Origin of the sequence: Micromonospora sp. NPDC005553, from assembly GCF_042871765.1 — a bacterium.
In the GTDB taxonomy this organism is placed as follows: Bacteria; Actinomycetota; Actinomycetes; order Mycobacteriales; family Micromonosporaceae; genus Micromonospora.
Genome location: NZ_JBIAJD010000001.1, coordinates 1,386,499 through 1,444,169 on the forward strand (window position 1 = coordinate 1,386,499; position 57,671 = coordinate 1,444,169).

At 68.6% G+C, this 57,671-nt stretch carries 46 protein-coding genes; 20 read left to right on the top strand and 26 right to left on the bottom strand.

Features of this window, described 5'->3' with window-relative positions:
* Nucleotides 1-280: 280 nt before the first annotated feature.
* The gene (locus ACFYPG_RS06210; RefSeq protein WP_387350903.1) at nucleotides 281-1,312 is read left to right on the top strand and encodes a LacI family DNA-binding transcriptional regulator; all 1,032 of its coding nucleotides are present in this window, start codon (nucleotides 281-283) and stop codon (nucleotides 1,310-1,312) included.
* On the opposite strand, the gene ACFYPG_RS06215 is transcribed toward ACFYPG_RS06210, so the two are convergent.
* Nucleotides 1,302-3,512 (bottom strand): alpha-galactosidase, encoded by a 2,211-nt coding sequence (locus ACFYPG_RS06215; protein ID WP_387350639.1) that lies wholly within the window; start codon nucleotides 3,510-3,512, stop codon nucleotides 1,302-1,304. The two genes, ACFYPG_RS06210 and ACFYPG_RS06215, sit on opposite strands and share 11 nt — an antisense overlap.
* Nucleotides 3,513-3,642: 130 nt before the next feature.
* Between ACFYPG_RS06215 and ACFYPG_RS06220 the strand changes: the two genes are divergently transcribed.
* The 6 genes from ACFYPG_RS06220 (at nucleotide 3,643) to ACFYPG_RS06245 (ending at nucleotide 12,580) form a co-directional block, all read left to right on the top strand.
* Nucleotides 3,643-4,749, top strand: a complete 1,107-nt coding sequence (locus ACFYPG_RS06220) for an ROK family protein (RefSeq protein WP_387350641.1) — start codon at nucleotides 3,643-3,645, stop codon at nucleotides 4,747-4,749.
* Nucleotides 4,750-5,125: 376 nt separating this feature from the next.
* Nucleotides 5,126-6,505: a glycosyl hydrolase gene (locus ACFYPG_RS06225; RefSeq protein ID WP_387350643.1), complete on the top strand. Its 1,380-nt coding sequence runs from the start codon at nucleotides 5,126-5,128 to the stop codon at nucleotides 6,503-6,505.
* A gap of 50 nt (nucleotides 6,506-6,555) precedes the next feature.
* On the top strand, nucleotides 6,556-8,025 hold the full coding sequence (locus ACFYPG_RS06230; protein ID WP_387350645.1) for a lectin: 1,470 nt from the start codon (nucleotides 6,556-6,558) through the stop codon (nucleotides 8,023-8,025).
* 595 nt (nucleotides 8,026-8,620) lie between these two features.
* A complete protein-coding gene (locus ACFYPG_RS06235) occupies nucleotides 8,621-9,778 on the top strand; it encodes a ricin-type beta-trefoil lectin domain protein (protein WP_387350646.1) in 1,158 nt (385 codons plus the stop codon).
* A gap of 84 nt (nucleotides 9,779-9,862) precedes the next feature.
* Nucleotides 9,863-10,981 (top strand): ricin-type beta-trefoil lectin domain protein, encoded by a 1,119-nt coding sequence (locus tag ACFYPG_RS06240; protein ID WP_355008333.1) that lies wholly within the window; start codon nucleotides 9,863-9,865, stop codon nucleotides 10,979-10,981.
* A gap of 144 nt (nucleotides 10,982-11,125) precedes the next feature.
* Nucleotides 11,126-12,580 carry an RICIN domain-containing protein gene (locus ACFYPG_RS06245; RefSeq protein WP_387350648.1) on the top strand — a complete coding sequence of 485 codons (1,455 nt, stop codon included), beginning with the start codon at nucleotides 11,126-11,128 and terminating at the stop codon, nucleotides 12,578-12,580.
* Nucleotides 12,581-12,732: 152 nt separating this feature from the next.
* Here the strand turns inward: ACFYPG_RS06245 and ACFYPG_RS06250 are convergent, their stop codons facing one another.
* Nucleotides 12,733-14,814: a beta-galactosidase gene (locus tag ACFYPG_RS06250; protein ID WP_387350649.1), complete on the bottom strand. Its 2,082-nt coding sequence runs from the start codon at nucleotides 14,812-14,814 to the stop codon at nucleotides 12,733-12,735.
* A 181-nt stretch (nucleotides 14,815-14,995) separates the two neighbouring features.
* On the bottom strand, nucleotides 14,996-16,480 hold the full coding sequence (locus ACFYPG_RS06255) for a cellulase family glycosylhydrolase (protein ID WP_387350651.1): 1,485 nt from the start codon (nucleotides 16,478-16,480) through the stop codon (nucleotides 14,996-14,998).
* A 178-nt stretch (nucleotides 16,481-16,658) separates the two neighbouring features.
* Between ACFYPG_RS06255 and ACFYPG_RS06260 the strand changes: the two genes are divergently transcribed.
* Entirely contained in the window at nucleotides 16,659-17,918 is a 1,260-nt protein-coding gene (locus ACFYPG_RS06260) for an ROK family transcriptional regulator (protein WP_387350653.1), read from the top strand.
* Between the two features lie 69 nt (nucleotides 17,919-17,987).
* Here the strand turns inward: ACFYPG_RS06260 and ACFYPG_RS06265 are convergent, their stop codons facing one another.
* The 8 genes from ACFYPG_RS06265 to ACFYPG_RS06300 are packed head-to-tail and all read right to left on the bottom strand — an operon-like array spanning nucleotide 17,988 to nucleotide 29,778.
* Nucleotides 17,988-20,210 (bottom strand): alpha-galactosidase, encoded by a 2,223-nt coding sequence (locus ACFYPG_RS06265; protein ID WP_387350655.1) that lies wholly within the window; start codon nucleotides 20,208-20,210, stop codon nucleotides 17,988-17,990.
* The gene (locus ACFYPG_RS06270) at nucleotides 20,207-21,529 is read right to left on the bottom strand and encodes an AGE family epimerase/isomerase (RefSeq protein WP_387350657.1); all 1,323 of its coding nucleotides are present in this window, start codon (nucleotides 21,527-21,529) and stop codon (nucleotides 20,207-20,209) included. Before ACFYPG_RS06270 ends, ACFYPG_RS06265 begins: the two co-directional genes overlap by 4 nt.
* Nucleotides 21,526-24,117, bottom strand: a complete 2,592-nt coding sequence (locus ACFYPG_RS06275) for a glycoside hydrolase family 2 protein (RefSeq protein WP_387350658.1) — start codon at nucleotides 24,115-24,117, stop codon at nucleotides 21,526-21,528. The genes ACFYPG_RS06270 and ACFYPG_RS06275 overlap by 4 nt, the downstream gene beginning before the upstream one ends.
* Nucleotides 24,118-24,174: 57 nt before the next feature.
* Nucleotides 24,175-25,086, bottom strand: coding sequence for an ABC transporter ATP-binding protein (locus tag ACFYPG_RS06280; protein WP_387350660.1), 912 nt, complete (start codon nucleotides 25,084-25,086; stop codon nucleotides 24,175-24,177).
* Nucleotides 25,083-26,009: an ABC transporter ATP-binding protein gene (locus ACFYPG_RS06285; protein WP_387350661.1), complete on the bottom strand. Its 927-nt coding sequence runs from the start codon at nucleotides 26,007-26,009 to the stop codon at nucleotides 25,083-25,085. The genes ACFYPG_RS06280 and ACFYPG_RS06285 overlap by 4 nt, the downstream gene beginning before the upstream one ends.
* Nucleotides 26,006-27,061, bottom strand: coding sequence for an ABC transporter permease (locus tag ACFYPG_RS06290; RefSeq protein ID WP_355008343.1), 1,056 nt, complete (start codon nucleotides 27,059-27,061; stop codon nucleotides 26,006-26,008). The genes ACFYPG_RS06285 and ACFYPG_RS06290 overlap by 4 nt, the downstream gene beginning before the upstream one ends.
* A 13-nt stretch (nucleotides 27,062-27,074) precedes the next feature.
* Nucleotides 27,075-28,064, bottom strand: a complete 990-nt coding sequence (locus tag ACFYPG_RS06295; protein WP_355008344.1) for an ABC transporter permease — start codon at nucleotides 28,062-28,064, stop codon at nucleotides 27,075-27,077.
* A 37-nt stretch (nucleotides 28,065-28,101) separates the two neighbouring features.
* Complete coding sequence (locus ACFYPG_RS06300; protein ID WP_355008345.1) at nucleotides 28,102-29,778, bottom strand: ABC transporter substrate-binding protein; 1,677 nt, start codon at nucleotides 29,776-29,778, stop codon at nucleotides 28,102-28,104.
* A 221-nt stretch (nucleotides 29,779-29,999) separates the two neighbouring features.
* Between ACFYPG_RS06300 and ACFYPG_RS06305 the strand changes: the two genes are divergently transcribed.
* The 4 genes from ACFYPG_RS06305 to ACFYPG_RS06320 all read left to right on the top strand — a co-directional run bounded on the left by ACFYPG_RS06305 (nucleotide 30,000) and on the right by ACFYPG_RS06320 (nucleotide 34,504).
* Entirely contained in the window at nucleotides 30,000-30,164 is a 165-nt protein-coding gene (locus ACFYPG_RS06305) for a hypothetical protein (RefSeq protein WP_387350663.1), read from the top strand.
* 8 nt (nucleotides 30,165-30,172) lie between these two features.
* The gene (locus tag ACFYPG_RS06310) at nucleotides 30,173-31,444 is read left to right on the top strand and encodes an ROK family transcriptional regulator (protein WP_355008347.1); all 1,272 of its coding nucleotides are present in this window, start codon (nucleotides 30,173-30,175) and stop codon (nucleotides 31,442-31,444) included.
* Between the two features lie 53 nt (nucleotides 31,445-31,497).
* The gene (locus ACFYPG_RS06315; RefSeq protein WP_387350665.1) at nucleotides 31,498-33,654 is read left to right on the top strand and encodes an alpha-galactosidase; all 2,157 of its coding nucleotides are present in this window, start codon (nucleotides 31,498-31,500) and stop codon (nucleotides 33,652-33,654) included.
* 97 nt (nucleotides 33,655-33,751) lie between these two features.
* A complete protein-coding gene (locus tag ACFYPG_RS06320) occupies nucleotides 33,752-34,504 on the top strand; it encodes a class I SAM-dependent methyltransferase (RefSeq protein WP_387350667.1) in 753 nt (250 codons plus the stop codon).
* 642 nt (nucleotides 34,505-35,146) lie between these two features.
* On the opposite strand, the gene ACFYPG_RS06325 is transcribed toward ACFYPG_RS06320, so the two are convergent.
* On the bottom strand, nucleotides 35,147-35,770 hold the full coding sequence (locus ACFYPG_RS06325) for a hypothetical protein (RefSeq protein ID WP_355008350.1): 624 nt from the start codon (nucleotides 35,768-35,770) through the stop codon (nucleotides 35,147-35,149).
* Nucleotides 35,771-35,996: 226 nt separating this feature from the next.
* Nucleotides 35,997-36,788 carry an alpha/beta hydrolase gene (locus ACFYPG_RS06330; protein ID WP_355008351.1) on the bottom strand — a complete coding sequence of 264 codons (792 nt, stop codon included), beginning with the start codon at nucleotides 36,786-36,788 and terminating at the stop codon, nucleotides 35,997-35,999.
* A gap of 37 nt (nucleotides 36,789-36,825) precedes the next feature.
* Here ACFYPG_RS06330 and ACFYPG_RS06335 point away from each other — a divergent pair, with 37 nt between their 5' ends.
* Both ACFYPG_RS06335 and ACFYPG_RS06340 read left to right on the top strand, forming a co-directional pair.
* Nucleotides 36,826-37,122: a hypothetical protein gene (locus tag ACFYPG_RS06335; protein ID WP_387350669.1), complete on the top strand. Its 297-nt coding sequence runs from the start codon at nucleotides 36,826-36,828 to the stop codon at nucleotides 37,120-37,122.
* A gap of 258 nt (nucleotides 37,123-37,380) precedes the next feature.
* Entirely contained in the window at nucleotides 37,381-37,572 is a 192-nt protein-coding gene (locus ACFYPG_RS06340; protein ID WP_387350671.1) for an STAS domain-containing protein, read from the top strand.
* 125 nt (nucleotides 37,573-37,697) lie between these two features.
* Here ACFYPG_RS06340 and ACFYPG_RS06345 read toward each other — a convergent pair whose 3' ends face one another.
* The 8 genes from ACFYPG_RS06345 to ACFYPG_RS06380 all read right to left on the bottom strand — a co-directional run bounded on the left by ACFYPG_RS06345 (nucleotide 37,698) and on the right by ACFYPG_RS06380 (nucleotide 47,356).
* Complete coding sequence (locus ACFYPG_RS06345; protein WP_355008354.1) at nucleotides 37,698-38,414, bottom strand: glycosyltransferase; 717 nt, start codon at nucleotides 38,412-38,414, stop codon at nucleotides 37,698-37,700.
* Nucleotides 38,408-39,031 carry an SAM-dependent methyltransferase gene (locus ACFYPG_RS06350; RefSeq protein WP_355008355.1) on the bottom strand — a complete coding sequence of 208 codons (624 nt, stop codon included), beginning with the start codon at nucleotides 39,029-39,031 and terminating at the stop codon, nucleotides 38,408-38,410. Before ACFYPG_RS06350 ends, ACFYPG_RS06345 begins: the two co-directional genes overlap by 7 nt.
* Nucleotides 39,031-39,759: a PIG-L deacetylase family protein gene (locus ACFYPG_RS06355; protein ID WP_387350672.1), complete on the bottom strand. Its 729-nt coding sequence runs from the start codon at nucleotides 39,757-39,759 to the stop codon at nucleotides 39,031-39,033. Before ACFYPG_RS06355 ends, ACFYPG_RS06350 begins: the two co-directional genes overlap by 1 nt.
* A complete protein-coding gene (locus ACFYPG_RS06360; protein ID WP_387350674.1) occupies nucleotides 39,753-40,742 on the bottom strand; it encodes an acyl-CoA dehydrogenase family protein in 990 nt (329 codons plus the stop codon). The genes ACFYPG_RS06355 and ACFYPG_RS06360 overlap by 7 nt, the downstream gene beginning before the upstream one ends.
* Nucleotides 40,743-40,851: 109 nt before the next feature.
* Nucleotides 40,852-40,986 (bottom strand): hypothetical protein, encoded by a 135-nt coding sequence (locus tag ACFYPG_RS06365; RefSeq protein WP_355008358.1) that lies wholly within the window; start codon nucleotides 40,984-40,986, stop codon nucleotides 40,852-40,854.
* 989 nt (nucleotides 40,987-41,975) lie between these two features.
* On the bottom strand, nucleotides 41,976-43,523 hold the full coding sequence (locus tag ACFYPG_RS06370) for a ricin-type beta-trefoil lectin domain protein (RefSeq protein WP_387350676.1): 1,548 nt from the start codon (nucleotides 43,521-43,523) through the stop codon (nucleotides 41,976-41,978).
* A 441-nt stretch (nucleotides 43,524-43,964) separates the two neighbouring features.
* On the bottom strand, nucleotides 43,965-46,478 hold the full coding sequence (locus ACFYPG_RS06375) for a hypothetical protein (RefSeq protein ID WP_387350678.1): 2,514 nt from the start codon (nucleotides 46,476-46,478) through the stop codon (nucleotides 43,965-43,967).
* 554 nt (nucleotides 46,479-47,032) lie between these two features.
* Nucleotides 47,033-47,356, bottom strand: a complete 324-nt coding sequence (locus ACFYPG_RS06380) for a cupin domain-containing protein (RefSeq protein ID WP_387350680.1) — start codon at nucleotides 47,354-47,356, stop codon at nucleotides 47,033-47,035.
* A 17-nt stretch (nucleotides 47,357-47,373) separates the two neighbouring features.
* Between ACFYPG_RS06380 and ACFYPG_RS06385 the strand changes: the two genes are divergently transcribed.
* Nucleotides 47,374-48,387, top strand: coding sequence for a helix-turn-helix domain-containing protein (locus ACFYPG_RS06385; RefSeq protein WP_387350682.1), 1,014 nt, complete (start codon nucleotides 47,374-47,376; stop codon nucleotides 48,385-48,387).
* A gap of 109 nt (nucleotides 48,388-48,496) precedes the next feature.
* Here ACFYPG_RS06385 and ACFYPG_RS06390 read toward each other — a convergent pair whose 3' ends face one another.
* Nucleotides 48,497-49,063 carry an ABATE domain-containing protein gene (locus ACFYPG_RS06390; RefSeq protein WP_355008363.1) on the bottom strand — a complete coding sequence of 189 codons (567 nt, stop codon included), beginning with the start codon at nucleotides 49,061-49,063 and terminating at the stop codon, nucleotides 48,497-48,499.
* 89 nt (nucleotides 49,064-49,152) lie between these two features.
* Here ACFYPG_RS06390 and ACFYPG_RS06395 point away from each other — a divergent pair, with 89 nt between their 5' ends.
* Both ACFYPG_RS06395 and ACFYPG_RS06400 read left to right on the top strand, forming a co-directional pair.
* A complete protein-coding gene (locus ACFYPG_RS06395; RefSeq protein ID WP_355008364.1) occupies nucleotides 49,153-49,602 on the top strand; it encodes a VOC family protein in 450 nt (149 codons plus the stop codon).
* A gap of 9 nt (nucleotides 49,603-49,611) precedes the next feature.
* Nucleotides 49,612-50,472: a pyridoxamine 5'-phosphate oxidase family protein gene (locus ACFYPG_RS06400; protein ID WP_387350684.1), complete on the top strand. Its 861-nt coding sequence runs from the start codon at nucleotides 49,612-49,614 to the stop codon at nucleotides 50,470-50,472.
* Between the two features lie 57 nt (nucleotides 50,473-50,529).
* On the opposite strand, the gene ACFYPG_RS06405 is transcribed toward ACFYPG_RS06400, so the two are convergent.
* Nucleotides 50,530-51,456 carry a LysR family transcriptional regulator gene (locus ACFYPG_RS06405; protein ID WP_355008366.1) on the bottom strand — a complete coding sequence of 309 codons (927 nt, stop codon included), beginning with the start codon at nucleotides 51,454-51,456 and terminating at the stop codon, nucleotides 50,530-50,532.
* A 40-nt stretch (nucleotides 51,457-51,496) separates the two neighbouring features.
* On the opposite strand from ACFYPG_RS06405, the gene ACFYPG_RS06410 reads away from it, so the two are divergent.
* Complete coding sequence (locus tag ACFYPG_RS06410; protein WP_387350686.1) at nucleotides 51,497-52,453, top strand: EamA family transporter; 957 nt, start codon at nucleotides 51,497-51,499, stop codon at nucleotides 52,451-52,453.
* Between the two features lie 65 nt (nucleotides 52,454-52,518).
* Here ACFYPG_RS06410 and ACFYPG_RS06415 read toward each other — a convergent pair whose 3' ends face one another.
* Nucleotides 52,519-53,412: a LysR substrate-binding domain-containing protein gene (locus ACFYPG_RS06415; protein ID WP_355008368.1), complete on the bottom strand. Its 894-nt coding sequence runs from the start codon at nucleotides 53,410-53,412 to the stop codon at nucleotides 52,519-52,521.
* A gap of 137 nt (nucleotides 53,413-53,549) precedes the next feature.
* Between ACFYPG_RS06415 and ACFYPG_RS06420 the strand changes: the two genes are divergently transcribed.
* Nucleotides 53,550-54,764, top strand: coding sequence for an MFS transporter (locus ACFYPG_RS06420; RefSeq protein WP_355008369.1), 1,215 nt, complete (start codon nucleotides 53,550-53,552; stop codon nucleotides 54,762-54,764).
* An 85-nt stretch (nucleotides 54,765-54,849) separates the two neighbouring features.
* Here ACFYPG_RS06420 and ACFYPG_RS06425 read toward each other — a convergent pair whose 3' ends face one another.
* A complete protein-coding gene (locus tag ACFYPG_RS06425; protein WP_355008370.1) occupies nucleotides 54,850-56,295 on the bottom strand; it encodes an MFS transporter in 1,446 nt (481 codons plus the stop codon).
* Nucleotides 56,296-56,324: 29 nt separating this feature from the next.
* Nucleotides 56,325-56,969, bottom strand: a complete 645-nt coding sequence (locus tag ACFYPG_RS06430) for a hemerythrin domain-containing protein (protein ID WP_355008371.1) — start codon at nucleotides 56,967-56,969, stop codon at nucleotides 56,325-56,327.
* A gap of 102 nt (nucleotides 56,970-57,071) precedes the next feature.
* On the opposite strand from ACFYPG_RS06430, the gene ACFYPG_RS06435 reads away from it, so the two are divergent.
* Entirely contained in the window at nucleotides 57,072-57,542 is a 471-nt protein-coding gene (locus ACFYPG_RS06435; RefSeq protein WP_355008372.1) for a MarR family transcriptional regulator, read from the top strand.
* The last annotated feature ends 129 nt before the right edge of the window (nucleotides 57,543-57,671 follow it).

The following is a 57,671-nucleotide window of genomic DNA, read 5'->3' on the forward strand; positions in this document are numbered from 1 at the left end:
GAAGGGACTTCGAACACCCGGATCGCGCGCCGTCCGCGTTCTCGAGCAGGGCGACATGGCCGTGCGCGGGGTTCGGCTCAAGGCTGCGGCGAGCACGCTACTTAAGAAGTTTGTTGGCAGAAGCGAGGTATCAGCGCATCGATGATGATGTGTCATGTAGGTTACATTGCAGCGCTGCAAAGGACTATGCACCGGGGCCCTGGCTCTGGCAAGAGGCAACATCTTGGAAATACGATCGTCACTGCGGGAGACCGTTCACCCGCCCGGCGGGAAGGCGTCCATGGGGGAGAGCACGCTACGGGACGTCGCCGAACTGGCCGGCGTCTCACCCCGCACCGTGTCCAACGTGGTCAATGGGTATGCCCGGGTCACCGACGCCACCAGGGGCAAGGTCGAGCGTGCCATCGCCGTACTCGGTTACCGCCCGAACGTCCTCGCCCGCAACCTGGCCGCAGGTCGGTCCGGACAGATTGTCGTCGTGGTGCCGTATCTTGACACTCCGTACTTCGCGGAACTACTCCAAGCGATCATTCCCGCAGCCCGCAAGGCTGGCTACAACGTGCTGATCGACCAGACTGACGGCGACCGCGACCACGAAGCAGAACTGATCGGACGGGGGCCACGGCGCTTCCTGTTCGACGGCATGATCATCAGCCCGCTGGGCCTGTCCCAGGCCGATCTCTCGCTCCGCGATCCGGCCCTGCCCTTGGTGGTCCTCGGCGAACGCCCTTCCGACGGCACCTTCGATCACGTCGGCATCGACGACGTGGCCGCCTCCACCGAAGCAGTCCGGCACCTCATCACCATCGGGCGACGCCGCATCGCAGCGATCGGCGATCAGCCCTACCCCACCGGGGAGGCGGCGCAGCTTCGCACCAGAGGCTTCCGGGCCGCCCACACGGCCGCGGGTCTGTCGGTCGACGAATCATTGATCATCAGCACCACCCGCTTCAACCGGGTCGACGGCGCCACCGCCATGACCGCCCTGCTGGACCGGCCAGACCCGCCGGACGCGGTGTTCTGCTACAGCGATCTGGTCGCCTCCGGCGCCATCCACACCGCACTCCAGCGCGGGCTACGCGTCCCCGAGGACATCGCCGTGATCGGCTATGACGACATCGAGGACGGACGGTATGGACGGCCCACGATCAGCACCATCTCGCCCGACAAGAAGGCCATCGCCCAACTCGCTGTCGCCCGGCTCATGATGCGGATCGGCAGCACCGAGCCGGTGCCCGGCGTGGAACTCCGCGCAGCCCACCGGCTCATACCCCGGCAGAGCACGCTAACCGACGTCTCCCCTACCTCCTGATCCGCAGCACGATCAGGTCGCTGCGGTGGTCCGCACCGATGGGCTCCCAGGCGGTGGGGCGGATGCCGACGGCCATGAGTGTGCTGCCCTGCCAGCGAGAATTGGCGGCCAGCCGTCCGGGTACGCCGTCGGTGTCGCCCCCGACGGCAACCTCGTAGACCGCGTCCGGATCCAGGCCGGTCAGCCGCAACCACCGGGGGCCACTCTTGGCGTTTCCATGCGGGTTGTAGACGAGCACCACGACCTGGTCGTCGAGCACGTACTGCAGCGCGGACCGCTCGGCGCCGGGCCGTCCGCCGAGCCGGTACTGCTGACCGTGTTGGATGGTGCGGCGTACCGTCTTGTACTGCTCGACCAGCGTGCGAGCCTCGTCCAGCTCGGCGGCGGACCATCGGGCCAGGTCCACCCCGATTCCGAGTACGCCGGCCATAGCGACGTGGAAGCGGTAGCGCAACGGCGTGGACCGACCGACGTTCCCGTTCGGTGATTCGGTCACCCAGGCGGACACGACGTTGGCCGGGTAGAGCTGGGATACGCCGTGCTGCGCGGTCTGCCGGTCAACGGGATCGGTGTTGTCCGACGGCCAAACCTGGTCGATGTGGTGCAGGATGCCAAGGTCGAGCCTGCCGCCCCCACCGGCGCACGACTCGATCCGCAATCCCGGATGACAGGCGCGCAGCTGGGCCATGACCTGGTAGACGTGCCGGGTGTGTTCGATCCAGACGCGGTCGTGACCCTGGCCCTGGCGCTGGTCGGGCCAGCCAGCCTGGGTGAACGGCCGGTTCATGTCCCACTTGAGGTAGTCGAGGCGTAGGTCGGTGACGAGCCGGTCAAGCCACTCCAAGGCCCAGTCACGCACGTCGGTACGGGCGAAGTTGAGCACGAGCTGGTGGCGTTTGCGGTCACGGCGGCGGTGCTCGAGGTGCAGTGTCCAGTCCGGGTGCGCCCGGTAGAGGTCGCTGTCCGGGCTGACGCCCTCGGGTTCCACCCACAGCCCGGCCTTCATACCCAGCGCGCGGACGCCGTCGAACAGGCTTCGTAGCCCGTCGGGGAACCGTTCTCGGTGCGGCCACCAGTCGCCCAACGAACTGTTCTCGTCGTCGCGCCGGCCGAACCATCCGTCGTCGACAACGAACAACTCGACGCCGAGGGTGGCCGCACACCGGGCGAGCGAGAGCTGTTCCGGTTCGGTGACCGTGAAGCCGGTTGCTTCCCAGGAGTTGTAGAGCACCGGGCGGTCCTCGTCGCCGGCGGGCAGGATGTGCCGGCGTATGTGGTTGTGCCAGCCGCGGCTGGTGCCGCCGAACCCGTTGGCGCTGTAGAGCCCGAGGATCGGCGGGGTGACGAGCTCAGCCCCGGCCGGCAGCGGCCATCGCACCCCGTCGTGACCGAATCCCGCGGTCACCGCGGTCCCACCCTCCGGCCGGCGGGTCGTGGTCATCCGCCAACTGCCGCTCCAGGCCAGGGCGACACTCCAGACCTCACCGTGCTCCTCGCCAGCGTCTCCCGCGTCGATCATGATCCAGGGATTGGCGTGATGGCCGGTGATGCCCTGCCTGCTCGTGAAGGTCAACTCGCCCACCGGCAGCCGGCCCTGCTGGAGTTGGCTCTCCTCGGCCCAGGCCCCGGACGCCGCCCGGTACCGGTAGTCCTCGGCGTCGGGGATGAACCAGCTGCCGGAGTCCAGGCGGCCGACCTCCACGGCCGCGTCGCCGCCGGCACGGTGCCGCACGGTCACCCACCGTGCGATGGCGTTCGAGTCGGGGTACACCCGCGCGTGCAGCACGACGTCGATCGGAAAGCTGCGGTCCTCCAGCGCGATGTCGAGCTGGCCTGCCTCATTCTCGCTGACCACGCTGGCATTGACGAACCGCAGTTCGAGCGACCGCACCTGGTCCACCGCGACCTGAAGGGCGGGTAGGCCCCACCGCAGGCCGCCGTCGACCGGCAGTAGTTCCTCGATCTCGCCTGGGCGAGAGAAGCTGGTCACGTGCCGTCCGGCCCCGGACGGACTACCGGGCCCGGCCACCATGGCGGCGGCTTCCCGGGCAGCCTGCGGCGGTAGGATCGGCCCCCAGTACTTCTGCAGCACCAGCGCATCGCCGGTTGCCTGGTCGACCTCGACGCCGACCACGTAGGTGGAGTCGCGGGTGTTGAGTGCCCACAACCGGCCGTGCTGATCGAGGGACACCAGCGACACTACGTCCTCCGTGAAGTAAATACGGCAGAACACCTGCGCGCCAACGAGCAGGCCGCGCTCATTCCTTGACATCATCAACAAACGTGTCCAAGATGTCCAGGTGTTGTCCGATGCGCATTTGACCGAGGGCATGCGATCGGTTTTCGTGGAGTTGCTGGTGCACGGGCCACTGTCCCGGGCAGAGGCGGCACGGCGGCTCGACCTGTCGCCGTCCGCCGTGACAAAGCTGACCAAACCGTTGCTGCAAAACGGCTACCTGCTCCACCGGCCGCTCGGCGATCACGGCACGATGGGTCGCCCTTCCCAGCCGCTGGCGGTCGACCCGGCCCGTGCGGCGTTGATCGGTGTCAAGCTGACCGAAGACGAGCTGTTCGCGGTCCGCACCGACCTTCGCGCCGAGATACAGCGTGAGCTGCGCTGCCCCCTGATCAGCCACGACGTCGACGACGTCGTGGCCCGCATCGGCGAGGCCGTGCGCGAGCTGACCAGATCGGGGCAGCCGCCCACGGCCGTCGGGATCAGCCTGGCGGGCACGGCCTCCGGAGGAGACCCCGTCGTGCCCACCTCTCCATTTCTCGGCTGGCGGAACGTTCCCCTGGGCGACCTCGTCGCGGCGGCCACGGGCCTACCAGCAGTGGTGGAAAACGACGTACGGGCGCTGACCGCCGCCCAGCAGTGGTTCGGTGCCGGCGTGGGGCACAGCTCGTTCGCGCTGATCACAGTCGGCGCCGGTCTCGGTTGCGGCCTGGTGATCGGCGACCGCCTCGTCAGTGGCGCCGGCCGGGGCACCGGCCTGGTCGGCCACCTGCCGATCCACGACAACGGCCCGCTCTGCGAAATGGGCCACCGCGGCTGCGCCCGGGCGTACGCCAGCTCGGCGGCGATCCGTCGCGCCGTCGCGACCACCCTCGGCCGTTCGGAACTGACCTTCGAGGAGTGCCTGGAACTGGCGCGGGAAGGCCAGCCGGCGGCCCGACGTATCTTCGAGGAGGCCGGCCACGCCCTTGGGCAGGTGGTCGCCACGGTCGCCAACATCACCGGTGTGCAGCTGGTCATCCTGTCCGGCGAGGCAGTGACGATGTACGACGTCTGCGCCGACGCCTTCGACGCGGCGCTCACCGCGCACACCCACTGGACCTCGACGCCCGTAGACGTCGTGGTCAAGCCCTTCACCTTCAGCGAATGGGCTCGCGGCGCCGCCGTCATCGCCCTCCAGCACCGCATCCTGGCCCGCTGACCACCGCCTCCCCCGCATCCAGGGCGTGACCTGCGGACGTTTGTTGATGCAGTCAAACAACGCCAGCACCATTCGGCCGGTTGCGACGCTTCGATGCATAGACATACTTGACAGCGTGCATGAACTAAGAACATGATTCCGGCATGTTAACGACGTGCTCGCCGCCCGCCGTGACAGCGTTGTCAACGCCGGTATCGGCGCGATCGACCCGGCCAGCGACAGGATGAACAGCCTCCTTCGGTAACTCGTATCGAGTTATCCGCACCTATCTGCACTGCTTCACAGGCTGGACCCCGGGCACGTCCAGCTCCCTGGTTCGTCACAACCCGATGAGTCGGACGCTATGGACACCCCCCGATACCCAGAGGAGAACCTCATGAGATGGAGAATCCTGCTTGCCACGACTCTGGTGGCGGCGAGCGGTGGCGCGGTACTGCTGGGAGCGGGCACCGCCTCGGCCGCAGTCGGCAGCCCGCTGGTCAGTGCCGCGTCAGGTCGCTGCCTCGACGTGTCGGGCAACAACCCAGCGGCCGGCACCCCGGTCGCGATCTGGGACTGCAACGGGCAGCAGAACCAGGGCTGGGTCTTCACCAGCCAGGGTGAAATTCGCACCTTCAACGAGACCAGATGCCTGGACCTGCCCAGCGCCACAGCCGGCACCTCCCTTGCCATCCAGAACTGCACCGGACAGACCAACCAGAAGTTTCGGTTGAACACCAACGGCAGCATCACGGCGACCCAGTCCGACCTGTGCCTCGATGTCGAAGGCAACAACCCGGCCAACGGCACCCGGGTCGTGGCCTGGAGTTGCAACGGCCAGGCCAACCAGCGCTGGACCCAAGCCGGCGGGCCAACCAACCCGCCGCCCACCTGCACCGTCGCCCCGGTCGACCCGCAGGCCACCACCCAGGCTCGCAAACTGCTGTGCTACCTCTACAGCCAGTACGGCAACCACATCCTGTCCGGCCAGCGGGAGACCAACGGCAGCGAGGCCGAGTTCAACCACATCCTGGCCAACACCGGTAAGCAGCCGGCCATCCGTGGCCTCGACATGTGTGACCGCCCCGGCGCCGTTGACCGGGCCCTCGCCTGGTGGAACGCCGGCGGCATCCCGTTGATCGGCTGGCATGTCGGCGCACCGGCGACCAGCTCCTGCAACTACGGCGGCACCGCGTCCATCAACGCCACCCTCACGCCGGGCACGGCAGAGAACCGCTCCTATCTCTCCGAGCTCGACGCCGCCGCAGCCCAACTGCAGCGCCTCCAGTCCAATGGCGTCGCCGTCCTGTGGGCGCCTTACCACGAGGCCGGCGGCACCTGGTTCTGGTGGAGCAAGGAGGGCGGCAGCCAGTTCCAGCGTCTGTGGCGGTTCCAGTTCGACTACCTCACCCGTACCAAGGGCATCCACAACCTGGTCTGGCTGCACCCGTACAACGGCGAACCCGACGCCTCGTTCTACCCGGGCAAGCAGTACGTGGACATCGGCGGCGCCGACACCTACGCCAACGACCACAACCCTTTGACGACGCTGTTCAACCGCACCCGCGCCATCGTCGGCAGCACCGTCCCGATCGCCCTGCACGAGAACGGCCCCATCCCCGATCCCGACCAGCTCCAGTCCACCGGCACCCGCTGGGTGCTGTTCAGCACCTGGAACGGCACCTGGCTCACCGAGCGTAACGACGTCACGTTCCTGCGGCGCGTCTACAACCACAACTACGTCGTCACCCGCGACGAGCTCCCCAACCTCCGCTGATCCCCCGCTTCACGCCACCGCACCCCATCCCGTCCCCTTGGAGTACTGACATGGCACTCGCTCCACCTCCCACCCCGCCGACGCGGCGACGCCGCACCCGGTGGATGAGCCTGCTGATCGCCGTGTTGACCACTGCCGGCGTCAGCCTGTCCGCGGTCTGGCTGACCGCCGGAAATGCCGCTGCCGCGTCGACCGGGCGGCTGGTCAGCGCCGCTTCCGGACGCTGCCTCGACGTCGTCGGCAACTCCGCCACCACCGGCACGCGCGTGCAGATCTGGGACTGCAACGGCCAGGCCAACCAGACCTGGACCTTCACCGACGCCGGTGAGCTGCGCGTCTTCAACAACAGCCTGTGTCTGGACGCCGAGGCCGGCCAGACCAGCGCGGGCACCGCCGCGATCATCTGGTCCTGCACCGGGGCTGCCAACCAACAGTGGCGGCTGAACTCCAACGGCAGCATCACCGGCGTGCAGTCCGGGCTGTGCCTCGACGTCTCCGGCGCCGCCACCGCCGCCGGCACCCTGGTCGCCCTCTGGAACTGCAACGGCCAAGCCAACCAGCGCTGGTCGCAGGGCGGCGGCAACCCGACCACTCCACCGCCCACCCCCGGCGGCTGCAACGTCGCTCCCGTCGACCCGAACGCCACCGCCTCCGCGCGCCGGCTGCTGTGCTACGTCTACAGCCAGTACGGCAACCACATCCTCTCCGGCCAGCAGGAGTCCACCTGGGTCGGCGGCCCGGACTACGAGATGAACATCATTCGCAACGCCTCCGGCAAGTACCCGGCGGTGCGCGGCCAGGACATGGGTGACGCTCCGGACTTCGGTGCCCGCGGACTGGCCTGGTGGAACGCCGGCGGCATCCCGATGGTCGGCTACCACATGGGCTCGCCCGCGCAGAACACCGACGGCTATGACGGCTCCCTGATGCGGGCGAACATCAACGCGGCGCTCACCTCCGGCACTGCCGACAACGGCCGACTCAACCAGCGGCTCACCGCGTGGGCCAACCAGTTGAAGATCATTCAGAACGGCGGTGGCGCGGTCCTGTTCCGCCCCTGGCACGAGGCCAGCGGCACCTGGTTCTGGTGGAGCATGGAGGGGGCTGGCCAGTACAACCGGCTGTGGGCCTACACCTACAACTTCATGCGCGCCCAGGGGGTGCACAACCTGGTCTACCTGCACCCGTTCAACGGCTCCCCCAGCTCTGCCTGGTACCCCGGCAAGCAGTACGTCGACATCGGCGGCGCCGACACGTACGCCGGCGACCACGGGCCGCTGACGTCGATGTTCAACGCCGCCCGAAACGTGTACGGCGGATCAATTCCGATCGCGCTGCACGAGAACGGCCGCATCCCCGACCCGGCGCAGCTGCAGTCCTCCGGCAGTCGGTGGGTGCTGTTCAACACCTGGCACACGAGCTTCATCAGCGACAGCAGCATCAACTCACCATCGTTCATCAACACCGTCTACAACAGCTCGTACGTGGTCACCCGCGACGAGGTACCGAACCTGAGGTAGACGCGACCTTCCGGGCCGTGCCTGATCGGCATGGCCCGGAAGGACCGATCCCTCGATTTGCCTCTGATAAAGGTTCAGGCGTATAGGAACGGCTGCCTGGCCACCACTCGCTCGGTGGCTCCATACCCGGTCGTCCGGCGATGAGAACGCAACCCTTCCGGACCACCGATTCCCCGAGCGCACGGTACCCAGATTGCCGAATGCGCGCCACGAACAGTCGCTGTCCCTTGCGCGACCAATCTCTCGTGGATGTCGGGACGGAACACGAACACGCACCCACTGATGACGCTGTCGGAGGGCCGGCAGTCGAGGTGCGGAGAGCGATCTTACGAAAGGTGTGAGCGACGTGAACGCAGACTCTCACAATGGCAGCGGTGGTGACCTCCGCCCAGTGTCGAGCGCAGATCCGCCGTCCGAGGTGCCGAGCGGTAGCGGGGCTGGTCGGCAGGATCTCAGATCCTCGTCTCGCCGAGTCTGGCGCATCATGGCAGGCGCGGCTGCAGCCATGCTGGGCGTAGCCATGGCCGGGGCCGCCGTGTTGGACAGTTCCCCTTCCGCTGCTGCAGCCTCGTACCAACGGGGGCCGAATCCCACGGTGCAGAGCGTCGCCGCCAACCGCGGCACGTTCGCCACCGCTGAGATCACCGTGCCGCGCGGCTTCGGCCTCAACGGCGGGAAGATCTACTACCCGACCGACACGAGCCAGGGGACCTGGGGCGCGATCGCGGCAGTACCGGGCTACACCGCCAGCTGGGCCGCCGAAGGCGCCTGGATGGGACCCTGGCTGGCGTCGTTCGGCTTCGTCGTGATCGGCATCGACACCAACAGCCCCACCGACTACGACACCGCACGCGGCACCCAGTTGCTCGCCGCGCTGGACTACCTCACCGGGCAGAGCCCGGTCCGCGACCGGGTCGACCCGAACCGGCTCGCCGTGCTCGGTCACTCCATGGGCGGCGGCGGCGCCATCAGCGCGGCCATGCGGCGCCCCTCGCTGAAGGCGGCCATACCCCTGGCGCCGGCCTCGTTCTCGCAGAACCTGTCCACCGTACGAGTACCGACCCTGATCATGGGCGCACGGGACGACGGCACCATCACCCCGTCCTCGATCAACAGCCTGTGGGCCACCAAGCCGGCCACCACGAAGGGGGCCTACGTCGAGCTCACCGGCGGCGGCCACGGATTCCCCACCTGGGGAAACTCCCAGGTGACCCGGCGGGAGATCCCCTGGCTGAAGATCTTCCTCGACAACGACGACCGCTACGCGCCGTTGCTGTGCCCGTCACTTGCGGACTCCACCGGCGTCTCGCGATACCTCAGCGAGTGCCCGTACGGCTCCACCGCCCAGCCAACACCCCCGCCGGTCACCGGCGGCCCGGTCCGCGCCGTGGGCGCGGGCAAGTGCCTGGACGTACCCAACGCCTCCCAGACCAACGACACCCAACTGGCCATCTGGGACTGCAACAGCGGCACCAACCAACGCTTCACCCACACCTCCGGCAAACAACTCACCGTCTACGGCAACAAATGCCTCGACGCCGCCGGCCAAGGCACCACCAACGGCACCCGAGTCATCATCTGGGACTGCGCCGGCACCGCCAACCAGCAATGGAACGTCAACACCAACGGCACCATCACCGGCGCCCAATCCGGCCTCTGCCTCGACGTCAGCGGCGGCTCCACCGCCAACGGCGCCCTCGCTCAACTCTGGGCCTGCAACAACGGCACCAATCAACAATGGCGCCTCGGATAGCCGAGGACAACAGGCTCGGCAGGGCGTCGTGGACGCCCTGCCGAGCCACTCAGGTCCCTCACATGACGTGCCAGGAGTTATCCCATGCTTCGTAGATTCCCTCTCTATCTCCACGGACTTCTTGCCGCACTGTTGTTGGCCACCGCGTTTGTCGCGGTCGGACCGGCCCAAGCCGCCGCACCGGTACGGGTCATGCCGCTCGGCGACTCGATCACCGGCTCACCGGGCTGCTGGCGCGCTCTGCTCTGGAATCAGTTGCAGAACGCCAACTACAGGAACGTCGACTTCGTCGGCACACTCCCCGCGCAGGGCTGCGGCGTCGCGTACGACGGCGACAACGAAGGCCACGGCGGCTATCTCGCCACCAACATCGCCAATCAAAACCAGTTGCCCGGCTGGCTGTCCGCCACCCGGCCCGACGTCGTCGTCATGCACCTGGGCACCAACGATGTCTGGAGCAACATCGCCCCGGCCACCATCCTGAGCGCCTTCGGCCGGCTGGTGGACCAGATGCGGGCCAGCAACCCGAGCATGAAGATCCTCGTCGCGAAGATTCTCCCGATGAACCCGAGCAACTGCTCGCAGTGCGCTCAGCGCGTGGTCACCTTCAACAACGCGATCCCCGCCTGGGCCGTATCAAAGACCACAGCGGTCTCGCCGATCACGGTGGTCGACCAGTGGACCGGCTTCAACACCGCCACCGACACCGGCGACGGGGTCCACCCGAACAACTCCGGTATCCAGAAGATCGCCGCTAGGTGGTTCGGCCCACTGACCTCGGCGCTGGACGGTGTCACACCCACGCCCCCGCCGGTCACCGGCGGCCCGGTCCGCGCCGTGGGCGCGGGCAAGTGCCTGGACGTACCCAACGCCTCCCAGACCAACGACACCCAACTGGCCATCTGGGACTGCAACAGCGGCACCAACCAACGCTTCACCCACACCTCCGGCAAACAACTCACCGTCTACGGCAACAAATGCCTCGACGCCGCCGGCCAAGGCACCACCAACGGCACCCGAGTCATCATCTGGGACTGCGCCGGCACCGCCAACCAGCAATGGAACGTCAACACCAACGGCACCATCACCGGCGCCCAATCCGGCCTCTGCCTCGACGTCAGCGGCGGCTCCACCGCCAACGGCGCCCTCGCCCAACTCTGGGCCTGCAACAACGGCACCAACCAACAATGGCGCCTCGGATAGGCGCCGCCCGCGACAGCGGTGCCACCTCATCGGCTGGATCACCAGCCGCACGAAACCCCCTCAGGGCCACCACAGCGTCTCCGTCGTGACCCGCGACGAGGTGCGGAGCCTGAGGTGAAGTTGGCCACCGACATGGAGGATGACATGACTGTACGGAGACGCCTGTGGCGTCTTGCTTCGATTGGCGCGGTCGCCACCGTGCTGCTGGGATCACTCGGCCTCTACGTAGCGCCCAGCGCACCGGCGCAGGCAGCCACCAGCCAGTTCCGCGGGGTCAACTGGGCGGATACCAGGGACAACTTCCTGTACGACGAGAACGTCCCAATCGGTCTGTCCAAGTCAGACAGCTACGCGACCACCTACACGAAGGCCACCGCGATCCTCAGGGGATTCCAGAGCTTCGGCTCCAACACGGTCCGGTTCGGGATCAACCCACAGACCACGTCGTCACCGTGGTGGGGCAGCCTGACAGCGGCGTACGACGCGGCCAGCGCGATGGGCATGAACGTGATGATCGCACCCTGGCCTCCGACCGGCGGCCGGATCAGCGACATGAACGCGTTCTACACGATGTGGGACACGGTCATCGCCAAGTACGGCAGCAACAGCCGGTTCTACTTCAACATCGTGAACGAACCGTGGGGGTACAGCGCGACCGAGTTGACCAACCTCGCGGCCGCGTTCCTGCAGCGCTACTCGAGCATCCCGCGCGGCCGGATCGTGGTGCCGGGGCTCTGGTCGGACATCGACCTGTGCGCCGTGGGCGCCGATTCCCGGATGAACGGAACCCTACTGTCTATCCACATGTACACGCTGGGCGGCGAAACCCACCCGACCGAGGCAGAGTGGATCAACAGCTTCAAGGCCCGCCTGTGCGGGTACGCCGACCGGGCGATCCTCACCGAGTTCGGCGTGCCGATGAATACCGGCGTCAACTACAACGGCCCCCGCGACGGCAACAACAACGTGTCGTACTTCTACGCGCTCACCGACACCGTACGAGAGTTGGGCATGGGCTCGCTGCTCTGGACCGGCGTCAAGGAAGCCAACCAGACCCAGGGCCCTGGCCCCTGTTTCAACGCCTCCTGCGCCATCACGTCACTGACCGGCAGCGGCACCAACCTGTCGTTGACCGTCACGAACCAGTCCGGGCTCGACCGGCTCCGGCACGGCTGGGGACTCGACGGCCCGACGACGCCGCCGCCCACCGGCTCCGGCAACGTGCTGCGGGGTGTCGGCTCCAACCGGTGCCTCGACGTGCCCGGGGCCAGCACCACCAACGGTACACAGGTGGCGATCTGGGACTGCAACAGCGGAAGCAACCAGCGTTGGGTCGCGCTGCCCAACGGCGCCCTGCAGGTCTACGGCAACAAATGCCTCGACGTCCCCGGTCATTCCACCACCGCAGGCGCCAAGGTGCAGATCTGGGACTGCAACGGCGGCGCCAACCAGCAGTGGACCCTCAACGGTGACGGAACGGTCGTCGGCCGCGAGTCCGGGCTGTGCCTGGACGTGACCAGCGCGGGCACCGCGAACGGCACCACAGTGCAGACCTGGAACTGCACTGGCGGCAACAACCAGAAGTGGACCCGGCAGTAATTCGCCGGTAACGCCGGACCGGGTGCCGTCGGCGCGGCACCCGGTTCCCCGGCCGTCACCCGCCGGACCGTCCCACCACACGTGTAGCTGCAAATCGCCCCGGGTCTGGTGGGAAAGCCACCGACCCGGGGCGATTCAGTGTGCAGGACTGGTCAGTCCTCGACGAGGACGCGCACGTCCCACGGTCCCAACCGCAGGTCGTCCCCCGAGGTGTACCGGGTGTCGTCGAGCACGTCGGTGACCGCGACCGGTATCCGGACGTCCACCGGTGTGAACGACCAGTTGTGCAGGAAGCGCAACCGCTGTCCGGCGCGCGCGGTCGCTCCGGTGCTGGTCACTGATTCGGGCATGACCCACCACTGGGGTGATCGTGCGGGGCCGAGCCAACGCATGATGGCGCGGGCGAGGTCGATGTTGGGCAGCGCCCCGACGCAGGTGACTCGTCCGCGTCCGACCACCCTGGTGGTGACGGCCGCCCACTGCCCGAAGTGTGGGTGGTCGTAGCCGGCCAGCACTGTCGCGTCCTCGGCGATCAGACATTCCAGCCAGCGAGTCGCGGCCGGTTGCCCGTCCAGGGTCAGTCCAGTGTCCCGTGCGATCACCGGCACGTCGGTCAACAGGTTGGAGAATTCCTCGTACCACGCTCCGGCGGCGTCGGCGAGGCGCCCGGGCTGCACGTCGATGCGCGCCCGCGTCTCGCCGTCGCTGTAGCCGGTGCGGGGGCCGACGACGAGGTGCCCGCCGACGTGCGCGTACGCCTTCAGCCAGTCCAGGAGGGCGTCCTCGGCGACGTAGAGCCCCGGCACCACGAGCACCGGATGGTCCTCAACAGCCTGCTCGACGGGTTGAGCTGTCAGCTGACTGGTGTGCACGATGCGGGTCTGCAGCCCGGCGTCGAACGCCCCGCGGTGAAAGACGTCGAAGAACGCATGGTAGGAGTCGCGGTCGCCGCTGCCATCCTGCCGGGCCAGCGGCGGATGTTCCTGCATCAGCCACCTGGTGGGCGAGGAGTGGAGCAGGGTCACGTCGGCGTCGGGGATCAACCCGGCGACGAGTTCGCCGGCCGTGGCGAGTTCCTGGCCGATGCGGGCGATCTCCCGGTAGGTGCGTCCTGGTCGCCCGCTATGCGGGAGGATCCCGCCCCAACTGGTCTCCGCGCCCGCGTGGATCGTGTGCCAGTGCCAGTATTCGATCATTTGCGCACCACGGCTGACGAGGGCCCACGCGGCCTGACGCCACTGCCCGTCGTAGGCGGGGCGACTGTGCGGGGAGATCCGGTGGTTGGCGTTCGTCTCGGTGACCAGGAACGGCTCCTGGCGTGAACTCCACATGCGGTCGGCGCGCTGGGAGATCGTCCACGCCCCGTCATCCAACCTGTCCGTCGGCGTTCGGGAGTCGGGAAGCGTCAGCGCGTCCTGCACCTCGTAGTAGGCGTTGCCCGCCGTCACGTCGAGCCGACCGGCAAGCTCCTCGTCCTCGACAGCCGGCCGCCCGTAGTCGATGCACGTGGTGACGAACTGTCCCGGGCGGGCGTACTCCCGCACGATCCCGGCCTGCCAGGCAATGAACTCAGTGGTCAGCCGCGCCTGGAAGCGCCGCCACGCCAACGAGTACTGGGGATGGGTGTTGCCCTCCGGCCGCCACAGGTCCTCCCAGGTCGACAGCCGGTTCGACCAGAAGACCAGACCCCACTCCCGGTTCAGCGTCTCGACGCTCTGGTAGGTGCGGCGCAGCTCGTCGACGAACCGTTGGAAGACGCCGTGGTTGCGGAACAGCCAGAGGCCGGGTTCGTTGTCGACCTGGAACCCGATGATGGCCGGATGGTCGGCATACCGGGCGATGACCGCGCGAACCACCCGCTCGGCGTGGAACAGGAAGGCGGGGTGGGTGTAGTCCGCCTCCTGCCGGCCGCCCCACCCCATCCGTTCGCCAGTGCGTAGTTCCCCGGCTATCTCCGGGTACCGGCGAGCCAGCCACGGGGGCACCGAGTACGTCGGTGTGCCGAGGACCACGCTGATTCCCCGTTCGTGGGCGCCGTCGAGGACCGGCTGGAGCCAGTCGAGGTCGAATCGGCCGTCCTCCGGTTCCCACGTCGACCAGACCGATTCACCGACCCGGATGACGGTGAATCCGGCCGCGGCCATCTGGTCGAGGTCGGTCTTGAGCCGGTCGTACGGCTGGTACTCGTGGTAGTACGCCGCACCGAACAGCACACGCGGTGGCAGGTCAGACATCGCCGACCTCCACGGCCGTCGTCGGCAGCGTCGACCGCCGCACGCCGGACACCAGCCGTGTGGTGCCCGCTACCACCGGAAACACCAGTTGAATTTTCGTGCGCATGCCATCCCCTCGGATCCGGGTGGGTGGGCCGTCGGTCGGCCAGCGTTCGCGACGCTGGCCGACCGCGCAGACCTTTTACAGGTAGGGGCTCTGGGTCAGCAGGTGGGCCTTGTAGCCCTCGCCGACGCCGGGCTCCGGTGTGCCGGCCCAGTCCTTGATGAGCACGGCACCGCTGGTGCAGCCCCACGGGTTCCAGGTCCAGGCGAGGTAGCTCAGGTCGTGCGCGTCGGCCCAGTCGACCAGCCGCTGCATGTAGTCGAAGCCGCAGTTGTCCTGGCCGAACTCGCCGAGCACGATCGGCACCTGCTGCGCCAGCGGGGCGATCTGGCTGTCCCAGCAGGACTCGCTGGCGCAGGCGTTGAAGCTGTACGCGTGCCAGGACGCGGCCAGGTTGTTCAGCGGGTCGTTCGGTCGGTAGGTCAACCACTCCCGCATGTCGTTGGTCCATTCCAGGCCGCCGACCATGAGCAGGTTGGTGGCGCCGGTGGCGCGGACCGTGTCGACGAGGTCCTGCATGCCGGCTACCTCGTAGGGCAGGCCGGTGCAGGTGCCGCCGTCGCGCAGGCACTGCCAGCCCAGGGTCTTGTTCCACTCGGCGGGCATGTCCGGGTACGGCTCGTTGAACAGGTCGAAGACGACAGCGTCGTTGCCCTTGAACGCGTTGGCGACGCCGGTCCAGAACTGGGGGGCGTACCGCGCGTCCGGCATGGGCTTCTGGCAGGTGGCGTGCTCGTCCTTGCAGTGCCAGTCCGGACTGCCGGGGTAGGCACCCCAGGTCCAGTGCAGGTCGAGGATGACGTTGATGCCATTGGCGACGAGCAGGTTCACGTAGTCCTTGACGCCCTGCTGGTAGGCGGCGCCGCTGGGCGAGCCGTTGAGACCCAGCCAGCATTCCTCGTTGAGCGGAACGCGCAGGGCGTGAATGTTCCAGGTCTTCATCGCATCGATCGAGGCATGGTCGACCGGGCCGGAGTCCCACAGGCCCTTGCCCTGCACGCAGGCGAACTCCCCGCCGGAGCGGCTCACGCCCAGCAGCCGGTACGGCTTGCCGTCCGCGGTGAGGATCTTGTTACCGGAGGCGTGTAATTTCGGCGCCGGCCCATTGGGCGGCGGGGTGGTGGTCGGGCTCGGGGTCGGTGTGGTCACCGACCCGGTGCACGTGGTCCCGTTGAGCGCGAACGACGCGGGTACGGGGTTCGCGCCGCTCCACGAGCCGTTGAACCCGATCGAGGTCGAGGCGTTGGTACGCAGAGATCCGTTCCAGCTCATGCTGGCCGCCGACACTCGGGGCCCGGCCTGGGTCCAGGTGGCGCCCCAGCCCTGGGTGACCTTCTGGCTCGCGTTGGGGAAGTCGAATGTCAACGTCCAATTCGACAGCGCGTCGCCGAGGTTGGTGACATTGGCGTTCGCGGTGAACCCGCCCGGCCACTGACTCTGCACCGTGTAGGTGACCGAGCAGCCGGAGGCGGCCGCTGCGGCGGGGAGGCTGGCCGTTGCCATGCCAGCCAGGATCAGCACGCTGGTGGCGCTGGCGCCCAGTAGTGCAAGACGATGTTTCATCTGATCTCCTCGGGTGGTGAGAGATCGATGGGAGCGCTGCAAACATCCTTTATTAGGTTGGTTACGAAAGTCAACACACTGCGGCACCGTGCTCAAGGCGCGGACTACGTAAGTCGCGGATGACTGCGGACGCGGTAAGTGAAGTAGCCTGGTTAAGCAGCGAATACTGGGAGGCACCGTGGCGAGCAGCCCGATCTGGGCCAGCCGGCCGAAGACTCGCGGCCTGGTGCTGGACCTCATCAGGGCGGCACGCAGCATCAGCCGGGTGGAGCTTGCAGCGGCGACGGGCCTGACGGGCGCGACGATCTCTGCCGTCGTGCGCGAGCTGATGGGCGACGGCCTGGTGGTCGAGGCCGGCCGAGGTGGGCCGACGGGCGGCAAGCCACGCACCATGGTGCAGCTCAATCCGCTTGCCCGTTACAGCGTCGGGGTGCAACTCGAGCGCAATACGTGCGTGATCGTGGTCGTCGACCTGGCCGGCCGACAGGTGGCCCGGACGTCGTTCCAGGGCGTGGCGTCGATGCCGCCGGAGCGGGCGCTGCCCCTGGTGGCCTCGCAGGTGGACGCGCTGCTGGCCACGGCGGCCGTGGACCGCGAGCGCGTGTTGGGGGTCGGCCTGGTCAGTTACGGGCCGCAGGATCGGCGCGCGGGTGTGCTGTTGACGCCGCAGCCGACAGATGCGTGGCTCGACTACCCGGTCGCGCGGCTGCTCGCGGAGACTCTTGGGCTGCCGGTCCTGCTCGACAATGACGCGGCGGCCGCCGCGATCGGCGAGTACTGGATGGGTGCGGTGGACCCGCGCAGCACCTATGGCTGCATCTACATGGCCACCGGAATCGGCGGCGGAGTCGTGGTCGCCGGCGAGGTGTACCGAGGGAGTTCCTCGAACAGCGTGGAGATCGGCCACATCTCGATGGACATCAACGGTGACGAGTGCTCCTGCGGCAACGTCGGCTGCCTGGAAAACTACGCCGGCCCGTCGGCCATCGTCCGGCAGGCCATGGCGACACCCGGGCTTGCCCAGCGGCTGGCCCTGGACTCGACCGCCGCCGATCTCCTCACCGAGTTCGCGCGGATCGCGGCTGCGGCGAACGCCGGTGACACCGGCGCACGGGGCCTCGTCGAGCAGTCGGCCCGACATCTCGGTGGAGCGGCCGTCACCATGGCCTGCCTGTTCGATGTGGACACCATCGTCCTGGCCGGGCCGAGCTTCGCGGTGGCCGGCTCGATCTACCAGACGCTGATCCAGCAGGAGGTGGACCGCCGCCTGTTCGCGCGGCGGGCGCATCCGGTGCGCATCGTGCCGTCGGTGAACGGGTCGGACGCGGCGGCGATCGGCGGAGCGATCCTCGTGCTGCAGAGCGAGCTGACCCTGCGTCACCCCCGCACGGACGACGGGGCACGGCCGGTTCCCGCCGGCACGGCCGAAATCCACTGAGAGATTCGGTCGGCGCCCGCACAGTAGGCGTTGACCGTCCTGCTTGTCTGACTCGTTGACTTACTTTGCTTAGTTGCGCCCGTGCAGCCGCACGAGCCGGGCGGCGGGCGATGGGGGAAGCTCGATTGTCAGCTTGCCTTCGTCGTCGTCCCAGGCGAGTTGCGTGGGTAACGTGACCGGGAAAATCACCTCAGCCGAGCAGAGCTGACCGGCCAGGTGCCTCAGCGGAAGCACCGCGGTCCGTTCGCCGGCACGCCGCGCGACGAGCACGTATGTTTCATCGGCGGTCCGGAGTGCGAGCGACACCCAGTCGTCGTTCCATCCCGGCAGACCGAGAGGCCAGAGCGGTACAGCGTCGGGCAGTCGGCCGCGCAGCGCCCGGTACACGGCCAGCCCTTCGCCGACGAGGGCGGTCTGCTCCGGTGAGAGCAGGTCGACCCGACCGCTGAGGTGTACGCGGCTCAGCAGCGATACAGCGACAGTGAACGCGTTCTCCTCGGCAGTGAAGTGGGGCTGCGGATAAGCCCAGACGGCGCCTTGCTCGGGCGTGACGGCGGTGGGCGCCGCAGCGGCGATTGCTGCGATCTTCAGATGGTCACGCTGATCGGTAGTGGACTGCACCGGGTGCAGCGCCAGCGTCGCGTAGTCCATGCGCAGCCCACCGCTCCCGCAGTTCTCGATGACGAGGCCCGGGTGGCGGTCCATGACCCCGGCGACCCACCTCAGGTACGCGCGGTTGTGCCCGAGGAGCCCGGCACCGGGGCTGGCGCAGCCGATGTCGGTCCCGTGGCCGGCGTCGATGTTGTAGTCGAACTTGACGTAGCCCAGGCCGTAGTCTGCGACCAACCGGTTCACCACGCGGTCGAGGCGTGCCACGACCGCCGGGTGGCGGAAATCAAGCTGATAGCGGCCGGTGACCTCCAGCCGGGTGCCGTCGCGGCAGAACAGCATGTCGTCGGTCAGCTCGCCCAGCAGCGGAGACCGCACGCCTACGACCTCCGGCTCGAGCCAGAGTCCGGGGACCATCCCGCGGCCGCGTACTTCGTTGAGCACTTCCCGCAGGCCCTGCGGGAACCGGGCGCGGGACTCCTCCCACGCGCCGACACTGTCCCACCAATCCCCGTCCTCGGCGTACCACCCCGCGTCGACGACAAAATACTCCGCACCCAGCTCAGCGGCACTGTGGATGAGAGGCAGGATTTTGTCCTGGGAGGGGTCGCCCTCGAGGCAGTTCATGTAGTCGTTGAAAATCACCGGTAGTGTCGCGTTGTCCGCGTGCGGTCGGCGGACGGCGCGGCGGTACCGGGTCATTTCGGCCATCGACGTGTCGAGCAGGTCACCGTCGCCACCTCCAGCAATCACGGCCGTTGCCACAGCGACGGAGACGAACTGCTCCCCCGGCTCGAGAATTTCGCGCCACTCGTGGTCCGCACCCGTGGGTCCGCTGGCCAGCAGGTACAAGCCGCCGTTCCAGTCGGCGACCTCCCAGCACCAGGCTCCGTTGTGCTCGATCTGCCAGAGCAGGCCAAGCCCGCGGCCGGTGTCGTGCAGCAACCCCATCGGCAGGTGATCGGACGTCGACCACGACCCCGCATTGGAGACGAGGAGGCTGTGGCGGGAGCCGATGGGCTCGCGCTGGTGTGACGGGTAGGTGCGGTAGATGCCGTGCTGCACGAGACTCGCCTCACGCCACTGGCACTCGCCGCCCCACACGTTGTGCGGGACGGACAACCGGATCTGTTCGTCCCACGAACCGTCGGCGTCCGTGACGAGGGTACCGACGACAAGCGAGCTGACCTGCGTCAGCAGAAGTGGCGAAGTTCCTGCGTTCGTCACCCTGGACCATGTCCGGACGACGGCTGAGCCGTCGAGCAGTGCGGCGAATGATTCGACGCAGAGACCGGTGTCGGGGTCGGCGAGCACGACGCGTAGTTGCTGGGCCGGCGCGGCACCGGAACCAAGGCGGACCTGTGTCGTGTCGGCGGACTCAAAGCGCAGTCCTCTGGTCGCGTTTCGTTCGCTGTGCCGACGGCCGCCGGGTCCTACGTGACTCGTGGAGACCTCGACCAGCGGCATGGCAGGCGGCGGATCGTCTGCGCCGGCCCAATGCGAAGGGACGAGCTCTGCGAGCCGGGCGATCCCGTCGACGACCGTGACCCGCAGCCGGACACGGCCGTTGTCCAGCACAATGTCGTCCGCGGCGTCGTTCAGCGCGCCTCCCGTAGCTGGCAGTGTCTCGTCGATCACCACCGACACGGCGATCTCCGGGGGCACGGCCGCGCGCTCGCTCATACCGTCCGCCGTCCACCGTTGGCGTCCTCCGGCCACGGGACGAGCAGCCTCGACCGTAGTGCCCGGGCGAGCGTGGGCGCGAGCGGCAGGCGCGGCAGCAGCGTGGCCTGCATCGCGTGGTAAACATCGGGTTTGCCGAGCCACACGGTCGTGGCCGGCATGTTGTGCGGGTCGAGCTCGTGCCACCACGAGCCACCCGTGCGGTCGAGCAGATGACGCTCGGCGTAGTCCCACCAGGCGGCGTAGCTGTCGGCGTACCGCCGCTCGCCGGTGCGCCGGTGCAGCGCCGCGGCGGCGGCGATCGCCTCGGCCACCACCCAGTGCATCCGCTGGCGCACCACAGGTGTGCCGTCCCAGTCGGTGGTGTAGACGAAGCCCTCCGCGCCGTCGGCGTCCCAGCCGTCGTCGACGGCCCTGTCGAACAGCCGCACCGCCGCCGCGGCGAGGGCGTCGTCGGCGCCGACCGCGGCCTCGACGTTCAACAGCAGCCGTGACCACTCCAGGCCATGTCCGGGTGTGGCGCCGTACGGCTTGAAGGGGTCGTCCGGTTGGCTGCGGTTGAAGCCGGGATCGGGGGTCCAGTCCGGCCCGAAGTGTTCGGGCAGGCGCCCGTCGTGAGCGACGGCGAGTTCGACGACGAATCGTGCCGCCCGCGCGGCACGGTCCCGCCATGCGGCTGCTCCCCCGCCGACGGCGGGCCCGTCCGGGTCCTCGAGCACCTCTACGGCGTCGGCCAGGGCGAGCATCGCCTCGACTGAGTGCATGGTGGCGTTGAGGCCGCGGTAGTCGTCGGGCCGCGTGAAGTCGGCGTCCCAGGTGTCCAGCGGGCGGCCGGCGGTGTCGTCCCAGAACCGGGTGAGGTAGACGTCGGCGGCGTCGGCGAGCAGCATGGTGCTGCCGGGGCGGCGGGCGAGCGCCGCGGATGACGCGGCGAGCAGCACGAAGGCGTGGTTGTAGCAGGACTTGCCGGCGGCGCGGTCGGGGGCGCCGTCTGGTCCGAGCGCGTGGAACCACCCCCCGTGCTCGGTGTCGCGCAGTCGGCCGCTCAGGGCTGCCAGCGCGGCGTCGGCGACGCGGGCGCTGCCGGGCACGCCGAGCAGCACTCCGAGTGAGTACGCGTGCGCGGTGCGGGCGCTGATCCAGGTGAGCACGCCGTGCCGGGGATCTGGCTTACCGCTGGTGTCGAGGTAGGCGGCACCGCCGTCGGGCAGCGCGGACCGCGCGCCGAAGGCGAGTAGCCGGTGGCACTCGGCGTCCAGCCACGCGTGGTGGGCGGGGAGGGCGAGCAGGTTCACGGGGACGGCCGGGGTGGCGGTCACGGGAGGGTCCTCTCCGACGGGTCCAGGAGGGTGTTGGCGCAGCGCACGGCGGCGGCGAAGGCCTGCGCGTCGCCGGACGGCGACGTCACGCGGAAGGTGACGGACCGGCCGGCCCGGAGGTTCACCATGCCGTCGTCGACGCTGGCGGCGCGGTCGACCACGTCGACGGGGCAGAACACGTCGCGGGCGTAGGAGGTGGTACTCACGTGCAGCAGGCAGCCGTCATCCGTGGGCACTGCTTCGACCCGCAGCGGTTGCAGGTCGAGGCGCTGGTCGAGCACCTCGGCGCCGTGCCAGAACGCTGAAGCGAACCCGGTCGTGTCGTCGTCGGGCTCGGCCACGATGACCTCGGTGGCGGGGTCCCCGAAAGCGGCGACCTCGTCCGGAATCGTGAGGGTGGCCGCGCCGCGCGAGGGCACCGACGCCTCGATCGTGGCCTTTGCCAGTAGCGTGCCGTCGAACGTCTCCCGCGTCACAGTGAAGGTGCCGCCGAACGCCTCGGCGGTGTCGTTGACCAGCACGAGCGCAAGGGTGTCCGGCTCCGGATCGAGTCCTTCCCAGGCGCCGGCGCACGCCTCGGCGGAGGCGCACGGCTGCAGTGTGGCCAGGCGTGGGGCGTACGCGGCCCGCAGCGCGTACCAGAGGGGCTTGCGGTGCTCGGCGAAGTCGACGGCGGCCCAGGACACCACCGGCCAGTTGTCGTTGAGCTGCCACAGGATCGTCCCGGTGTTGTAAGGCGTCAGGGAGCGGAAGTGTTCGACGCCGAACCGGATGGCGTGCGCCTGGTTGAGTTGGGTGGTCCAGTGCCAGTCCTCAATGGTGGCGGGGTCGGGCAGGTGGCCCTTCCACCCGCGCTCCAGCTTCGCGTTGCCGAGGTTGGCCTTCTGGTGCACCAGCATCTGCGGGCCGAACGGGTCGAGTGGCTCGTCGTGCACCACGGCGGTGAGGCTGGACCAGGCGGGCGGTGCCTGGAAGCCGAACTCGGCGACGAAGCGCGGCCTGTACCGGGCGTAGACGGTGTAGTCCGCCCGGTTCCACACGTCCCAGATGTGCATGGTGCCGTAGCGCTCGTCGTTCGGGTGCCGGTAGTCGCCGAACGAGTACGGGCTGGCCGGCGAGTAGGGGCGGGTGGGGTCGATCTCGGCGAGCACGCGCGGCAGCAGGTCGTTGTAGTAGAGGTCGCCCCAGCCTCGGCCGTCCAGGCGGCCGGGCCACCCCCAGTCCACCGAGCCCCACGTGTTCTCGTTGTTGCCGTTCCACAGCACGAGGGACGGGTGCGGGCTGAGCCGTGTCACGTTCTCGCGGGCCTCGGCGTCGATCTCGGTCCGCATCGGCGCGTCCTCACTGTATGCGGCGCAGGCGAAGAGAAAGTCCTGCCACATCAGCAGTCCGTGCTCGTCGGCAAGGTCGTACAGGTCGTCGGACTCGTAGATGCCGCCGCCCCAGACGCGCAGCAGGTTGATGTTGGCTTCGAGCGCATCGGACACGCGTCGGGCGTACCGATCACGGTCGATCATGGTGAGAAACGCATGATCCGGGATCCAGTTGGCGCCCCGCACGAGCACCCGCTCGCCGTTGACTCGGAGCAGGAACGGCGCCCCGGCTTCGTCGGGCGTGGTGTCGAGCTCGACAGTGCGGAAGCCGACGCGCCCGCGCCAGAACGCCACGTCACCTGCGGCCTGCGCCTCGACCTGCACGCCGTACAGCGGCTGGTCGCCGTATCCGACGGGCCACCAGCGCCGCACGTGGGGCACCGTGACGAGGACGACGGTGGACGTCTCGCCAGCGGGCACGGTGCCGCTGACGGTCAGCCTCGCACCGTCGGGGTCGGTGACGGTGACGACGAGCGGGACGTCCTCGTCGGCGCGGATGCCGTCGCGCTCCACCTCCACGTGCACCCTCAGCAGGCCGTCGTGACGGCGGTGGGCACCGTCGCTTCCACCGGCCGGCACCACGTCCACCAGTGGTCGAACCGAGGCGATGCGCACCCCGGACCACGAGTCAAGCCCGATCGGCTGCCAGATGCCGGCGCCGGCGACGTCGATGCCCCAGTCCCAGCCAAACGAGCACGCCATCTTGCGCAGCTGGTTGTACTCGTGGTGGTTGACGTGCGGCAGGGCGCCGTCACGTTCGGCCCGCGCGGTCGCCTCGGGCACCGGGCCGGCGAACGTCACCGTGAGGGTGTTCTCCCCCGGGCGTAGGGCGCCCCGCACGTTCCAGCGGTAGGAGCGGTGCATGTTCTGTGTCCGCCCGATCACGTCGCCGTTGAGCTCGACGGTGGCGACGGTGTCGAGCCCGTGGGCCACCAGGTCGTGGCGGGTCGAGGAGTCGTCGGACCACGTGAACGTCGTCGAGTAGCGCCACGTCGTGTCGCCGATCCACTGCTGGGCGGCCTCGTTGGCACCGTCGAACGGGTCGTCAATCAGGCCGGCGCACCGCAGGTCAAGGTGCGCCTCACCGGGCACGACGGCAGGTACGCCGTCGGCGAGAGCCGCGGCGACGGTCGCGGGGACGTCGTCGGGGAGCGCGGGGGCGGTGAGGGTCCAGCCGTGGTGCAGGGCGCGAAAGGTGAAGGGGAGGTAAGCCACGCGGTGTCCTCAGGTTCGAAAACGGATACGGGAAATGCGGCGGCGGAGCCTGCCAGATCAGCCCACGGGCAGGTCAGGCACCGTGGCCGACGGCACCCCGGCCCGCTCCCACCGATGGGTGCGGTGGTCGTAGCACGCGCTGTTGTCGATGGCGTCGCGGTCCACAGTCGCCGCGGCTGTGACGCGTTCGAGGCGCTCGGGATCCGGTGCGGAGCTCGCCAACAACTTGGTGTAGTCGTGGTGCGGGTCGAGGATCACCGCGTCGGACGGCCCGCGCTCCACGATGCGCCCGCGGTAGAGCACGAGGATCTCGTCGGAGAAGTGCCGCGCGGTGGCCAGGTCGTGGGTGATGTACAGGACGGCGAGCCGGTCCTCCCGCTGGAGGCGACCCATCAGGTTGAGCACCCCGAGGCGGATCGAGACGTCCAGCATGGACACCGGTTCGTCCGCGATGAGCACCTGCGCCCCCGGTGCTAGGGCGCGCGCGATCGCGACGCGCTGCCGCTGGCCGCCGGAGAGCTCGTGCGGGCGGCGCGGCGCGATGGTTTCGGCGGGTGTGAGGTTGACCCGTTCGAGCATCTCCAGCACGCGCTCGTGCGTCTCGGCGGCGGTGCGGGTGCGCTGGTGGATGCGCAGCGGACGGGCGATGTGGTGCTCGACCGAGTGGAAGGGGTTGAGGGAGGCGAACGGGTCCTGGAAGACCATCTGCACCTGCCGCCGGTACAGCGACCCGTGCACCGGGGTGCCGTCGTCGAGACGCACGTCGACCTTGCCGGAGGTGGGCTTCTCCATGCGCGTGAGGATCTTGGCGATGGTGGACTTACCCGACCCCGACTCCCCCACGAGGGCGACGGTGCGCCCGGGGATCAGGTCGAAGCTGACCTGGTCGACGGCGCGCAGCCGGGTGCGGCGCAGACCGGTACGGATCCGGTAGTCCTTGACGAGGTTGGTCACGTGGACGAGGGTCATGCTCGCTCCTCGATGGTGCCGTCGGCCGGGACGTCGGTCTCGTCGACCCCGGACCGGATGAACGCGCCGCGCGCTCCGGACAGGCTCGGGAACGAGCCGAGGAGCTTGCGGGTGTACGGATGCTGCGCGTGGCGGTACAGCAGGTCGGCCGCACCAAGCTCGACGATCTCGCCCGCCAGCATGACGGCGATGCGGTCGCTGATCTCCAGCAGCAGCGGCAGGTCGTGCGTGATGAAGATGACGGCGAAGTTCAGCTCGTCACGTAGCCGCATGATCTCGCTCAGGATCTCGCGTTGGACGACGACGTCCAGAGCCGTGGTGGGCTCGTCCATGATCATGACCTGTGGTTGGAGCAGCATCGCCATGGCGATCATGACTCGTTGGCGCATTCCCCCCGACAGCTCGTGCGGGTAGGAGCCCAACCGACGGGGGTCCACCCCGACGCGTCGCAGCACCTCTTCGGATCGCTCGCGAACCTGCGTCCGGGACAGACCGGGGCGGTGGGCCAACAGGGTGTCGCGCAGCTGCGCCCGCACTGTGGTGACGGGGTTGAGGGCGTTCATCGCCCCCTGGAACACCATGGAGAGTTTCTCCCAGCGGAACGCGCGCAGCTCGGTGTCGCTCAGCGCGAGCACATCGACGTCGTCGCCGCCGCCGTCGTGAAACGTCACCCGTCCGGACGCGATCCGGGCGGGCGGGCGGTGCAGGCGGTTGATCGCGTACGCAAGGGTGGTCTTGCCGCAGCCGGACTCGCCGGCCAGGCCGAGGACCTCCCCCCGGTGCAGAGTCAGGCTCGCGTCCCGGACGGCCGTGACCGAGGTGTCCGCCTCGTACACGACGGTGAGGTTCTCGACCGTCAGGACGGCGTCGGCCCTCGGCCCGCCGGTAGCGGGGGCGTTGTCGTTCAGCAGCGTCGTGTTCATCGCGGGGGCACCTCCGAGACGGTCGAGCGGGCGGCCGGGGTGCCCGTGGCACCCTGGCCGCGTCGGGCCAGTTGCCGCTCCATACGCGCGGCCCGCCGCGCGCGCCTGCGGTACAGGCGGAGGTTCTTGAGCTTGGGGTTGATGGTCTCGTCGATCGAGAAGTTCACCAGGGACAGACCCATGCCGAAGAGCGCGATGATCAGGCCCGGCGGCACGAACCACCACCAGGCGCCGAGCGACAGCGCGTACCCGTTCTGCGCGTAGAAGAGCATCGTGCCGAGCGTTGCGGAGTTTGAGGCGCCGAGGCCGATGAAGGCCAGACCGGCCTCGCCGAGGACTGCGGCAATGATCGCGAACACGAACTGGGACGCGAGCACGGGCAGGAGGTTCGGCAGGATCTCCACGGCGATGACCCGCCAGGGTTTCTCGCCGGCGACCTTCGACGCGGCGACGTAGTCGCGGTTTCGCACCGAGAGCGTCTGAGCGCGCAGCACCCGCGCCGACGCGGCCCAGCTCGTCAGGGCGAGCACCACGACGATGGTCCACACGCCACGGCTCTCGCGAGGTACGAAGCCGGAGATCACGATGACCAGGGGCAGGCCGGGGATCACGAGGAAGACGTTCGACAGCAGGGAGAATGCCTCGTCGAGGATGCCGCCGCGGTAGGCGCCGTAGATGCCGAAGAACGCCGACAGGACGGTGGCGAGGATGCCGACGAGTACGCCGATCTGTAGTGAGCCGCGGGTGGCGTAGGCGAGTTGCGCGAGGACGTCCTGTCCGGTCTGGGTGGTGCCGAGCAGGAACTGCGCCGACGGAGGCGTGAGCCCTTGGTCCCGGATCTGCTTGGGGTCGCCCACGACGTAGACGGCGAGGATTCCGAAGAGCGTGATGCCGACGACCAGCGCGAGACCGATGGCCAGCCAGGGCGTCATCGAGGGCAGGAGCATGCGCCAGCCCGCTCGGGCGGGGCGGGGGGTCGGGCCGGTCGTCTGGGTGAGCGCGTCGGCGGCGTCCGCAACCGTCGGCGCGCTGGCAGGGCTGAGATTCGTCATCGTGGTGTCCCCCTCAGTGCCGGGCGCGGGTGCGCGGGTCGATCAGGCCGTAGAGCAGGTCGACGATCAGGTTGGCGCCGAGCACGGCGAGCGTGATGAAGAGGAAGACCCCCTGCATGAGCGCATAGTCGTTGTTCGTCACGGCACCGAGCAGGCGCCCGCCGATCCCGGGATAGGAGAAGACCTGCTCGGTGATGACCGAGCCGGAGACCACGAACCCGAGGGAGATGGCGAACCCGGCCACGGAGGGAAGGACGGCGTTGCGCGCCGCGTAGGAGCGCCGGATCTTCCTCGGCGACAGGCCCTTCGCCTCCGCGGTCAGGACGTAGTCCTCCGAGAGGGTGGAGACCATCATGTTCCGCATGCCGAGCAGCCACCCGCCGATTGACGCCAGGACGATGGTCAGGGCGGGCAGGATCGCGTACTGCACCGCCGAGAGGATGAACGGCGCGTTCCAGCCGGGGTTGAGCGCGACATCGTAGCCGCCCTGCAGCGGTAGCCAGCCGAGCACCCGGGCCAGCAGGTAGGTGAGAATCAGGGCGAGCCAGAAGTAAGGGATGGCGGCCAGCAGCGTCGTGGCCGGGATCAGCGAGTCGAGCCACGTCCCGGGGCGCCACCCCACGATCGCGCCGAGCAGCACCCCGAGCAGCGCGGCGAGGACGGTGGCGACCCCGACGAGCACCACGGTCCAGGGCAGCGACGTCAGGATCACGTCAGAGACCTTGGCCGGGTAGTAGCTCACCGAGACCCCAAGGTCGCCGTGGGCGAGGTTCTTGAGGTAGTTGACGTACTGGCTCCACAGGGAACCCGTGTCGTCGCCCCCGAGGAGGAGCGTGTACGCCTTGCGCGTCTCCGGGCTGACCGAGCCGCCGCGCTGCTGGAGCTTGGCCAGCAGGATGTCGACAGGGTTGCCGGGCAGGAGGCGCGGGATGGCGAAGTTGAGGGTCAGGGCGGCCCACAGGGCCACCGCGTAGAAACCCAGCTTGCGAAGGAAGTAACTCACAGCAGCGCTCTCTCCTCGGGGGCGACGTCTCGGGCGGTCAGCTCTGGGGCTTGAGCCGCTTGAAGATCTCCGCGGCGTCGAGGGATGACCACACTGCGGGAAAGGCGTACAGGTCCTGGTCCGAGGGCCAGCCACTGAACTTCGCGGTGCTCCACACGCTCGTCGTCCCACCGGTCAGGATCGGGACGTACGGCATGTCCCGCACGACCGCCTGCTGGATGGTGTCGAAGTACGGCTGCCGGGCCGCCTTGTCGTCGAGTGGGAGCGCGGCCAGCTTGTCGAGCGCCGCGTCGATCTCCGGGTTGTTGTAGCGGGAGAAGTTGTTTCCGGCGGGCTTACCCACCTTGGCTCCGGTGTTGGAGTCGAAGAAGTAGGTGTAGAGGTAGAACGGGTCCGGCGCGGGGCCCTGCCCGAGCGAGTCGATGGCCAGCTGGAAGTTGCCGGATCCCTTCTTCTCCGTCCACTCGTTCCAGGAGGACTGGGCGGCTTGCAGGTCGATCCCGGCGGCCTTGGCCTGCGAGGCCATCGTGTCGATCGCGGTGATGTAGTCCGTCCAGCCAGTGACCACCTCGACCGTCAGAGACAGCCGCTTGCCGCCCTTGGCGTAGATGCCGTCGGCGCCCTTGACCCAGCCGGCCTGTTCCAGGCTCTGTGCGGTCTTCTGCGGTTCGGCGGCCATGGGCGCCACCCTCTCCGTGAGGGCGGCGGAGGCGAACTGGTCCTGGCTGGGGGTGAGCGTAAAGGTGGGGGAGATCGCGCTGGCGGTGTCCTGGAACGCCAGTTTGTTGAGCTGCGTGCGGTTGAGGGCGGAGTAGAGGGCGTGCCGGACGGCGGGGTCGGTCTGTGGGCCCTTGCAGCCCATCTGCACGCTGGAGCAGGTGGCGAGCACCATCTGGTTCTGCCACTGGGTGTACGCGTCGTACTTCGGGAAGTTCTTCTTGGTGTTCTTGATATCGGGGATCGGTCCGGTGAACCAGTCCACAGTGCCGGCCGCGATGCCGTCGGCGCCGGCCTGGTTGCCGGACAGCGCGACGAAGCGGATCTTCTTGACCTTCGGTTCTCCGCCCCAGTACTTGGGGTTCGAGGCGTAGGTGAAGGCCTGCGGCTTGAACTCGCTGATCAGGTAGGCGCCGGTGCCGACGGGCTTCTCGACGACGTCCTCGGTGGGGCTGATGGTCTTCCACAGGTGCTCGGGAACGATCGGCACGGTGCCGAGCACGTCGGGGCCCTTGACGAAGGCCGGCGCCTTGAACGTGAAGGTGACGTGGGTGTCGTCCACCGCGGTGGCGGTGCCGTCGAAGCCGATGTTGTTGATGGCCGCGTTGTTCTTCAACAGGCCAAAGGTGAACGCGACGTCCTTCGCGGTGAAGGGCTGACCGTCGCTCCACGTCACCCCGTCGCGCAGGGTAACCGAGAGGACGGTGCCGTCCTCGTTCCAGGACTGCTCAGTGCCGAGCAGCGGCACGAGGTCGGACACCTTGGCCTTGTTGACGAAGAACAACGTCTCGTAGGTCGCGCCGAGACCCCCGATTCGGGACGGCGAGAACGGGTTGAAGTTGATCTGGTAGTCGCCCGATTGACCCGTGTAGGCCACGAGCGTGGCCTCCGAGCTGGTGGACGAGGTCGCGCCGGAGCAGCTGGTCAGCACGAGACCGAGCGCGGCTGCGCCCGCGAGCGCCGCAGCGCGGCGCGGTATGCCGGTGAAGAGAGACATCGTGGTCCTTTCACGAGCGGGGGCGATGCTCGCCCGCCATGGCCCAGGAAGGGCATGGCATGTATTCTTAAGCGACTTAATTTACTCAGTCAATGCGTGGGGCGACTTGATCTCGCTATGTTTCAGATCCGTTACCACGCATGGTGGGCCTCAGCTACGTGGCCCCACCCCTGCCCCAAAGCCGGACGGCCACCTCGCCGAAGGGTCGTTTCATACGTCAGATGGGCCATGAGCAGCTGATGTACCTGGCTCAGCGCCGTCGTCCACCCACGTTGGACGCTGGTGCCTGGCATGCCTTCGGCGCCCAGATCGACCGCCCGGCCATCATCAACATCGCCGGAGGCCGGCGCGGTCGTCGCGCCCTCCTCAGTTATTTAGTTGATTGACTAAACATATGAGCTGGAGCGATCATTCGAAGCTCCAGCTCCGTGACAGGTCTAGGAGGACTCGCGGCATGCTCCGCAACGACGATGGCCGCGTCACCACGGCTGGGCGGATGCTCGATCTCCTGCGCACACGCGGCACGCTCAGCCGGGTAGAGCTCGCCGAACTCTCCGGCCTCACGCAGGCCAGGATCACGCACGTGGTCCGCCGCCTGATCGACGGTGGCCTCGTGCACGAGGTGGGCCGTGAGCAGCAGGGCCGGGGCCAGCCCCGGCGTCTGCTGGAGCTCGACGCCGACGCCTGGTACGCCGTCGGAGTTCAGGTCGACCGCACCACGACGACCATCGTCGTGATCGACTTTGCCGGCCGGCGGGTCGCGACCGCCGGCCTCCGCGGCACCGGGACCAGCGGGCCGGGTGCGGCCCTCTCCACACTGGCCGACCACGTCGACGACCTGTTGCACAGCACCGGCGTACCGCGAGAGCGGATCATCGGCGTCGGCCTGGTCACCCACGGACCTCAGGACCGCGAGCGCGGCATGCTCCTCATGGCCCACCCCACGCCCGACTGGCTCCAGTACCCCCTGACATCAACGTTGTCGCACCGGCTCGGCCTGCCCGTCCTGTTGGAGAACGACGCGACTGCGGCGGCCACGGGCGAGCAGTGGTCCGGCACGGTGCCGACCGACACGTTCGGGCTCATCTACATGGGTGCCGGGCTGGGCGGCGGCATCGTGGCGGACGGCAACGCCTACCGCGGTCGCGCCTCGAACGCCGTCGAAATCGGGCACGTGGGGCTCATGGGCGCCAGCGCTCCCTGCGTCTGCGGCAACCGCGGCTGCGCCGAGGCCGAGGCGGGCCCCCGCACCGTCGTCGCGCAGGTGCTCGCTCATCCCGACCTCGCCGAGCGCCTCGGCATCAAGGCCCACGAGGAGGACACCCTCGCCGACTTCGAGCGCGTCGTGCGCGCGTGGCAGACAGGCGACCCGGACGCCACAACGATCCTCCAGCAATCCGCGCGCTGGATCGGCCGCACAGCGGTGACCATGGTGAATCTCTTTGACCTCGACACCGTTGTGCTGGCAGGGCCCGCCCTCATCAGCGCCGGCCCGCTCTACCAGCAGTTCGTCGAGGCGGAGCTGACCCGCCACGCGCTCAGCCGGGCGCTCAGCAAGCCTTCTGTCCTGCTGTCCGCCAACGTGGACACCGCCGCCGCCATCGGTGGCGCCCTGCACGTCCTGCGAAGCGTCACCGTGGAGCACATGGCCAGGACGCCCGCCTGACGCGGTCCGTCCATCCCGTCCAGTCCCGCTCGTCGACGAGAACCAGGAGAGAGATGTCCTCCCCCAACACCCCCGCACCGCACGTCGCCTGGACAGTACTGCGCCGCGACGGCGTCGCCATCGTCCTCGCCCATCCCGCCAGCGGACTACCCGCCGTCGTGCACTGGGGCGCCGACCTCGGCCCGCTGGAGACCGGCGACCTCGAGGCCCTGGACCGCGCCACCAGCCGTCAGACCGCACCCGGCACGCTGGACGCCGCCTGGCGCCTACCAATCGTGCCCGAGGAGGCCAACGGCTGGTCCGGCCGCCCAGGTCTGCTCGCCACCCGCGGCGGTCGTCCCGTCTACCCGCGCTGGACGTCGCAGGTCGAGCACGAGGACGGCGCGTCCGTGCACGTCATCGCGACCGACGCCAACGCCGGCCTGACCCTGCGAATTTACGTGGAAATCGGCGCAGGCGGACTGGTGCTCCTGCACCACGAGCTGACCAACGATGGTGTCGGGAATGTGGAGGTGGAATGGCTGGAGGTGACGCTCCCGGTGCCGAAGACCGCCGACCACCTCACCGCCTTCTCCGGGCGTTGGACCCGGGAGAAGGCACCGCTCACCGCAGCCATGCCCCGGGGAACGACCACGCGTGAGTCACGCCGCGGCCGTGGCGGGCACGACGCCCCTTGGACGACGCTTGCCTCGATCGGAACGCCACGGAACCGCAGCGGTGACGTGTGGGCGGTCCATCTCGGTTGGAGCGCCGACGTTCGTCATCGAACCGACCGGATCACCGAGCACGTCACGCTTCTCGGCGCCGGCGAACTGTTGCGCCGTGGGGAGGTTCGTCTGGCGCCCGGCGAGTCGTACCGCACTCCCCCGGCGTACTTCGCGTGGTCAGCCACGGGTCTCGACGGTGTCGCGGACCGCTTCCACACCTGGGCCCGCGCGCGAACCCAGCACCCCCGCACGCCCCGACCGCTCGTGCTCAACACGTGGGAGGCGGTCTACTTCCAGCACGACCCCGCGCGCCTGGAGCAGCTCGCGCGCCGGGCCGCGAACGTGGGCGTGGAGCGCTTCGTGCTCGACGATGGTTGGTTCCTCGGCCGCCGCGACGACACCTCAGGTCTGGGCGACTGGCAGGTCGACCCGACGGTGTGGCCGCAGGGACTAGAACCCTTGGCGGACCTCGTCCACGCACTCGGCATGCAGTTCGGGCTGTGGTTCGAGCCCGAGATGGTCAACCTCGACTCGGAGTTGGCCCGCGCGCACCCCGACTGGCTGCTCGCCAACCCGGAGTCGATTCCGTCGCCCACAGGTCTGTCCTTCCGCACCCAGTACGTGCTCGACCTGGCCCACCCCGACGCCTGGGAGCAGGTGCGGGCGAACATGTCCGCGCTGATCGGCCGGCTCGGCATCGACTTCATCAAGTGGGACCACAATCGAGACCTGATCGAGGCGGTGCACGACGGGACACCCGGCACGCACGCGCAGACACTCGCCGCCTACCGGCTGATCGAGCGCCTCAAGGCCAACCACCCGGGCCTCGAAATCGAGTCGTGCTCCTCCGGCGGTGCCCGCTCGGACCTCGGCATTCTTGAGTACACCGACCGGGTGTGGGCGTCCGACTCCAACGACCCCGTCGAGCGGCAGGACATCCAACGCTGGACGGAACTCCTGCTGCCGCCCGAGCTCATCGGCGCTCACGTCGGCCCGTCGCCCGCGCACTCGTCTGGCCGCGCCACCACGCTGTCCTACCGCATGGCCACCGCCCTGCAGGGCTCGGCAGGCTTTGAGTGGGACATCCTGGCCTGCGCCGAGGAGGAGGTCGAGGCGATCGTCGCGTTTGCCGGCCTCTACAAGGAGCTGCGGGAGCTGCTGCACACCGGCACCGTGGTGCACCCGGACGTACTCGACCCGGCGCTGAAGGTGCGCGGCGTGGTTGCCCCCGACCGCAGCGAGGCCGTGTTCACCGTGTGCACTGTCAGCTCGATCGAGGAGGCGTTGGCCGAGCGGCTCCGGCTGGACGGCCTGGACCCGCAGCGCCGGTACTCAGTGCGCCTCCGGGACGAGATCGGCGCGGCGCAGTGGGGATGGACCATCCCGGCATGGATGGGCAAGACACCTCTCGTCGTCCCGGGCCGGGTGCTCACCGAGGTCGGCCTGCAACTGCCCACCCTCTGGCCGGTCCAAGCGCTCGTCCTACACCTCACCGCAGTGTGACGACCGTAGCGGCGATGCGGTCTGTTGTGGCTCTGCCGCATCACCGTGCCGGTCAATTCGTACACCCGAGATTCGGTGGACCTTGGAGGACGACATGATGGACGATCCAGTGACGCTCGCGAACAAGGTGGCCTGGGAGACGGCGTCACAGAAGCATGTACGCGAGTACGACGACCTGTTGGCCGAAGCGGCGGCCGGAAGTTCACTCCTCGACACCGAGCGCGCCCTGCTGCGTCAGGTCCTGGTTCGCTCGCCCGAGGTGATCCACCTTCAGAGCGGCAACGGCCTGGACGACCCGGCACTCGTCTACGCCGGGGCCAGATCCGTAATCGGCGTCGACTACAGCGAGGTAGCCGTCGAAGCAGCGCAGCGACGGGCCGACGAACTCGGCGTGGCGTGCCGGTACATCGCCGCCACACTGCCGCCCGCACCCTTGCCGGACGCCAGCGCCGACCTGGTCTACACCGGGAAGGGCGCCCTGATCTGGATGCCCGACCTGGACGCGTGGGCTCACGAGGTCGTCCGGCTGCTGCGGCCCACCGGGCACCTCTTCATCTACGAGGCGCACCCGGCGGTACCGCTGTGGACCTGGGACGCCGACTACCCCCGGATCCGCGTCGACCGCAGCTACTTCGCCGCCAGCCACGTCAACGACACCTTCCCCGGCAACGGCGCCGTCGAGTGGCAATGGAACCTGGGACAGATCATCACCTCGGTAGTGGCTGCCGGCATGGAGATCCTGCACGTCGGTGAGTACGCCGAGCCGTTCTGGCGGATGGGTGGTGTGACAGCAGCCGCGTGGGACGGCCGACTGCCGAACTCCTTCTCCCTCCTCGCTCGCCGCCGGTGAACGTCACCGCCTCGACGAGCTTGGCTGGTCCCTACAGGTCCCACAGGTCCCTCCATGAGCGGCACTCCCGCCGGGCCCCCGCAACCACCGAAGCAGCGGGTACGCCAGCGGCGCGGTCCAGGCCGAGGGCGCCGGTGTCCACAGCGTCAGCTCACTGTGGTCGTCGAGCCCGTTCAAGCCGTCCGGGGCCAGACCCTGGTCGCCGCACGCCATCGCGTCGAAGACAGACACCATCGCCTTGACCGCAGCGCCTCGAGCGACGGCCGGTGCCGGATCGGTGGTACGACCGAGACCATGGTCGCCCGGGGACGTTGGGGCGATGCTGGCGTTGATGCGGCGGATGACGGCATCTCATGGGCTGCTCGCGTTCGTCGAGTCCAGCCGGGAGCACTACCAGCTGATGGCCTCGATGCTGTTCCTGCTGTCTGGGCGTGACGGGCAAGCCCGGCCCGGCTCGGCTGACTTTCGGGCCGCAGAGAACCGCATCTGCCTGACCTGGGCCGAGTGGCACGACCAGTTGCGCCGGGCCAGCTTTACTCCGGTGGCAACCGTACCGGACGCGGAGTCGGATCCGGCCGCGTTCCTTGAGCAGCACCTCTACCTGGCTACACCGGCAGGGCTGGATGACCCGGTTGACCAGCGTCAGCGCGAGATGAGCGACCAATGGGAGAGCAGTCGATGCGCCAGGACGACGTGGAGTGTGAGCCCTCGGCATCGCCGGTCGCGCAGGCGTCCGAGGAGTCGCGCCCGCTGCGGCGTAACAGGGACTTCAGGCTGCTGTGGACTGCGCAGGTGCTTTCCGCGACAGGGTCCGGAATGAGCACGATCGTGTACCCGTTGCTCGCCCTGGCGGCGACCCGCTCGCTGACGATGGCGGGTGTGGTGGGTTTCGCGGGCATGGCCGCCGCCGCCCTGATGCGGCTGCCGGCGGGCGTCCTGGCCACAGGCGTGCATCGCGCCCGGCGTCCGGCTCGCATAGTCCAGCCCGGTGGCCTCGGTCTGCGGCAACGCGTCCAGGTCCGCCCGCAGCAGCACCGGCGGACCCGGTCGGCCACCGCGCAGCACCGCCGTCACCGACGTCAGCCCTTCACCCCGGGACACTTCCAGCCCCAGACCTGCGAGCGACTCGACGACGGCGGCCTGCGTGCGCGGGAGATGCAGACCCGTCTCGGGGTACGCGTGCAGGTCGCGTCGCAGACGTACCAGGTCCGGTTGGAGTCGCTGGGTGGTGGCGCGGATGGCGCTGACGTGATCAGGGTGGGACACGGCGAATCAATCTCCAGTTCTGCGTCGGGGACGGCGGCGGGACGGCCTGGTTCTCACTGCCCGTTGGCGCGTCATCCGACGACCCCCACGACCACCGTCCCGGCCTCGCCGATGCCGAGCGACAACGCCCTCAAGGCGGATATGCAGCGTATTGCACATGGGCGCCGAGGCCGTGCGGCTTCCCGCGACCCGGCTCACGCCAGCGCTGGACCTGTCGAAACGTCGGTCAACCGGACGTCGGGTACGACCCGCCGGCAGACTCCGGCGTCACTGCCGCGCGGCGTGGACCGTCCTCGTCGGACAACAGCCGGGCGATTTCGGCCGGATGCTCCAGGTGCGAGAGGTGACCACCCGGCAGGACGGTGATGTCGACTGTCGGTAGAGCAGCCCGCAGCCAGCCGACATAGGCGACCGGCGGCTGCGCCGCAGTGATCCACCGGTAGCTGATGCCCCGCGCGCCGATCGCCCGGAGATCCGCCTCGCGGTCGGCGGCGATCTGCTCGTCCGCACCGCGCAGGACCTCGTCCCAATAGCCCAGCAGAAGGTCCGGCCGCGGTTCGGTAAAGGTCTCGGCGATGTTCCGCGCCTCGCCCTGGAGCGCCTCAATGCCCATCCCGGCCGTCATCCGCTCCCAGACCGCCCGCCAGCCCGGGCCGCGCAACTCCGGCTCCGCCGCCCGCACGGCGGTGCCGAAGGGACCCGGCAGCAGGTACTGGTCCAGGTTCACGACGCCACGGGTGGGGAAGCGCGCGGCGTAGACCGTGGCGATCACCGCGCCCAGGGAGTGCCCCACCACGGTCGGCGCCTCGGAGAGGGCCGCCGCCTCGATCTGGCCATGGATGACCTCGGCGACCCCGTCCAGGTCGTACGACGCCCGCGGCGGCGCGTCCCCGTGCCCGGGCAGGTCCAGGGCGAGGACCTCCCGACCCGGCTGCAGAGTGGTGAGTTCCCGACGCAGGGGCTGCCAGTGCCGGCGGTCGAAGGTGAGGCCGTGGAGGAGTACCAGTGGAGAGGACATACCCGGACGGCGTAACCACGTACCGAACGAGTTGTTCGTGGCCTGGATCACTCCGCCCGCCCTGCCTGTCGCCGGCTGCTCCCGGCGACCCAGGAACAGCCGACCCGGTGCGAGCGTCGTCAGCGAGGACGACTACATCGCCTTCCTCGACCAGGACGTGCCGGCCCGCTACGGGTCGTGGCAGTCGATCTACACACCGCACCCGGCCGGCATCGCCCTCGCGCTGGACGCGGCCAGCAGGGAGGCCAGATGGCCGACATCTGGGCCTGCCTGGGAGGTCTGTGACCGAGCGGTGCCAGCGTCGGGTGCTCCGGCGTCGCAACTGACGGGATAAAAGCCCTGAGGTCACTTTTGAGTGCCTTCAGGATGTTCGTGATGACGTCAGTTGGTGCCGCGTGAAGGCCTTGGGGCGCTACCGCCGGGTTCTGCGGGCTCGCCAAGTGCCGCGCTTGGTGTCGGCCATGGTTGTCGGTCGACTGCCGAACGGCATGCGGCCTTTGGCCATCGTGCTTCTCGTTCATCAGCAGCAGGGTTCCTATGCGATAGCCACACCATCGTGCGGGACGGGCCGCGCCGAGACAGCGCCGGCACTATGACCACGACGGCCTACCTGTCCGGTGACCTTGACGTCAGCGCTCACGAAGACCTCGCCGCAATGATCGACCAGATCCTCGACGACGGTGTGACCACCAGAATCGTGATTGACCTCGACGGCACCGAGTACCTGGACAGCGTCTCACTGAACGTGCTGATCAAGGGACAACTCAGCGCCCGCGGGCGCTGAGTCTCCTATCGGGTCCTCAACGCCCGAGGCATCGCGTACCGCGTGCTGCAGGTCACCGGTGTGCTGCAACTCTTGGAACACCCACCTCCCCACGCCCGCCCGTAGCACGGTCAATGTCACGCAGATCAGGCCATCTGCGTCGGTGTCAAGGTGGCGGGAAGTGCTCTGGACTCGTCGTAGGTGTCGAGGTAACGGGCGAATCCGGCGGGGGCGCGGCTGTGGTGGCGGGCGCTGGTGTCCACCGGGCAGCTGGCGTCGGCGACGACCCGTAGGCCGGCCTGCCGGCCGCGGAACACGAGGTCGTGGTCCTCACCGTGGGCGAGGGGAGCGAATCCGTCGAGATCGGCGTAGGCGCTGGCGGTGCAGCCGAGATTAGCTCCGTGGACATGGGTGTGGTCGGAGCCGTGGAGCCCGCTGCGGTAGCGCTTCTCGTACCGGTCGCGGACCCATCGTCCACGGGGCGTCCAATCGGTGACGGTGACAGTGCCGGCGAGGATGTCGGTGCCGCGACGTGCGTGGTGCCGGTGCCAGTCGATCCAGTCTCGAGGGACGCGACTGTCGGCGTCGGTGGTGGCGAGCCACAGGCCCCGTGCGCCGCCACGCAGCGCGTGGGCGAACCCGGCAGCTCGTGCGGCACCGACGTTACGGGCCGCCACCTCCACGACGGTAGCGCCGGCCTGCTCGGCGATGGCGGCGGTGTCGTCTCGGCACTGATCCGCCACCACGATCAACTCTGTCCGTACCGGCTGGTCGTGCAGAGCCGCCTGCAGCGCGCTGAGGCAGTCGGGCAGCAGGGCCTGCTCGTCGTGCGCGGGTACGACCACCACGACACGGTTCAGCACAAGCCCTCGGCCTGGGCGACGGACCTGGCCTGCGGAGGTACGCGGAGAAACACGTCGAGGAGAAAGTCATCCTCTTCGTGCCGTCCGAGGCGGTGCAGGCCGGGTTCGGCGTTCAGCCTGCGGTGGACGTCGTCGCCGGTGCGCGCGTGTTCGGCGACGGTGGGACGCCAGTGCACCGCCACGAGGGTGCCACCGGGCTCGAGCGCCTGCACCGCCCGGCTCGTCAACAGGCCGAGGTCGACATCGTCGAAGTAGTAGCAGAGTTCCGACAACACGACGAGGTCGAAGTGGGCGTCAGGCCAATCGCTCGGCATCCGACGTTGCTGGACCTGCACATGCCGGTGGTCGGCGAGCCGCTCGGCGGTGGTGCGCACGGCCTCGGCGGCGATGTCGACGGCCAGAAGTCGGTCACATCGCTGGGCCAGTCGGAGGGTGAGCATGCCGGTGGAACAACCGGGTTCGAAGCCGGAGCGGTATCGCCGCTGCGGAAGAGAGGCCACGGTCAGGTCGTGCTTGCGCTGCTCGTACCAGCGCGTCTGGAAGCTCCAGGGGTCGTCGTTGGCCGCGTACATCTCGGCGAAGTATTCCGGCGGGGTGCTGCGGGAGGAAGCTGTCATCAGATGAACACCGTTTCGTACGGGCGGGCGAAGCGTGCCAGGACGTTCGGTGGCAGGATCGCGGCATCGGCCGGCTCCGGGCCCAGGGGCAGGATCTGGCTGGGGAACTCGTTGATCGCGCGGGCTTTGGCGGCGCGGGCACCCTCGGTCAGGTCGACCCGTCGGGCACGGTGCCAGGGCACCTCGGGGGCGTCGGGCACAGCCCAGTGCCAGGCCCAGATGGGAAATTCGAGTAAGACCGCTCCGGTGTGCTGACACGCCAGAGCGGCGGCCCGGCCGACCGCCTCGTGGTCGGGATGTCCGTCGCCGCGCCAGGTCGTCAGGCACCACTGGCCCGGCCGCAGTCGCCGGCACAGCACCTCGGTCAGCGACGTCTCGTCCACGGCCCCGTCCGGCTGGCCGAGATGGTGCACGTCCGACCGGGGTACACCGAGAAGCTGGCAGGCGGCAGCTGTCTCGGCACGGCGGATCGCGGCCAGTTCGGCCCTGCCGTAGACCCGCGAACCGGGATGCGAAGCCTCACCATCGGTGACGACGATCACCTGCGCACCGTCGACCATACTGAGCAGACCTCCGACCCCGAGAACCTCGTCGTCCGGGTGGGGGGCGACAACCAGCGGCGCCGTCGCACCGGTGAAGGTCAGCGACAGACGCTCCCAGGTGGCCGGGGCTGACCACGCCGCCCACCGTCGTTCGTCGGTGCCGTCGGCGACGATCGGTTTCACCACTGAGGGTCCTCCTGTCCGGCCGCGAGCGCACCGAGCTGCGCGAGGTCGGCCTCGGCGTGGCTCTGACGTAGATACACGGTGAGATCGGCGACGCGGCGAGCGTGCTGGTCGTCGCGGCACAGCGGGCCCGCCCCGAGGGCACGGCCAACCCGGTCGAGCACCGTCGTAGCGGCCGTCTCCACAACGGCCCGAACCTCGCGCGCGAGCCGGCCCGCGTCGCCGGTGGGGTCGGCGTCGATTCGAGTGGCGGCGGCCTGCAGCGTGGCACGGGCCGCGGCGAGGTTCGCGGCGACGGCCCCCAGATGCGCCATGGCGTGCGCGTCGAGTGTGCGTGCCCGTGCGGCCCGGTGCAGGGTGTCGGCAACACCGACGGCTGCCCCGTACCAGCAGGCGGCCACTCCCACGGCGCCGTGCCAGAAGCCAGGTCTGTCGGTGTACGCCCCGGGGCCGCCGACCGGACTCGCCGTGACGTCGGCGAAGCGGACCGTTCTGCTGTCGCTGGCGGCCATGCCGACTGCCGGCCACGTCCCGTCCAGTGCGTCCACGCCCGCCTGATCCAGGTCGACGGCGAACAGCTGGATTCCGTCCGGTGTGCCGGCGGTGACCAGCGCCCGATTGCAGGCCGCCGCTCCCGAGCACCAGGGGCGATCACCGGTTAGAGTCCAGTCGGCACCCTTGGCGGAAGCGGTCACCGACGTCGGCGCCGCCGCCCAGACTCCCCACGCGTCGCGCCGCCCACCCGCGGCGGCCGTGCCGTTGAGCTCGGCGAGAATCGCCAGTGCGTCCGCGTGCCCCTCGCCCAGCCGAGCCAGGACAACGTCCTGGCGGCCCAGCTCGGCCAGGCGTAGAAAACGTTCAGCGGTCCGGCCGCTGCCGGGCAGCGGAAGATCGAATCGCCCGGCATCGACACCGTTCCGGAAGGCCGCCTTCACCGCTCGGGCGTGCTCACCGGTGGGCATCAGCTGCTCGCCCGCTCGACTCATACCCAACTCCTGAATCCCGGCAGTGATCAGACCGCGGGCGGTGAAAGATCGAAGCCCGGTGCACCGCGCACAAGGTGCCCCACGCTCACCCGCTCAAACATCGCGGACATCAGGCCGAGACGGCAGCGACGCAGAACTCGTTACCCTCCGAATCGGCCATCACCACCGGGCAGTCGACGAGCAGGTGGTCATCGATGGGCGAGACGCCGGTGGTGAGGTACGCGCCGAGGTGCCCTCCGCCCACGGAGCGCCACCGCCACCGTCGTTACCAGCGTGCAGCGCGAGGAGCGACTTGGTAGCGGCTGCTGGCCAAGCTCGATCAGGAACTGAACCTCGCAACGGCCCCCCGTTGCCGACTGCGGGACTGTCGCGACCGCTTAATAGCAAGGACGGTAGCCGCATACCGCGGCTCGGCGGCGCATTCCGCCGTCAGCGGGCCAGGAAGCTGATCAAGGCCGAGTTGAACTGGTCTGCGTGCGTGACGTTGATGCCGTGCGGGCGGCCGCTCACGACGACGAGCTCGCTGCCGGGCAGGGCGCCTACGTGGCCAACCCAACCAGCATCACAACGGCGACACCGGCGGAAATCCACGAGGTGCGTAACGCGACAGCCGGTCGAACAGACAGCCGATACGTGGCGAGCGCGTACATGGCAAAAGCACTGGCCACGAGCGCGACGAGTCACGCAGCGAGTAGAAGGGCTTCGTTCAGCGGTAACGCCACGGCGAACCTCCCGACGGTTCTCCCCCGCACCCCAGTCAACGCCTCACACTCGGCGGCCAGGCGGGCCGAGCAGTGAACGCTGGATGGCGAACCAATGCCTCACCGGACCAGACGGTGAACCTCCCCGGGAAGGGGCAGCCCCGAGCACGTGTGCGCACATGACTCGAGACGTGGGGATCACCGCGGCCAGGAGAGGGCCGCCTGTGCCATTCACCGGGCCGCAGGTTTCGCTCGAATGAGCAAGTGTCGATTGAATCGGTGACCATCGTCCCCCATCGCCGCCGGGACCAGATCGAACACAGCCGGAGCCGTACGGACACGGCGGGACGGAGGGGACCCGCGTCGGACGAGCAGCCACCGAGCAGTCGAACATCCACAAGGGACACATAAAGTAAGAGCCCGACCTGCGTTGCCGCAGGTCAGGCTCTCTTGATCTTGTGCACCCGGAGGGACTCGAACCCTTAACCTGGTCCGCCCTGCATGGCGAATAGCGGGCTGTCAGGCGAAACGGTCAGCCTTGGCGCCACTTCTGGTTGGCAGTGCCGGCGCAGTCCCAGATGATCAGACGCGCGCCGTCGTTGCCGTTCCAGCCGTCGATGTCGACGCACCTGTTGGCCTGCGGATTTACCAGGTCGCCGGCCGCCGACAGGACGAACTGCTGAGCACCGGTGCCGTTACAGGACCAGAGCTGAACGACCGCCCCGTTGGCGGTGGACCCGCCGGAGACGTCCATGCACTTGTTGTTCTGCGACCGCAGGGCCCCGCCACTGAACGTCCAGGCCTGGGCGGCAGTGCCATTGCATACCCAGGTCTGCAGCGGTACTCCTTCGGCGAAGTTGGACGACGGCACGTCTATGCACTTGTTGTTCCAGTTACTGATCAAGCGGGTGTTCCCGCCACCGCCGGTGGTGATCAGGCTGAGTCCATAGGTGCTGAGGATCTCGTTGACCGGCTGGAACCACATCGTGGCACCGGAACTGCAGTTACCGGATCCGCCCGAGGTCACACCCTGCGCCTGGTTCCCCGAGATCCACGAGCCGCCGGAGTCCCCGGGCTCGGCACAGGCGTTGCTGCGACTCAGGCCGGAGACGGCGCCCTGGGCATAGTTGATCGTCTCGTTGCGGCCCAGAATCGTGCCGCAGCGCCAACCGGTCGTACGGCCGGACCGGCACACCGAGCTGCCGATCGCGGCGTCCTGCGAACCCGCCACTGTCACGTTGCCGCCGGAGTAGTTGTTGACCCACGGCTGAGGCGTCCAGGAACTGTTGGTACGGATCCACGAGTAGTCGTTGCCGGGGAACGACGAGCCGGCGAAGCTGCCCTGTGCGACGTTGTTGTAGCCGAGGGTGGGGCTACCGACGCCGCCACAGTGTCCGGCGCTGACGAAGCCGCCAACGACCGCGAAGCCGACCGAGCAGAGCGTGTTGCCATTGATGACGTACTGGTCGCCACCGCGGACGTCGTACAGGGGCCGGGGTGCTTCCGGGGTCTCGACGACGGCGATGGCGTCGACGGCGACGCCGCTCGCCCGGGCGAACGCTCTGGCGGCCGGCTCGCCGCCGGGCTGCACCCGCACGACGACGCGGTTGGCCTGGACGTCGATGTACCAGCCGTGGACGCTCCTACCGGCCTTGGCACCGTGCCGGTCGAACGCCGCCAGCATCGCGTCGAGCTGCCTCTCGCTGCGGGAGACGACGCTGGCGTCCGCGCCCTGCGCGCGTACCACGGTCATGGCGGAGGTGTCGGTGACCGCGACGGTCAGACGATCGCCGCCCTCCGGGACCCAGGCGCCGGCGAACGACGAGCCGAGCCGCTCACGCAACCGCCGCTCGACAGCCGGCGCGACGGCCTCAACCCGTACCCGCTTGACGATCTGGGCGTCGGTGAGGTGCAGATCCCGCCGCATGGCGGCGACCATCGCGGGATCCATGTCCAGGGTGGGCGACGCGGTCGGCGCGGCCGGAGCCGGCCTCGCATCGGCGGAGCCGACGCTCGGCGTGAGGCTGAGCGTGGCGAGCACCACGGCGGCGATGCCGAGCATCCTCGGTAGAGATCGCATGGCAATTCCTTCCAGCTCTCGGTCGCGAGAGGCCCGCGGACCGACGGTGGCGGAGGAGACATGGAACGGGACGGAGAGCGCTCTCTCGCGAATGAGTGTGAGCACAACATCTACGCATGTCAATCAAATGTCGCCGCGGCAGCGGTCACGGGTTCCCGACCAGACGCGCGACTATGAACACAGACCGCCGTTCTACCCCGCCGGTTGGCAACACACCGATCAGTACCAGGGCTTCTGATCGGTGATTCATCACTGCCCGTAGTGCCGAGGCGCGCCGCGAACCTGTGCCAGATGCAAGCCGTCATCGACGTGGCGGAGTCGGCGGTGCCGTCAGTCGCAGGCCCGAACCCCTCGGGCGCAGGCTTTCCACCGCACGCACCGCCTCCGACCTATTGCTGGTTCCGCCGGGCGTGAGATGCGCCCGGCGGAACCGGAGGGTGTTTATCCGAGCGTGAAGCGGAAGAAGCGGGGGCGGTAGATGCCTGGGTCGCGGTAGTGGTCGCCGTCGGGCGAGACGCGAGTGTCCATGCTGTTGACGTTGTAGGAGGCGATGAACGTGTCGCCGGAGCTGAGCGCCGGGTGGACGTGGGCGTTGTAGGAGATGACGTTCGGGTTCCAGTAGCTGCCGTACGGTCCGGGTTCGGGCATTCGGTAGACAGGGGTTTTCTGGGTGAACGGGCCGTAGGGTGAGCAGGACGTCCAGGCGTTGATCTGGCCGCTGAACGCTTGGGTGCTGTCCTGGCTGAGCAGTAGGAACTGTCCGCCCCATGGGGTGACGCTGTATTCGTTGGCGATGCCGGTCAGCAGGTTGCGGGAGTTCTGCTCACGCATCGTCCAGCCCCACGGTGTGTGGTACTGCCAGGTGCCGGTGGCGAGGTCGCTGCCGTACACGCGGGCGATGCGCATCTGCTTGTTGATCGGCGAGTCATCCACGCCGTAGACGTAGGTGTAGCAGTCGCCGCTGCGGCTCGCCGGCAGGAGCGCCGAGCCCCAGGCGACGCCGCTGGCCGAGGGTAGCTGTCGGATGCTGACCGGGGTTCGTAGGTTGGACAGGGCGAAGTTCGCCACCACGTTGCGGTTGAACCGCCAGTCCCAGGCGCCGGAGCCGAAGCGCTCGTATTCCTGGTACACCACCTGGAGTTGCCCGCCGGAGAGGTGACCGTCACCGACCCAGTACCACTTACCTGGTCCGGAGGGCGGCATCAACGCTCGCGGAGCCCCGGCGGTGCCGCCCTGGTAGGTGGTCAGGGTCCCGCCGCTCTGCACCACGAATGTGTTGTTCACCAGCGGGGCGCTGACCGGTCGGGTGCCGTCGCCGTTGAGCGGTCCCATCCAGGTGTCGGAGAACAGCCAGACGATCCGACCGTCGGGCAGCTTCACCGAGTACGTGGAGTCACCGCCGGTCCAGCCGTCGCGCGTGCTGGCGGCGTACCTGTTGAACGTGCCTTCCGGCTCGACGGTGGTCTCCACGCTGCGCACCGACAGCGGCCGCAGCACGCATGAGCGGCCGGTGAGTGGCAGCACGCTTTCCACGTGGGTGGAGAACGTCCTCGGGCTGCTGTCCGCGTCGGCGGAGTGGATGTCCAACTCGGTCCAGGTGCTCACCAAGGTAGCGACCATGGGGTACGCGAAGTCCGGCACGGTGATCAGGCCACCGGCGTCGGGGTAGCGCATCGTCTTGATGCTCGGGTACTTCACCTGCGTGCCAGCGCTGCCAGCCGGCGACCAGATGATCACCGCGGAGCTGCGGTTGGCGTCCTTGCTCGTATCGATCAGCAGCGTCGAGCAGTACCCGCAGCCCGGGTCACCGGAACTCTGGACGGCTCGCAAGTCGTGGTAGACCACACCACCCTTACGTAGAATGTCCTGGTACTCCACACGCGTACCAGCGGGGGTGGAGTGACTCTTGCGGGCCGGCCTCGCGCCGCCCAGAATGTCGCCGCTCGTCCCACTCAGGGCGGAGATGTTGTCACGCCACAATGTCGTGTCGGTATCTGTGTAGCCGTAGCTGCGCCACGCGTCCACCGTCGGGGCGGGGGCGGCATTCGCCTTGGCCAGCCGATAGTTGGCGATGTGGTAGCCCAGCAGCATGTCCTTGAAGTTCAGGCCATAGCCCTGCGCGGCGTGCCGGATCGCCTCGATCGGCAGATGGTCGTGGTCCCGGATGCTTTCCCAGGTCCGCCGCACGAAGTCCGGGTCGATCTGCTCGGTGAGGTAGGTGGGCAGCAGGAACGCGCCGTACTGCGGGCCGCGACTCAGGCCACCCCACGAGTTGAGCGCTGAGCCCGGCATGCTGAGCACGTCGTGGACGTTGCGCGCATACAGCTTCTCCTCGTCGGGGATGGGCAGGTACGGCTCCCGGACGTAGGTCTGGTGGGTGGCCCACTCCGCGGTGGCCTCCATCCACCAGTTCATCGAACCGAACTCCTTACCGCGCACCCAGCTGGCGGCGAAATCTAGACTGACGTCAGACTTGTCCCAGTACTGGTACTGCATGACGTGGAACAGCTCGTGCCGGGGCAGGTAGTCCCAGTCGGTCTGCCCGTTGGGCACCAGCATGGTGGCCTGCTGATTGAGCCCGAACGGCAACACGAAAGGCGCGTCGATCTCCAACCCGGCCCCGCCCAAGACAGGGATCTCGTCGACGCCGTAGACCAACACCCACGGCTTGCCGTCGCGCACCGGCAGCGGGTAACCCATCTCGCGATACTCGTCGACAGCGATCGCGAGCGAATTCAGCAGATGCTGGACGGCCTTGGCCCGGCCGTTCGAGTGGTAGTCCGCCGGAATACCCGGTCGGCCTGCTCCGGCGATGTTGAACAGGATGAGGAACTCGCCGGCGGATGCCCGGCAGCGGTAGGTGACACCGAGATAGTCGAACGGCTGGGCGGCGCAGTCGTCGTAGCCGGCCGCCGCAGGGGCGGCGGCCGGCGCGGCGACGTCCGGCGCGATCATCCTCGCCGCCTCGGGCTCAACGCTCGCTGCCAGCATCGAGAGGTAGGTCAGGTACCGCTGCGGGTCGCGGATTGCACCGGTCTGCCGTACGTGGGCGGGTACTGCCCGGGGCGAGCGAAGCGCGGTGAGTCCGTACCGAACCGCGTCGTCCCGGGAGAGCTTGCCCCGGTGGTACGCCGAAAGAATCGGTTCGTTCGGTCCGAAGTCGGGCGGAGTGACTGCCTTGTGTGGCGCAATGCTGGGCGGGGCCTCCTCGAACGGCTTGGGCCTCGGGACCGGCGGGGTATTCAGGTCCGGCTCGGGGGTGTGCGGCGCTGGAGCGGTGCCAATGGCACGGCTGGCGGCTCGCGCGGTGTCTGGGTCGGGTGCCGCCTGCGCAGCGCCACTGGTAGACACTGCCCCGGCCAGAACTACCGTCGCTATGACCAGAGCCAGGGTCTTCCTCATCTACCGCTCCTAGCTTGGAGGTTGTTGGACGTATCGGGTTGCACGTGCGGATTCGCCGGCAGATCACGAGCCTGATCTCCGGCGGCGTGTTCGGGATTGCCGGCCGGCTACCCCGCGACGATGCTGATGCCGATCATGCGTGCGCCGGTCTCGGTACGCGGGCGGTGCGTGCTGCCCGGAGCAAACACCACGTAACTGCCCGGACCCAGACGGTGGCCTCGATCGATGAACTCACCCGACACCACGTAGTAGCGCTCCTCGCCCTCGTGCACGTCCACCTCTGGCCACTCCGTTCCCGGGGCGAAGTCGTACATCCAGCCACGGGCCCGCTCGGTCGTCGGCAGGCGCCGCCGGAAGATGCCGGGCACGACCTCGACGGGTTCCACCTCGTCGACCTGCAGGATCTGCACATCATCGGATGCATTAGTCATGCCGTCATGATCGTCGTGTGCGCGCCGCACCGGCCAGTGTCTGCAATGACGTTGCCAGGTACATTCCTGCCATGATCGTTCATCGGGTGGTCGCCCTGGTTCTGCCGCCGCAGTCCACCTTCGAACTCGCCTGTGTCGCTGAGGTGTTCGGCGTGCGGCGCCCCGGTCTACCAGTCAACTACCGGTTCGACGTGTGTGCCGAGCAGCCGGGCATCGTGCCCACCATTGCTGGTTACGACATGGCGGTCACCAACGGGCTGCACGCGCTCGAGACCGCGGACACTGTGGTGATTCCGGGTTGGCAACGCCGCGAGCAGCCCGCGCCGTCCGCCGTGATCGATGCGTTGCGGCACGCTCACCAGCGCGGTGCCCGCATCGTCGCCATCTGCTCCGGCGCTTTCCTGCTCGCCCACGCCGGCCTGCTCGATCAGCGCAGGGCGACCACTCACTGGCGGATGGCCGCCGAGTTCGCCGCCCGATTTCCCGGCGTGCATGTCGAAGCCGACAGTCTGTACATCGACCTTGGCGACGTTGCGACAAGCGCGGGGACCGCGGCCGGGATCGACCTGTGCCTGCACCTGGTCCGCAATGACCACGGCGCCGCTCACGCCAACCAGATCGCCCGGCACATGGTCATGCCGCCACATCGCGAGGGCGGGCAGCTGCAGTACGCGGCAATACCCCTGACCGCGCACACTCCGGTGTCCCTGGGCCCGGTGCTCGACTGGGCCACGGAGAGACTGCAAGATCCGCTCACCGTCAACGACCTCGCCACACAGGCCAGAATGTCCCCGCGTACGTTCGCCCGCAGATTCACCGCGCAACTGGGTATCAGCCCAGGACAGTGGCTGCTCCAGCAACGGATCACGGCCGCACGAGCGCTGTTGGAGGAGACCGATCTGCCGGTCGAGACAATCGCGACCAGAGTCGGCCTGTCCACGGCCACCAACCTGCGCCGCCGTTTCCGCACCACGGTGAACACCACGCCGACCGCCTACCGCCGCTCCTTCGGCCGCGGCGGGAGGATGTAGACCGCACGCCACGACACCTGGCCCGAGCTGCCCCTACGGCACGTGGAGAGCGGGCGGTCATCGCGCCCGTCGTCCGGTCCGGCCCCGCGCTTTCGCAGGGCCTGGCGTCTCAGACCGCCTCGCCATCGGAAGCGGCGTGCTTACGGCGGTCGTAGTGGCGCGCCACTCGCACCCGGTTTCCGCAGGAGTTGCCGCACCATTCGCGGTTGGGCCGGTCACGGAGGAACAGCAGTACGCATCCGGGTGCTGCGCACGTACCCAGGTGGCCGGCGGCGACGAGGGCGACAGCGTCGGCGGCAACCTCGGCTAGGGCACCGGTTATGGCCGCTGCTCCGTGTCGCGTCGTCAGTCGTGGCTCCCCCGTATCGGCAAAGGCAAGCTCCTGCCAGCGCGGTGCCATCCGGGCGGCGACGTTGAGGCTCTCGACGTCCACCTTGGCGGGAATCTGGCTGGCGGAGAAGGCACCAGCGATGGCACGGATGGCAGTTCGGATGCCTCGGGCGACAGCCAGCTCGGCGGGACCTACGGTGCTCAGCGCCTCGTCGTCGACCGGCACGGCGCACAGGAAGCTGACGCGGCCAAGCCAAGCGGCGAGATCCGCAGGTGTCTGAAGCTCGTCACAGACCTCCCCCCGACGAGTGCGGACGGTATTGGCGAGCTCGATCGCAAGACGCACGAACTAATGATACCTGCCCCTTGCGGCCATTAGTTCACCCTGTTAACTTCTAACGGCCTCTGGCGAAACGACCATTAGGAAGGCTGCGAATGACCGATCAGAGCATCATCACGGGCCACGTCGGGTTGAACGTCACCGACCTTGACCGCTCGCTCGACTTCTACAGTCAGGCGCTCGACATCGAGGTCATCGGCCGCTCAGATGTCGACGGCCGGCGCTACGGCTTCCTCGGCCGCCACGACCTGCTCATGATCACACTCTGGCAGCAGAGTGGCGCGCCGTTCGCGGCTGACCGTGCCGGCCTGCATCACCTCTCGTTCCAGGTCGCCGACGTCCCGGCCCTTAACGAGGTCGAGCGCCGGCTGCGCGGGCTGGGTGCCGACATCCGTGACGACAACGGTGTGCCGGGTGAGCTAGCCGCCGCCGGACAGGTGTTCTGCTACGACCCTGACGGCATCCGCCTTGAGGTGTACGCCTTCCAGCGTCCGCCCCGGCCGGCGACCGTCACCGGCGACGGCCCGCCGTGCGGCTTCTTCTAGGGGTATGGCATGAGAATTCACTTAGGCGAGGTGTACGTCCAACGCAGGTCCGGCTACACACGCGAAGGGCTCGGCTCGGCCAGCGTCGGCGTGCGCCTTCCGGAGATCGCGCGCCAGTTCCTCATCCGCCAGCGCATGGTGGTGATCGGCGGACACGACACGGCCGGAGCCTTGTGGGCGAGCCCGCTGTATGGACCACCCGGCTTCCTGCGTGCCAGTGGCGAGCGCGATGTGATCGCGGACGCCGCGCCTGCCGCGGGCGACCCACTGGAAGCGGCGTTCGCCGCCCCGGCTCCTCTCGGTGCGCTCGCCATCGAGCCGGCCACCCGCCAGCGCATGCGCATCAACGGCACAGGTCACGTCCAAGGGGATCGGCTGATTATCACGGCCGACCAAATCTTTGCGAACTGCCCGAGGCACATCACCCGCCGGGAAGCCCATGGTGACGTCAACACAGGTATCTTTGCGGCCCCCAGCGACCGGCTTTCCGACGAGCAACTGCGCGTCGTGGCCGGTGCCGACACCTTTTTCATAGCCACCAGCGCCAAAGGCCATGGAGCGGATGTCTCGCACCGCGGCGGCAGCCCCGGGTTTGTCGTCGGCTGCAGCGCCACGACGCTGTCCTGGCCGGAATACCGCGGCAACGCCATGTACATGACCCTTGGCAATATCCACGTACAACCACGTTGCGGCCTGCTGTTCATCGACTGGACCGGCTCCCGCCCTGCCCTACAGGTGACGGGCAGAGCCTCCATCGACTGGGACCCCGGCCGGCTGGCCGACCACCCGGGCGCCGAGCGCATGGTCGACATCGCCATCGACAGAGTCGTCGAGACGCCGGGAGACGCCCTGATGTGGCGTTCGCTATGAGTTAGCCCGCACTCCTTTCACCCCGGTCCGCGATGCCGGGCCGATCGGCGACCGATGCTACGTCCGTGGCGGCCCGGTCGGAATCTTCAGAACAGCGAGAAAAGCCTCTACCGCTGGGGTCCGGCCCAGGCGGCTCCAGACGAGGTACTCGACACGGGCCGGCGCATCGACCACGTCAACGGTGCTCACGCCGCTCAGCCGTGGCACGTAGGCGGAGGGGAGCATGGCGACGCCGAGACCCGCGGCGACGAGCTCAGCCATCAGGTCGGCGGCGGTCACCTCGAACGCGACGTCGCGGACAAGGTTGGCGGCAGAGAATGCCTGATCGGTCTGGGCCCGCCCGGCACTTCCGGCGGGAAAGTCGACGAAAACCTCGGCAGCGAGCCGGTGGAGGTCGACTGCCGGTTCGCGCGCGAGCGGGTGATTGGGTGCGATCACGGCGACGAGCCGGTCCCGGGCAAGTTCGTGAACATCGACGCCCTTCGGTTGAACCCCTCCCGGCAGTCCCACGAACGCGAGGTCGATGACTCCCTGCTTGATGTGCTCCACGAGTTCGTCACTCCCGCCGACCCGCAGTCTCACGCGCACGTGTGGGTACCGCTCCCGGAACGCGCTGAGCGTGGCCGGGATGTCGACGGCCGCAACCGTGGGGATCAGACCCACAGTCACTCGTCCCCGCACCTCCCCCACCGCCGCCGCGACCTCGGCGGCTGCGCGCTCGGCGGCGTCCAGACACTGGCGGGCGGCGGGGAGGAACGCCGCCCCCGCCGGGGTCAGCCGCACCCGGCGGCTGGTCCGCTCGAAGAGCCTCGCGCCGAGTTCCCGTTCCAGACGCGCAATCTGGTGACTCAACGCGGACTGAACGACCAGGCACCGTTCGGCGGCCCTGGTGAAACTGCTCGTCTCGGCGACGGCGAGAACGTAGCGCAGCTGATGGAACTCCATTGATCCATCTTCCCTGTTGATCGATCGGATGACAAACATGTGTTGGAGTCATTGATAAGCACGTGGTCAAACTTTTGACATGACACGTTCCGGAGCGGAGACACTCCCCCGCCGAGCCGGCGGCGGCACGCTGCCCGGTAACCTGCCACGCACTGCCCTGACCGCGCTCGCCCCGCTGGCCTGGGGCACCACCTACATCGTCACCACCGAGCTTCTTCCGCCCGGCCACCCGCTGTTCGCGGGACTCCTGCGCGCGTTGCCCGCCGGTCTGGTGGCGCTGGCGGTCACCCGCACGCTGCCGAAAGGGGCCTGGTGGGGAAAAGCGGCAGCGCTCGGCGTACTGAATATCGGACTTTTCTTCCCGCTACTCTTCGTCGCGGCCGAGCGGCTGCCGGGAGGCGTCGCGGCGACCCTGGGCGCGGTGCAGCCGCTCATCGTCGCCGTCCTGGCCACGGCGGTCCTACAGGAGCGACTCTCCGTCTGGCGTGCCGTCTGGGGCGCGACCGGAGTGTTGGGCGTTGGCCTCGTGGTGATCGGGCCAAATGCCGCGCTCGACCTGGTGGGGATCGTGGCTGGCCTCATCGGCGCGACCACGATGGCGCTCGGGGTGACGCTCACCAGGCGCTGGGGACGTCCTGCCGGGGTGAGCCCGATGGCCTTCGCCGGCTGGCAGCTCAGCGCGGGCGGTCTGTTCCTGACGCCGATCACCTTCCTCGTCGAGGGGGCGCCACCAGTGATGGACCCGCCCGCCATACTCGGCTACCTCTGGCTGGGCCTGGTCGGCGGTCTGGCCGCGTACGTCCTGTGGTTCCGCGGCGTCACCACGCTGCCCGTGACCGCCGTCGCGGTTCTCGGTCTACTCTCGCCCCTGGTCGCCGCGCTGCTCGGCGCCATCCTGCTCGATCAGACGCTCGGCCCAATCCAACTTTGCGGGCTCGGGCTCTCGCTCGCGGCAATCGTCGCGGGACAGCTCCCCACGCCAGCCGGCCCACGCCACACGGGCGTGCAGGTCGGACCGGACGGGGCATCTCGTTGAAGATCGCCCTGGTCGGAGCGCGGACACTGGGCGATCGAGACGCCTACAGCGGTTACCAGCGAGCGTCACTCGTGGCTTCCGGCGTCATCGCCGTGGATGTCAAGGAGTGCGAGGAAGGCCTTGGCCGCCGGCGTGAGCTCGGCCCGGCTCCAAATGACGTGCTCGACGCGGGTCGGCGCGTCCGTGACCTGGATGATGGTCACGCCGGTGAGCTGCGGCGCGTAGGCGGACGGGAGCATCGCCACGGCAAGTCCCTGCTCGACCAGCCGGGACGTGAGGTAGGCGTTGGTTACCTCGAAGGCGACGTCGCGGCTGAGACCGGCGGCCGCGAATGCCTGATCGGACTGGATTCGCCCGGCGGTCTTGGCCGGCAGGTCGACGAACACTTCGGTGGAGAGCCGACGCAGGCTGACCGCTGACTCCGCGGCGAGGGGATGGTCCGGGGCTACCACGGCGACGAGCCGGTCGCGGGCGAGTTCTCGGGCGTTGACGCCTTCGGGTCGCGCGGTGGTGGGCAGGCCGAGGAAGGCCGCCTCGACGGTGCCCCGCTTGACCTGCTCGATGAGTTCTTCGCTCGCACCCGCACGGAGGTTGATGCGTACGGAGGGGTACCGCTGACGGAAGTCTCGCAGGACGCCGGGAAGGTCGACGGCGGCGACGGTGGAGATCAGGCCGATCACGAGCCGTCCGCGTACCTCACCGACGGCCGCCGCCACCTCGGCGGAAGCCCGCTCCGCGGCGTCCACGCACTGACGGGCGGCGGGCAGGAACGCGGCGCCGGCTTGGGTCAACCGGACACGTCGGCTGGTGCGCTCGAAGAGCTTGGCGCCCAGTTCCCGTTCCAGGCGCGCGATTTGGTGACTGAGCGCGGACTGCACCACGAGGCAGCGCTCGGCGGCCCGGGTGAAGCTGCTCGTCTCGGCGACCGCGATCACGTAGCGCATTTGCTGTAGCTCCACCGATCCATCTTCTTTCACGATCGATGAGGTGACAAGCATGTGTTGGACTCATTGATCCAATCGGGTGAAGCTTCGAGCAGAACCGGCACGGCACAGCCGTTGTCCGGCCGAACTCCCCTCACGACAAGAAAGAAGACATGGCCACAATCGATGAGCACCCGTACTCGACCCTGAGGTCATGGCTGGGTGTCGCCGTCATCACTGCCAGCCTGTTCACCTTCGTCACCACCGAACTGATGCCCGTCGGCCTGCTCACCCCGGTGAGCGCGAACCTGGATGTGTCCGCGGGCGTCGCCGGACTGATGGTCACGCTGTACGGCATCTCCGCCGGCCTCGGTGTGCCGTTCATCGTCGCGTGGACCAGGCGCATCAACCGGCGCATCCTGCTGTCCGTACTCCTGGCGATCCTGGCTTTGGGTAACCTGCTCACCGCCGCCGCACCGAACTTCGCCCTGGTCCTCACCACCCGGCTCGTCATGGGATTCGCCAACGGCGTCTTCTGGGCCATCGGCGTGAGCATGGCGATGCGCCTCGTACCGGGACGTCTCGCCGCCCGAGCGTCGGCGGTCGCGCTGTCCGGCATCTCGATCGCCGCCGTGGTGGGCATTCCACTCGGCACCTTCCTGGAAAGCCTCACCGACTGGCGCACCACATTCCTCATCTGGGCCGGCCTCAGCGCGCTGATGTTCCTCGCGGTCACCGTGACCATTCCCTCGCTGCCCTCGCAGAACGCCGTCCCGGTCCGGGATGTCTTCCGACTCCCGATCCAGTACCCGCAACTGCGCCTGGTGATGGTCGCCGTGACGCTGTACGTGCTCGGCCACTTCGGCGCGTACACCTACATCCGGCCCTTCGCGGAGGAACAGGCGTCGGCCTCGGCCGCCTTCATCACCGTGTTGCTCGTGATCTACGGCATCGGCGGTACGGCCGGCAACTTCATCGCCGGCCACACCGTGACCAAGAACGTCTGGGTCAGCTTCGTCCTCGCCTGCGCAGGGCTCGTGACAGCGATGCTGCTGCTGCTCACCATCGGGCACACACGGCCCGGTCTGATCCTCGCCGTTGCCCTCTGGGGAACGTCCTTCGGCGCCGCGAACCTGTGCCAGATCAACCTGATGCTCGGCGCCGCACCCGGGAAGTTCGAGGCAGCCATGTCCATCAACACCATGGGCTACAACACGTCCATCGCGCTGGGCGCGCTGTTTGGTGGATGGTTCGCCGACAGTCTCGGCGTCGACAGCGCCCTCTGGTTCGGTGTGGCGCTGACGGCCGCCGCGTTGCTCGTCACCGTCGCCATACGTCGAACAACCACCGCGAAGGTCTCCGAGGACGAGTTGGCCACCACCGGGTGACACGTTGACCGGCAAAAGGGCGAGCCCGCCCTGACCAGCGGAGCTGCCGCCCGGCAGAGGGAAACCGGGCGGCAGCCGCGTGGTGTCAGTGCGATGCCACCACGCGTGCGTTCATCGTCGCAGCCGCGACGATCGCGGCCACCAGGAAGACGGCTCCGCCGAGCAGCAGCCCGTCGACGTACCCGCTGGTCAGTGCGTCTGGGAGGGCGGTGCCCGAGGGCTGGTCGGCGGTCACTGCGGCGGCCACGCCGCTGAGCAGCGCAAGGCCGAGTGCGCCGCCGATCTGTTGACTGGTGTTGACCACGCCAGAGGCGACACCGGTGTCCTGCGGGGCCACCCCATTGATCGCGACCACTGTGGTGGCCACGAAGGTAAGTCCCAGTCCGAAGCCGGCGACCAGCTGAGCTGGCAGCAGCGCGGTAAGGGCGTTCGACGTCGGGCTGAGCGCCCCGAACCAGACCATGCCGATGGCCGCCAGCACCAGGCCGCCCACCGTCAGGGCGCGGGCCGTCAGCCGGGACAGCAGCTGGGGACCGACGCCGCCAGCCGCCACCGCGATGCCGACGGTAAATGGCAGGTAGGCCAGGCCGGTCCGCATCGGGGGGTAGCCCTTGACCACCTGCATATAGAGAGTGAGGAAATAGAACAGGGCGAACATGCCGCCGCCTACCAGGAACATGGTGACGTACGCGCCGGTCCGTGCCCGGTCGCTGAGGATCCGGCCGGGCAGCATCGGCGCCCTGGCGGCGCGCTGGACGAGGACGAACGCGATCAGCAGGACCGCGGCAGCGATCAGAAAGCCCAGGGTGACGGTGTCGCGCCAGCCGTGCAGGGCCGCGCGGTTGATGGCGTACACCAGTGCGGCGAGCCCGGCGGTGGCGGTGACGGCACCGGCGAGGTCCGCCCGACCGCGCTCGCGCTCCCCTCGTGGCAGCACCGACGTGCCGAGCAGCACGAGCACGGCGATGGGCACGTTGACGAACAGGACCCACCGCCAGCTGACGTACTGGGTGAGGGCGCCGCCGAGCAGGAGGCCGACCACGGAGCCCAGGCCGCCCATCGCCCCGTAGACACCCAGCGCCTTGTTCCGTGCCGGCCCCGCGGGGAACGTCGTGGCCAGCAGCGACAGCGCGGTCGGCGCCGCGATGGCGGCGCCGACGCCCTGCAGCACCCGGGCGGCGATGAGGACGGTGCCGGACCAGGCGAAGCCACCCAGCAGTGAGGCGACGGTGAACAGGACCAGGCCGATCCGGAAGACCCGCCGTCGACCGAACAGGTCACCGGCTCGGCCACCGGCTAGCAGGAGACCGCCGAAGGCGAGCGCGTACGCGGTGATCACCCAGTTGAGGTCGGCGGTGGCCATCCCCAGTGCCCGCTGGATGCTCGGCAGGGCCACGTTCGTAATGGTGTTGTCCAGCACGAGCATCAGCTGGGCGGCCGCGATGACCAGCAGTGCGAGGCCAAGTCGTGGTGGTGGGCCCGTTTCCGGCTCCACCACCAGCGAGGCCTTCGATTCTTCGTAGACAGACATTGATTTTCTCCAGAGTCGGTGTTTGCGGATCAGCGAATGCGGGGGTTCCAGGGGCGGACGTCGAGGTACTCGGCCCGCCACTCGGTGGCGTACGCCCTCTTGATCTCCTCCGGCATGCGGCCGAGGATGGCGGCGACGGTCTCCGGCGACGCTCCCTGGAGCAGCCAGGGCAGGTAACGCGCGGACTCCGCGCCGACGCGGTTCCGGTGGTCCTGACCGAACGCCGCCCACTGCGCCGCAGTGAGCACCGAATCGACGAGGCGCAGGCCCTCGTCCTCCTCGTGCCGCAGGTGCCCGGCGACGCTCAGATAGAGGGCGTCGACCACATCGCCGAGGCGCTGCGGCCCGGACTCCCGGTCGGCGATGGCGGCGTCCACGGCGTCGAGCAGCGGATCGATCGCCGCGTGTTCCGCCTCCATGGCGTCGAGCAGTGCCCTGTCCGGCTGGTCGGCCAGCCGGGTCGCCATCGGGCCCCAGACCGCGACGTCCTCGGAGGTGTGGTGCACCCGGAGGAAAGCCTTGAACATCTCCCAGCCGACCGCCGCCCGCAGGATCTGCCGGGGATCGTCGTCGGCGGTGGCGGAGACCCGGGCCAGCTGGGCCAGGTCTCGGCGCAGGGCGTCGTGCACCGCGAACATCATGGTCATGTCGAGGGTGTGGGTGGCCTCGCTCATGGTTCGTCACCTCGCATCAGGTCATTCGTTGGTTGCCCAAACGTTAGGGCGACCAACGGTATCAAACCGTAGGTGCCACCAACAGACTGGTAGGATGGGCCCGTGGATCTACCCGTCCAGGACGAGACGCCGGCCCGACTCAGCGGACTCACCAGCTGGTTGATGACGCAGACCGCCGCTCACGCTGGGCGGCTGATCGCGGACGGGTTCGCCCGGGCCGGTGCGCGGGGCTACCACTACCGGGTGCTGGCCTCGCTGGACGAGTTTGGTCCGGCCAGCCAGGCCGCGCTGGGGCGGCGTAGCGGCATCCACGTCAGCGACATCGTGGCGACGATCAATGAGCTGACGCAGGCCGGGCTGGTGGAGCGCGCGCCGGACCAGGCCGACCGGCGGCGCAACGTCATCACCGTCACGCCGGCCGGCCGCCAGCGGCTGCGCTGGCTCGACGAGCAGGTCCTCGACATCCAGAACGATCTGCTTGCGCCACTGTCCGATAACGAGCGCGCGGAACTGCGGCGGCTGCTCGGTCGACTGCTGAGCCACCACCGGGCTGATGCGAAGCAGGAGCCCTGAGCGCGTCCAATCGGTCCGGGCGGTCCTCGGACGGCGCGACCGTGCTTTTTACTGATTCGGGAACATGAGGAGGGGCTCACTCCACTGCCGGGCTGACGTCGCCGTTCTGCCGCGAGCGAACCCGCTTGT

Excerpts from the sequence above, each read along its gene's own strand:
- ACFYPG_RS06410 (WP_387350686.1), top strand. The coding sequence starts at position 51,497 with ATGACACGTTCCGGAGCGGAGACACTCCCCCGCCGAGCCGGCGGCGGC.
- ACFYPG_RS06395 (WP_355008364.1), top strand. The coding sequence starts at position 49,153 with ATGACCGATCAGAGCATCATCACGGGCCACGTCGGGTTGAACGTCACC.
- ACFYPG_RS06210 (WP_387350903.1), top strand. The coding sequence starts at position 281 with ATGGGGGAGAGCACGCTACGGGACGTCGCCGAACTGGCCGGCGTCTCA.
- ACFYPG_RS06360 (WP_387350674.1), bottom strand. The coding sequence starts at position 40,742 with ATGAGTCGAGCGGGCGAGCAGCTGATGCCCACCGGTGAGCACGCCCGA.
- ACFYPG_RS06240 (WP_355008333.1), top strand. The coding sequence starts at position 9,863 with ATGCTTCGTAGATTCCCTCTCTATCTCCACGGACTTCTTGCCGCACTG.
- ACFYPG_RS06285 (WP_387350661.1), bottom strand. The coding sequence starts at position 26,009 with ATGAACACGACGCTGCTGAACGACAACGCCCCCGCTACCGGCGGGCCG.
- ACFYPG_RS06300 (WP_355008345.1), bottom strand. The coding sequence starts at position 29,778 with ATGTCTCTCTTCACCGGCATACCGCGCCGCGCTGCGGCGCTCGCGGGC.
- ACFYPG_RS06370 (WP_387350676.1), bottom strand. The coding sequence starts at position 43,523 with ATGCGATCTCTACCGAGGATGCTCGGCATCGCCGCCGTGGTGCTCGCC.
- ACFYPG_RS06225 (WP_387350643.1), top strand. The coding sequence starts at position 5,126 with ATGAGATGGAGAATCCTGCTTGCCACGACTCTGGTGGCGGCGAGCGGT.
- ACFYPG_RS06350 (WP_355008355.1), bottom strand. The coding sequence starts at position 39,031 with ATGACAGCTTCCTCCCGCAGCACCCCGCCGGAATACTTCGCCGAGATG.
- ACFYPG_RS06330 (WP_355008351.1), bottom strand. The coding sequence starts at position 36,788 with ATGTCCTCTCCACTGGTACTCCTCCACGGCCTCACCTTCGACCGCCGG.
- ACFYPG_RS06310 (WP_355008347.1), top strand. The coding sequence starts at position 30,173 with ATGAGCTGGAGCGATCATTCGAAGCTCCAGCTCCGTGACAGGTCTAGG.
- ACFYPG_RS06315 (WP_387350665.1), top strand. The coding sequence starts at position 31,498 with ATGTCCTCCCCCAACACCCCCGCACCGCACGTCGCCTGGACAGTACTG.
- ACFYPG_RS06375 (WP_387350678.1), bottom strand. The coding sequence starts at position 46,478 with ATGATCGCGCCGGACGTCGCCGCGCCGGCCGCCGCCCCTGCGGCGGCC.
- ACFYPG_RS06340 (WP_387350671.1), top strand. The coding sequence starts at position 37,381 with ATGACCACGACGGCCTACCTGTCCGGTGACCTTGACGTCAGCGCTCAC.
- ACFYPG_RS06425 (WP_355008370.1), bottom strand. The coding sequence starts at position 56,295 with ATGTCTGTCTACGAAGAATCGAAGGCCTCGCTGGTGGTGGAGCCGGAA.
- ACFYPG_RS06430 (WP_355008371.1), bottom strand. The coding sequence starts at position 56,969 with ATGAGCGAGGCCACCCACACCCTCGACATGACCATGATGTTCGCGGTG.
- ACFYPG_RS06220 (WP_387350641.1), top strand. The coding sequence starts at position 3,643 with ATGCGATCGGTTTTCGTGGAGTTGCTGGTGCACGGGCCACTGTCCCGG.
- ACFYPG_RS06380 (WP_387350680.1), bottom strand. The coding sequence starts at position 47,356 with ATGACTAATGCATCCGATGATGTGCAGATCCTGCAGGTCGACGAGGTG.
- ACFYPG_RS06400 (WP_387350684.1), top strand. The coding sequence starts at position 49,612 with ATGAGAATTCACTTAGGCGAGGTGTACGTCCAACGCAGGTCCGGCTAC.
- ACFYPG_RS06265 (WP_387350655.1), bottom strand. The coding sequence starts at position 20,210 with ATGAGCGAGCGCGCGGCCGTGCCCCCGGAGATCGCCGTGTCGGTGGTG.
- ACFYPG_RS06230 (WP_387350645.1), top strand. The coding sequence starts at position 6,556 with ATGGCACTCGCTCCACCTCCCACCCCGCCGACGCGGCGACGCCGCACC.
- ACFYPG_RS06280 (WP_387350660.1), bottom strand. The coding sequence starts at position 25,086 with ATGACCCTCGTCCACGTGACCAACCTCGTCAAGGACTACCGGATCCGT.
- ACFYPG_RS06255 (WP_387350651.1), bottom strand. The coding sequence starts at position 16,480 with ATGAAACATCGTCTTGCACTACTGGGCGCCAGCGCCACCAGCGTGCTG.
- ACFYPG_RS06290 (WP_355008343.1), bottom strand. The coding sequence starts at position 27,061 with ATGACGAATCTCAGCCCTGCCAGCGCGCCGACGGTTGCGGACGCCGCC.
- ACFYPG_RS06405 (WP_355008366.1), bottom strand. The coding sequence starts at position 51,456 with ATGTTTGTCATCCGATCGATCAACAGGGAAGATGGATCAATGGAGTTC.
- ACFYPG_RS06245 (WP_387350648.1), top strand. The coding sequence starts at position 11,126 with ATGACTGTACGGAGACGCCTGTGGCGTCTTGCTTCGATTGGCGCGGTC.
- ACFYPG_RS06305 (WP_387350663.1), top strand. The coding sequence starts at position 30,000 with ATGGGCCATGAGCAGCTGATGTACCTGGCTCAGCGCCGTCGTCCACCC.
- ACFYPG_RS06250 (WP_387350649.1), bottom strand. The coding sequence starts at position 14,814 with ATGTCTGACCTGCCACCGCGTGTGCTGTTCGGTGCGGCGTACTACCAC.
- ACFYPG_RS06420 (WP_355008369.1), top strand. The coding sequence starts at position 53,550 with ATGGCCACAATCGATGAGCACCCGTACTCGACCCTGAGGTCATGGCTG.
- ACFYPG_RS06320 (WP_387350667.1), top strand. The coding sequence starts at position 33,752 with ATGGACGATCCAGTGACGCTCGCGAACAAGGTGGCCTGGGAGACGGCG.